Annotated in this window: 50 protein-coding genes and 3 tRNA genes (2 of these 53 only partly in view); 36 read left to right on the top strand and 17 right to left on the bottom strand. The window is 33.8% G+C overall.

What is annotated here, in order from left to right:
* From NZ698_RS06550 to NZ698_RS06540, 3 genes are all read left to right on the top strand, one after another.
* A protein-coding gene (locus NZ698_RS06550; protein ID WP_263002273.1) for an AAA family ATPase crosses the window boundary here: on the top strand, nucleotides 1–1002 show its 3' portion. The gene continues 942 nt to the left of window position 1, outside the view; only the last 1002 of its 1944 coding nucleotides appear in the window; its start codon lies off the left edge, out of view; its stop codon occupies nucleotides 1000–1002.
* 2 nt (nucleotides 1003–1004) lie between these two features.
* Nucleotides 1005–2450, top strand: a complete 1446-nt coding sequence (locus tag NZ698_RS06545; RefSeq protein ID WP_263002272.1) for a 5-methylcytosine restriction system specificity protein McrC — start codon at nucleotides 1005–1007, stop codon at nucleotides 2448–2450.
* A gap of 139 nt (nucleotides 2451–2589) precedes the next feature.
* Nucleotides 2590–2835 (top strand): DUF1294 domain-containing protein, encoded by a 246-nt coding sequence (locus NZ698_RS06540; RefSeq protein WP_263002271.1) that lies wholly within the window; start codon nucleotides 2590–2592, stop codon nucleotides 2833–2835.
* Nucleotides 2836–3760: 925 nt separating this feature from the next.
* Here NZ698_RS06540 and NZ698_RS06535 read toward each other — a convergent pair.
* Nucleotides 3761–4117 (bottom strand): hypothetical protein, encoded by a 357-nt coding sequence (locus NZ698_RS06535; protein WP_263002270.1) that lies wholly within the window; start codon nucleotides 4115–4117, stop codon nucleotides 3761–3763.
* A 232-nt stretch (nucleotides 4118–4349) separates the two neighbouring features.
* Here NZ698_RS06535 and NZ698_RS06530 point away from each other — a divergent pair, with 232 nt between their 5' ends.
* The 9 genes from NZ698_RS06530 (at nucleotide 4350) to NZ698_RS06490 (ending at nucleotide 15539) form a co-directional block, all read left to right on the top strand.
* Nucleotides 4350–4898, top strand: coding sequence for a type 1 glutamine amidotransferase domain-containing protein (locus NZ698_RS06530; protein WP_263002269.1), 549 nt, complete (start codon nucleotides 4350–4352; stop codon nucleotides 4896–4898).
* 505 nt (nucleotides 4899–5403) lie between these two features.
* Entirely contained in the window at nucleotides 5404–7212 is a 1809-nt protein-coding gene (typA, locus tag NZ698_RS06525) for a translational GTPase TypA (protein ID WP_263002268.1), read from the top strand.
* Nucleotides 7213–7439: 227 nt separating this feature from the next.
* Nucleotides 7440–8555 (top strand): M23 family metallopeptidase, encoded by a 1116-nt coding sequence (locus tag NZ698_RS06520; RefSeq protein WP_263002267.1) that lies wholly within the window; start codon nucleotides 7440–7442, stop codon nucleotides 8553–8555.
* 179 nt (nucleotides 8556–8734) lie between these two features.
* Complete coding sequence (locus NZ698_RS06515; RefSeq protein ID WP_263002266.1) at nucleotides 8735–10336, top strand: glycoside hydrolase family 10-like protein; 1602 nt, start codon at nucleotides 8735–8737, stop codon at nucleotides 10334–10336.
* Nucleotides 10337–10662: 326 nt separating this feature from the next.
* On the top strand, nucleotides 10663–11214 hold the full coding sequence (locus NZ698_RS06510) for a ferritin (protein ID WP_263002265.1): 552 nt from the start codon (nucleotides 10663–10665) through the stop codon (nucleotides 11212–11214).
* A 231-nt stretch (nucleotides 11215–11445) separates the two neighbouring features.
* Entirely contained in the window at nucleotides 11446–12537 is a 1092-nt protein-coding gene (gene ychF, locus NZ698_RS06505) for a redox-regulated ATPase YchF (RefSeq protein ID WP_263002264.1), read from the top strand.
* Nucleotides 12538–12622: 85 nt separating this feature from the next.
* Nucleotides 12623–13717, top strand: a complete 1095-nt coding sequence (locus NZ698_RS06500) for a hypothetical protein (protein ID WP_263002263.1) — start codon at nucleotides 12623–12625, stop codon at nucleotides 13715–13717.
* A gap of 36 nt (nucleotides 13718–13753) precedes the next feature.
* Nucleotides 13754–14692 carry a helix-turn-helix domain-containing protein gene (locus NZ698_RS06495; RefSeq protein WP_263002262.1) on the top strand — a complete coding sequence of 313 codons (939 nt, stop codon included), beginning with the start codon at nucleotides 13754–13756 and terminating at the stop codon, nucleotides 14690–14692.
* Between the two features lie 85 nt (nucleotides 14693–14777).
* The gene (locus NZ698_RS06490) at nucleotides 14778–15539 is read left to right on the top strand and encodes an SDR family NAD(P)-dependent oxidoreductase (protein WP_263002261.1); all 762 of its coding nucleotides are present in this window, start codon (nucleotides 14778–14780) and stop codon (nucleotides 15537–15539) included.
* A gap of 115 nt (nucleotides 15540–15654) precedes the next feature.
* Here the strand turns inward: NZ698_RS06490 and NZ698_RS06485 are convergent, their stop codons facing one another.
* Nucleotides 15655–16803, bottom strand: coding sequence for a methionine aminotransferase (locus NZ698_RS06485; RefSeq protein WP_263002260.1), 1149 nt, complete (start codon nucleotides 16801–16803; stop codon nucleotides 15655–15657).
* Between the two features lie 188 nt (nucleotides 16804–16991).
* Here NZ698_RS06485 and NZ698_RS06480 point away from each other — a divergent pair, with 188 nt between their 5' ends.
* The 4 genes from NZ698_RS06480 to NZ698_RS06465 are packed head-to-tail and all read left to right on the top strand — an operon-like array spanning nucleotide 16992 to nucleotide 22626.
* The gene (locus NZ698_RS06480; protein ID WP_263002259.1) at nucleotides 16992–18878 is read left to right on the top strand and encodes a DNA topoisomerase IV subunit B; all 1887 of its coding nucleotides are present in this window, start codon (nucleotides 16992–16994) and stop codon (nucleotides 18876–18878) included.
* A gap of 15 nt (nucleotides 18879–18893) precedes the next feature.
* Nucleotides 18894–19370 (top strand): hypothetical protein, encoded by a 477-nt coding sequence (locus tag NZ698_RS06475; RefSeq protein WP_263002258.1) that lies wholly within the window; start codon nucleotides 18894–18896, stop codon nucleotides 19368–19370.
* Between the two features lie 7 nt (nucleotides 19371–19377).
* The gene (locus NZ698_RS06470) at nucleotides 19378–21960 is read left to right on the top strand and encodes a DNA gyrase/topoisomerase IV subunit A (RefSeq protein WP_303649207.1); all 2583 of its coding nucleotides are present in this window, start codon (nucleotides 19378–19380) and stop codon (nucleotides 21958–21960) included.
* Between the two features lie 12 nt (nucleotides 21961–21972).
* Entirely contained in the window at nucleotides 21973–22626 is a 654-nt protein-coding gene (locus NZ698_RS06465) for a rhomboid family intramembrane serine protease (protein ID WP_263002257.1), read from the top strand.
* A gap of 36 nt (nucleotides 22627–22662) precedes the next feature.
* Here the strand turns inward: NZ698_RS06465 and prmC are convergent, their stop codons facing one another.
* Genes prmC through NZ698_RS06445 form a run of 4 tightly spaced genes read right to left on the bottom strand, consistent with a single transcriptional unit; the run spans nucleotide 22663 to nucleotide 25601 of the window.
* Nucleotides 22663–23514 carry a peptide chain release factor N(5)-glutamine methyltransferase gene (prmC, locus tag NZ698_RS06460; RefSeq protein WP_263002256.1) on the bottom strand — a complete coding sequence of 284 codons (852 nt, stop codon included), beginning with the start codon at nucleotides 23512–23514 and terminating at the stop codon, nucleotides 22663–22665.
* Entirely contained in the window at nucleotides 23515–24273 is a 759-nt protein-coding gene (gene yaaA / locus NZ698_RS06455; RefSeq protein ID WP_263002255.1) for a peroxide stress protein YaaA, read from the bottom strand.
* A gap of 3 nt (nucleotides 24274–24276) precedes the next feature.
* On the bottom strand, nucleotides 24277–24978 hold the full coding sequence (locus NZ698_RS06450) for a CPBP family intramembrane glutamic endopeptidase (protein WP_263002254.1): 702 nt from the start codon (nucleotides 24976–24978) through the stop codon (nucleotides 24277–24279).
* An 11-nt stretch (nucleotides 24979–24989) separates the two neighbouring features.
* Entirely contained in the window at nucleotides 24990–25601 is a 612-nt protein-coding gene (locus NZ698_RS06445) for an L-threonylcarbamoyladenylate synthase (RefSeq protein WP_263002253.1), read from the bottom strand.
* 99 nt (nucleotides 25602–25700) lie between these two features.
* Between NZ698_RS06445 and NZ698_RS06440 the strand changes: the two genes are divergently transcribed.
* The 4 genes from NZ698_RS06440 to NZ698_RS06425 all read left to right on the top strand — a co-directional run bounded on the left by NZ698_RS06440 (nucleotide 25701) and on the right by NZ698_RS06425 (nucleotide 26616).
* Nucleotides 25701–25773: transfer RNA gene (locus NZ698_RS06440), tRNA-Met, on the top strand.
* A 40-nt stretch (nucleotides 25774–25813) separates the two neighbouring features.
* Nucleotides 25814–25886, top strand: a tRNA-Met gene (locus NZ698_RS06435).
* 39 nt (nucleotides 25887–25925) lie between these two features.
* Nucleotides 25926–26001 (top strand) — tRNA-Met (locus tag NZ698_RS06430).
* A 216-nt stretch (nucleotides 26002–26217) separates the two neighbouring features.
* Nucleotides 26218–26616 (top strand): hypothetical protein, encoded by a 399-nt coding sequence (locus tag NZ698_RS06425; protein WP_263002252.1) that lies wholly within the window; start codon nucleotides 26218–26220, stop codon nucleotides 26614–26616.
* A gap of 64 nt (nucleotides 26617–26680) precedes the next feature.
* On the opposite strand, the gene NZ698_RS06420 is transcribed toward NZ698_RS06425, so the two are convergent.
* The gene (locus NZ698_RS06420) at nucleotides 26681–27250 is read right to left on the bottom strand and encodes a hypothetical protein (RefSeq protein WP_263002251.1); all 570 of its coding nucleotides are present in this window, start codon (nucleotides 27248–27250) and stop codon (nucleotides 26681–26683) included.
* Between the two features lie 326 nt (nucleotides 27251–27576).
* Here NZ698_RS06420 and NZ698_RS06415 point away from each other — a divergent pair, with 326 nt between their 5' ends.
* From NZ698_RS06415 to NZ698_RS06395, 5 genes are read left to right on the top strand one after another with little or no spacing between them, the layout of a single operon-like run.
* Nucleotides 27577–27942, top strand: a complete 366-nt coding sequence (locus NZ698_RS06415) for a BlaI/MecI/CopY family transcriptional regulator (RefSeq protein ID WP_263002250.1) — start codon at nucleotides 27577–27579, stop codon at nucleotides 27940–27942.
* A gap of 1 nt (nucleotide 27943) precedes the next feature.
* Nucleotides 27944–29779, top strand: a complete 1836-nt coding sequence (locus tag NZ698_RS06410) for a M56 family metallopeptidase (protein WP_263002249.1) — start codon at nucleotides 27944–27946, stop codon at nucleotides 29777–29779.
* A gap of 47 nt (nucleotides 29780–29826) precedes the next feature.
* On the top strand, nucleotides 29827–31710 hold the full coding sequence (locus NZ698_RS06405) for a M56 family metallopeptidase (protein ID WP_263002248.1): 1884 nt from the start codon (nucleotides 29827–29829) through the stop codon (nucleotides 31708–31710).
* Between the two features lie 9 nt (nucleotides 31711–31719).
* Nucleotides 31720–32547: a GLPGLI family protein gene (locus NZ698_RS06400; RefSeq protein ID WP_263002247.1), complete on the top strand. Its 828-nt coding sequence runs from the start codon at nucleotides 31720–31722 to the stop codon at nucleotides 32545–32547.
* Nucleotide 32548: 1 nt separating this feature from the next.
* Nucleotides 32549–33445 (top strand): GLPGLI family protein, encoded by an 897-nt coding sequence (locus NZ698_RS06395; protein WP_263002246.1) that lies wholly within the window; start codon nucleotides 32549–32551, stop codon nucleotides 33443–33445.
* Nucleotides 33446–33503: 58 nt separating this feature from the next.
* On the opposite strand, the gene NZ698_RS06390 is transcribed toward NZ698_RS06395, so the two are convergent.
* From NZ698_RS06390 to NZ698_RS06350, 9 genes are all read right to left on the bottom strand, one after another.
* Entirely contained in the window at nucleotides 33504–35360 is a 1857-nt protein-coding gene (locus NZ698_RS06390) for a M61 family metallopeptidase (protein ID WP_263002245.1), read from the bottom strand.
* Between the two features lie 53 nt (nucleotides 35361–35413).
* Nucleotides 35414–36025, bottom strand: a complete 612-nt coding sequence (locus NZ698_RS06385) for a hypothetical protein (protein WP_263002244.1) — start codon at nucleotides 36023–36025, stop codon at nucleotides 35414–35416.
* An 8-nt stretch (nucleotides 36026–36033) separates the two neighbouring features.
* Nucleotides 36034–37665 (bottom strand): M1 family metallopeptidase, encoded by a 1632-nt coding sequence (locus NZ698_RS06380; RefSeq protein ID WP_263002243.1) that lies wholly within the window; start codon nucleotides 37663–37665, stop codon nucleotides 36034–36036.
* A gap of 42 nt (nucleotides 37666–37707) precedes the next feature.
* Nucleotides 37708–38118, bottom strand: a complete 411-nt coding sequence (locus NZ698_RS06375; RefSeq protein WP_263002242.1) for a hypothetical protein — start codon at nucleotides 38116–38118, stop codon at nucleotides 37708–37710.
* 11 nt (nucleotides 38119–38129) lie between these two features.
* Nucleotides 38130–38882: a class I SAM-dependent methyltransferase gene (locus NZ698_RS06370; protein WP_263002241.1), complete on the bottom strand. Its 753-nt coding sequence runs from the start codon at nucleotides 38880–38882 to the stop codon at nucleotides 38130–38132.
* On the bottom strand, nucleotides 38873–39607 hold the full coding sequence (locus NZ698_RS06365; RefSeq protein WP_263002240.1) for a DUF2071 domain-containing protein: 735 nt from the start codon (nucleotides 39605–39607) through the stop codon (nucleotides 38873–38875). Before NZ698_RS06365 ends, NZ698_RS06370 begins: the two co-directional genes overlap by 10 nt.
* Complete coding sequence (locus tag NZ698_RS06360; protein WP_263002239.1) at nucleotides 39604–39978, bottom strand: DoxX-like family protein; 375 nt, start codon at nucleotides 39976–39978, stop codon at nucleotides 39604–39606. Before NZ698_RS06360 ends, NZ698_RS06365 begins: the two co-directional genes overlap by 4 nt.
* Nucleotides 39979–40119: 141 nt before the next feature.
* Nucleotides 40120–40950 (bottom strand): twin-arginine translocase subunit TatC, encoded by an 831-nt coding sequence (gene tatC, locus NZ698_RS06355; protein ID WP_263002238.1) that lies wholly within the window; start codon nucleotides 40948–40950, stop codon nucleotides 40120–40122.
* A gap of 144 nt (nucleotides 40951–41094) precedes the next feature.
* Nucleotides 41095–42054, bottom strand: a complete 960-nt coding sequence (locus tag NZ698_RS06350; RefSeq protein WP_263002237.1) for a KpsF/GutQ family sugar-phosphate isomerase — start codon at nucleotides 42052–42054, stop codon at nucleotides 41095–41097.
* A gap of 158 nt (nucleotides 42055–42212) precedes the next feature.
* Here NZ698_RS06350 and recQ point away from each other — a divergent pair, with 158 nt between their 5' ends.
* From recQ to NZ698_RS06305, 9 genes are all read left to right on the top strand, one after another.
* On the top strand, nucleotides 42213–44417 hold the full coding sequence (gene recQ, locus NZ698_RS06345) for a DNA helicase RecQ (protein ID WP_263002236.1): 2205 nt from the start codon (nucleotides 42213–42215) through the stop codon (nucleotides 44415–44417).
* 17 nt (nucleotides 44418–44434) lie between these two features.
* Nucleotides 44435–44680: a hypothetical protein gene (locus tag NZ698_RS06340; protein WP_263002235.1), complete on the top strand. Its 246-nt coding sequence runs from the start codon at nucleotides 44435–44437 to the stop codon at nucleotides 44678–44680.
* Nucleotides 44671–44994, top strand: a complete 324-nt coding sequence (locus NZ698_RS06335; protein WP_263002234.1) for a hypothetical protein — start codon at nucleotides 44671–44673, stop codon at nucleotides 44992–44994. The genes NZ698_RS06340 and NZ698_RS06335 overlap by 10 nt, the downstream gene beginning before the upstream one ends.
* A gap of 64 nt (nucleotides 44995–45058) precedes the next feature.
* Entirely contained in the window at nucleotides 45059–46144 is a 1086-nt protein-coding gene (locus tag NZ698_RS06330; RefSeq protein WP_263002233.1) for a glycosyltransferase, read from the top strand.
* Nucleotides 46145–46202: 58 nt separating this feature from the next.
* Nucleotides 46203–46550: a hypothetical protein gene (locus tag NZ698_RS06325; RefSeq protein WP_263002232.1), complete on the top strand. Its 348-nt coding sequence runs from the start codon at nucleotides 46203–46205 to the stop codon at nucleotides 46548–46550.
* A gap of 195 nt (nucleotides 46551–46745) precedes the next feature.
* Nucleotides 46746–47171: a zinc-ribbon domain containing protein gene (locus NZ698_RS06320; protein ID WP_368407654.1), complete on the top strand. Its 426-nt coding sequence runs from the start codon at nucleotides 46746–46748 to the stop codon at nucleotides 47169–47171.
* A gap of 137 nt (nucleotides 47172–47308) precedes the next feature.
* Nucleotides 47309–48712, top strand: a complete 1404-nt coding sequence (lpdA, locus tag NZ698_RS06315) for a dihydrolipoyl dehydrogenase (RefSeq protein WP_263002231.1) — start codon at nucleotides 47309–47311, stop codon at nucleotides 48710–48712.
* Between the two features lie 127 nt (nucleotides 48713–48839).
* Complete coding sequence (locus NZ698_RS06310) at nucleotides 48840–51068, top strand: reprolysin-like metallopeptidase (RefSeq protein ID WP_263002230.1); 2229 nt, start codon at nucleotides 48840–48842, stop codon at nucleotides 51066–51068.
* A gap of 231 nt (nucleotides 51069–51299) precedes the next feature.
* Nucleotides 51300–52124 (top strand): CvfB family protein, encoded by an 825-nt coding sequence (locus NZ698_RS06305; RefSeq protein WP_263002229.1) that lies wholly within the window; start codon nucleotides 51300–51302, stop codon nucleotides 52122–52124.
* 63 nt (nucleotides 52125–52187) lie between these two features.
* Here NZ698_RS06305 and NZ698_RS06300 read toward each other — a convergent pair whose 3' ends face one another.
* Complete coding sequence (locus tag NZ698_RS06300; protein WP_263002228.1) at nucleotides 52188–56105, bottom strand: DUF7948 domain-containing protein; 3918 nt, start codon at nucleotides 56103–56105, stop codon at nucleotides 52188–52190.
* A gap of 180 nt (nucleotides 56106–56285) precedes the next feature.
* Here NZ698_RS06300 and NZ698_RS06295 point away from each other — a divergent pair, with 180 nt between their 5' ends.
* Entirely contained in the window at nucleotides 56286–56879 is a 594-nt protein-coding gene (locus tag NZ698_RS06295) for a TetR/AcrR family transcriptional regulator (protein ID WP_047444268.1), read from the top strand.
* A 95-nt stretch (nucleotides 56880–56974) separates the two neighbouring features.
* Nucleotides 56975–57671 carry the 5' portion of a TolC family protein gene (locus NZ698_RS06290; RefSeq protein ID WP_263002227.1) on the top strand. 656 nt of this gene lie beyond the right edge of the window, so only the first 697 of its 1353 coding nucleotides appear in the window; the start codon lies at nucleotides 56975–56977; the stop codon falls past the right edge of the window.

Below are 57671 nucleotides of genomic sequence, written 5' to 3'. Positions count from 1 at the left end.
GTAAATAAGACTTTGGGTGAGTTTGCAGAACTGGCTTTGAAAAACTATCATAAATCAACAAAATCAGATAGTATATTGTCTAAGAATGAGTGGGTAAATGAACAGTTTGATAATTTTGTAGAAACGGTACAATCTAAAATTGATGATACAGGCGAATATCGATTGACAGATAAAGTTAAACTTTTTGATATTGATGAATCTGCTTTTTACTACACCGGCGATTCTTGGTTTGAATCTGCGAAACATAGAATGAAATTCAGTGATATTAAGGAAGCTTTTTTAAGTGATCCGGCAGACAAAAAAGCATTTAAAGCATTGGCGAATATCTCTGGTTCAGCAAAACAGCATTATGGCTATTATTACAAAGTATTTTCAGACTTTAAGAATTCTATTACAACAAAATTTGAAGAAGTTGATACAGCTGTAAGAGAGCCTGAAAATTTTGTATTAATAATAGACGAAATCAACCGAGCCAATCTTTCCTCAGTTTTAGGTGAACTGATTTACGCTTTAGAATACCGTGGCGAAGAAGTGGAAAGTATGTATTCAGTAGATGATTCTTTACTGAAAAATAAATTAATTCTTCCTCCCAATCTTTATATCATCGGAACAATGAACACAGCAGACCGAAGTGTAGGACATATTGATTATGCAATACGAAGGAGGTTTGCGTTTATAGAGGTGTTACCAAAAGATTTAACTGCTGAGATGAAAGAAGGAGAGTTTTACACAGACTTGTTTTCAGAAGTTAAAGCATTATTTACAAAAGATGATTACCAGACAAAATCTGACTTCCTCTCTCAGGAATTTGAACCTAAAGATGTTGCTTTGGGACACTCTTATTTTATTGATAAAACTGCAGATGGTGGAGATATTAAAACACGCTGGAATTATGAAATCAAACCAATTCTTTTAGAGTATATTAGAGATGGTGTTTTAAAAGAAACTGCTTTGAAACAAGTTATTTCTATTGAAACTACACTTGATATGAGGATTCAATAATTATGGGCATTATCTTAAAAGAACATACTTCTCATAAATTAACAATTACAGAAGAAAAATCTCTTTTTGAAAAAGAACGAGAAAAACATTTGTTCTCTTTTACCGATCAGACTGTTGAGATATCACTACGTACTTTTAAAAAAGAACGTGGTAAAGAATATCTGTGTTTTAAGAAGCATCAAATTGCTGATAAGATAATTAATATCAGTTCCGATTATTATGTAGGTATAGACTGGCTTACAAAAGATAAAAGCCGCTATATACAGGTAGAGCCTAAGCTGAATAATAAGGTTGTAGAATCTTTTGAAAATGTTTCTGATACCGACAATGAAAAGATTTCTGAAAAAGAAATAGAACAGTGGGATAAAGAAACTAAAGATCAGATTAAGATTTCAGATAAAGAATATGAAGTAAATGTCATCGGAATGCTGATGCAGATTATGTCACACTCAGAAGTGTCAAAACATACAGACAATCTACTGCTGATCGATTGGGACGATAAAGAAATTGAAGTTACTCAGAAACAAGATTTATTGACTCCTTTTCTCGTTGTTAAATTTCTAAATGTCCTGAAAGACATCACAAGAAAAGGTTTAAAAAAATCTTATTATAAAAAACAGGAAAATCTTAAAAACCGAGTAAAAGGAAAAATTTTAGTTGGACAACAAATCAAACAAAACATTTTTAAAAACAAACTCACAAATACGGTTTGTGAATATCAGGTTTTCGGAGAAGATTCTCTGGAAAACCGTTTTCTAAATAAAGTTTTTATTTTTTGTACTAATTATGTTGAAAATAATAATCTCTATTTTAAAGATAAAAATGATATTACATGGTTAATCAATTACATTAGACCGTCATTTGAGCACGTTGGATCGCAAATAAATGTAAACGAAATTAAAAACTATAAACACAATGCTTTTTTCAGGGAATACAGAGAAGCTATTAACACTGGACAGCAGATTTTAAAAAGATTTTCTTATAATATTAGCAAAACAACAGAAGAAAAAATCTCTACACCTCCATTTTGGATAGATATGCCAAAAATGTTTGAATTGTATGTATACGCACAATTACTGAAAGATAACCCTGAACTCAATGTAGGAGATTTAAACTATCAATTCTCAACCAATGGAAATGCTTTGGATTTTTTAATTTGTAGTGGTAATCAAAAAATTGTAGTTGATGCAAAATATAAACTCAAATACAATTACAGCCAGATTCATCAAGATATAAGACAGGTTGCAGGATATGCAAGGTTAAATAAAGTGAAAAATAAGTTTCCTCTAATAACTGAAGAGATCAAATGTCTGATTATTTATCCAAAGCCAATTGATAGTCAAAATAGCAGTAAATTAGAAATTGAAAAATTAGTAATACAGGAAAATGCTATACAAGCTTATCACCATATTTATAAGATAGGTGTTAATTTACCGATATTAAAATAATCATAACCTCTAATTATCGCATGCCTTCCGCACTGACAAAATAGGCAATAGGTAATACCGGAGTTAAATCCCAGCATGCACTTTGTACAATAAAATACCTAACAATTATCCTATGGCCATAAAATACTACCTCATCCTCGTGACCCTTCTAACATTCCTTGCATTCGGATGGGATAAGCGGTTGGCTAAAAACGGGAAGAGGAGACTCGCCGAAAGTGTTTTGCTGATTCTCACATTTGTTGGGGGTACTTTTGGGGCTCTAATCGGAATGACATATTTCAGGCATAAATTCTCAAAGAAAACATTCATTTTCAAATTGATAGTGGTGGTCGTTGTACAGTTGGCAATTATTTTCCTTTTAAAAGAACATCTGACGAACCAGTAAGAAGTAATTTTACTTATCTGTTATTCAACCTTGTCAAGGTTATTTGCAATGTCCTGATGAACCTTGACAAGGTTGGTTAGTAACATAGGTTTGTAAAACACGAACTTCTCGATACAATTTTTCTTCAAAAAATCACTCGAAGAGACGACCGATAATAAATTAAGCTATACATTACAAATTCCCCCGTCAATTCAAGTGATTTTCTGCACCGCAGAAAATTGTATCGAGAATCGAAGCCCGCAATAACAACTTATCCGAAAGTAAGCCTGACCTTCTCTATACAATTTTTCTTCAAAAAATGACTCGAAGAGACGACCGATAAATAATTAAGCTATTCCCCCGTCAATTCGAGTGATTTTCTGCACCGCAGAAAATTGTATCGAGAATCGAAACCCGAAAGTGCAACTTATCCGAAACGAATGCACGAACTTCTCGATACAATTTTTCTTCCAAAAAATCACTCGAAGAGACGACCGATAAATAATTAAGCTATTCCCCGTCAATTCGAGTGATTTTCTGCACCGCAGAAAATTGTATCGAGAATCGAAGCCCGCAAGAACAACTTATCCGAAACGAATGCACGAACTTCTCAATACAATTTTTTCTTCAAAAAATCACTCGAAGAGAAGATCGATAATTAATTAAGCTATACATTACAGATTCCCCCGTCAATTCGATTGCTTTTCTGCACCGCAGAAAATTGTATCAAGAATCGAAGCCCATAAGTACAACCTCTCCAAAACGAATGCACAAACTTCTCGATACAATTTTTCTTCAAAAAATCACTCGAAGAGACGACCGATAATTAATTAAGCTATACATTACAGATTCCCCCTTCAATTCGAGTGATTTTCTGCACCGCAGAAAATTGTATCAAGAATCGAAGCCCGAAAGTACAACCTCTCCAAAACAAATACCCAAATATCTAATTCAAAAACTCACTCGTATTAATCCTCACACAATACTCACTCCCCAAATACAGCGGATCACCATGCTTCTCCGACCAGAAGCCATCCAGAATATCTTGAGTGAGACAACGGTAAACAGCAGTTCCTTTGTACACTTTCTGATCTTCACCTTCATATTGGAAATTGATCACTAAAATATCATCTTTAAAAAATCCTGTTCCGTTTTGTTTGTGGTCACCGATGATCCATTGAGCGATAATGCGGTTGTTTTGATCAAGAGAAAGCGTCAGAAAGCCGTGATAGGAAATATAATCCGTTTCTTCCTGGTTACTTCCCTGAATAGAGTAGCTGCCGACCAAATCCTGTACTGTCATCGATTTATTTTTAAGGTTAACAAATGTAGAAACTTTTAGTTTGCCATAATCAAAGATAAGTTTCGTTTTATGATATTATTATTGTTTTTGACTTGCCATCATTTTCATTAAAACCAACAACCAACAAAAGTCAACCAAAGACCACTTTAACAAATATTTATAATTCCCAGACCCAGCCTCGGCATTATTTTTTCTTAACTATTGAAAGATTAACACCAAAAAATATAATATTATGTCAAAGAAAATTGCCATTTTGGCGACCGATGGATTTGAAGAAAGCGAATTGAAATCTCCAAAAGAACATTTGGAAAAACAAGGTTGGACGGCTCATATCATCAGTCCGAAATCGGGAACCATCAAAGCATGGGCAGAGAAAGACTGGGGACAGGAATATAACGTCGATAAAACTTTAGAAGAGGCTTCGGCTTCTGATTACGATGCATTGGTTTTACCGGGTGGCGTGATCAATCCGGATCAGTTAAGAACCAACGAACAGGCTTTAAGTTTTGTAAGAGACTTTTTCACTCAGCACAAACCGGTTGCAGCAATTTGCCACGGACCGCAGATTCTGATCAACGCTGAGATTGTAGAGGGTAGAAATCTGACTTCAGTGGATTCAATCAGCAAAGACCTGAAAAATGCGGGAGCATTATGGGAAGACAGTGAAGTAGTGGTTGATAATGGTTTAGTGACCAGCAGAACTCCGAAAGATCTTCCGGCCTTCAATGCAAAAATGGTCGAAGAGATCAAAGAAGGCAAACACGAAGACCAGAACGCATAATCAAATTTAATGTGCATATATAAAAAGAGACTTGGATTAATTAATCTGAGTCTCTTTTTTAGTTGTAGGTTTTAGTTGTTAGTATTTACTATTTATTTTGATAATCAGAAATACAATCATGGACAAAATTATTTTCACCCTTTAGGGTCGGGGAAAAAAATAATTTCACATATCTTCAACCTCATCCTCATCCTCATCCTCAACCACTGTATATCTAAATCCCCGACTACAAAGAAATTATTTTCACCCTTCAGGGTCGGGGAAAAAAATAATTTCTAAATTCTCAACCTTATCCTTTGCCTCATCCTCTGTTTATCTAAATCCCCCAACTACAAACAAATTATTTTCACCCTTTAGGGTCGGGGAAAAAAATAATTTCGCAAATCCTAAACCTTATCCTCACCCTCATTTCCTAAAACCCCCTCATTATGAATTTGTTAATTAATAAAAGTTTTTATGGTTAATTCATTAAAAATCACTAATTTCGCACCCGTAAAAATCATTCATGCAAAACATTAGAAATATTGCGATTATCGCACACGTTGACCACGGTAAGACTACTTTGGTTGATAAGATTATTCATGCTACAAACATTTTCAGAGAAAATCAGGAAAGTGGAGAATTAATAATGGATAATAACGATCTTGAAAGAGAAAGAGGGATTACCATTTTATCAAAAAATATTTCTGTAACTTATAAAGACGTTAAAATCAACGTTATCGACACTCCTGGTCACGCCGATTTTGGTGGTGAGGTAGAGAGAGTTCTTAAAATGGCAGACGGTGTAATCTTGTTGGTAGATGCGTTCGAAGGACCAATGCCTCAGACAAGATTCGTATTGCAGAAAGCTTTGGAATTGGGTCTTAGACCTTTGGTAGTAATCAACAAAGTTGACAAACCAAACTGTCGTCCTGAAGAAGTTCACGATCAGGTATTTGATTTGTTCTTCAACCTGGAAGCTACTGAAGAGCAGTTGGATTTCCCTACATTCTACGGTTCGTCAAAACAAGGTTGGTTCAACACTTCATTGGAAGAAACTGAAAACATTTTCCCATTATTAGACGGGATTTTACAATATGTTCCTGAGCCTAAAGTTGAGGAAGGTAACTTACAGATGCAGATTGTTTCTCTAGATTTCTCTTCTTTCTTAGGAAGAATTGCGATCGGAAAAGTGATCAGAGGAGAGATCAAAGAATCTCAGTGGATCGGTTTGGCACAAGCTGACGGTAAAGTTTTAAAAGGAAAAGTAAAAGAATTATACGTTTTCGAAGGTCTTGGAAAGAAAAAAGTATCTGAAGTGAAAGCCGGAGATATCTGTGCTGTTGTAGGTTTCGATGCATTCCAGATCGGTGATTCATTCGTAGATCTTGAAAATCCTGAACCATTGCCAAGAACTTCAATTGATGAGCCTACGTTGAACATGACGTTCTCAATCAACAATTCACCATTCTTCGGTAAAGACGGTAAATATGTTACTTCAAACCACCTGAAAGAAAGACTGACTAAAGAATTAGAGAAAAACTTAGCATTAAGAGTTGAGCAGACTGGTGATGCAAACACTTTCTTGGTATTCGGTAGAGGTATTCTTCACTTGTCAGTTTTAATTGAAACAATGAGAAGAGAAGGGTACGAAATGACGATCGGTCAGCCGCAGGTTATTTTGAGAGAAGACGAGAACGGACAAAAATTAGAGCCGTATGAATCTTTGGTTGTTGACGTTCCTGAAGAATTTGCTTCTAAAGTAATCGATTTGGCTACTCAGAGAAAAGGTGACCTTCACATTATGGAAACTAAAGGTGAAATGCAGCACATGGAATTCGAAATTCCTTCAAGAGGTTTGATCGGATTGCGTTCTCAGATGTTGACAGCTACTGCAGGTGAAGCTATTATGGCACACCGTTTCACAGAATATAAGCCTTTCAAAGGTGCGATTCCTGGAAGAAGTAATGGAGTATTGATTTCTAAAACTCAGGGTCCTGCTACAGAATATTCAATCGCTAAATTACAGGATAGAGGTAAGTTCTATGTTGATCCGGGTGAGGAAATCTATGCAGGTATGGTTATCGGTGAGCAAAATAAGCCGGGAGATTTGGTTGTAAACATCGTTGAAGCTAAGCAGTTGAATAACATGAGAGCTTCAGGTAAAGATAAAGATACTGGTGTTGCACCAAAAATCTTATTCTCTCTTGAAGAATGTATGGAATATATTCAATCTGATGAAGCAATCGAGGTAACTCCAAACTTCATCCGTATGAGAAAGAAAGTACTTTCTGAAGAAGAAAGAAAAAGAATTGAAAGAGGAGCGAAAGCTTAATCTCAAATCTAAAATATATCTAATGCCCCGATTGTTCGGGGCTTTTTTGTTTAGGCAGACCTATTAAAAATAATGGACATCGGAAACAAAAGCGTTAAAAAATTTTAAAAAAATTCCGTTAAGAAATTCCCATTGTTTGAGTGGCAGCCAAAATCAAAGTAATAATACAAAAGAACATATTGTATTTATTTTCAATCCTACGGCTAAATTTTTGTATTCTACCACTCATGGTCAGATACAAATCATTTCTTGTCGTCCTAATTTCATTTTTAACCCTCACTTCCTGTGACGGATTAAAAATTCCTAAAAATGTTTTTAATACCTCCGAGCGTGCAAAGTACGAACGCAGCTTTTCTGGAGCAGACAGTCTCATGACCAATTGGAAGAAAGATTTTTCTACAGCTTCTGTCAATCAATTAAAAATTAAAGACGGAACATCGTTGATCATCAATCCGGGTCATTCAACTTCTCATGCATTAGGATATTCAATCGAACTTGCAAAAGGGGATTTGCTGGTGATCGAAACAGAAATGTCTGATGAGAACAAGAAAATATTTATCGATCTGTCCAGTCAAAATTCCGGTTCTGAAATAATAAAAACGGGGATCATTAAAGACAACTCATTTTCCCAACAGATTGAAAATGATGGTTGGTACAAACTGGTCATTCAGCCTGAAATTGGCTATAGCGAAATATTTAAAATAAAAATCTACACACAGCCATCTCTTAAATTCCCTGTTGCAGGAAAAGGAAATAAGAATGTTCAGAGTTTTTGGGGAGCAAGTCGGGACGGTGGTGGCAGAAGCCATGAAGGAGTTGATATTTTTGCACCCCGTGGAACTCCGGTTGTAGCAGTTGCAGATGGATATATTATACGAACCGGAAATCAGGGACTCGGTGGAAAACAGGTGTGGCTTCGTGGCGATACAGTTGGAAATTCACATTACTACGCACATCTCGACAGTATCTTAGCCGAAGATGGAAAGAGAGTGAAAACCGGAGACACATTAGGTTTGGTGGAAAATACCGGTAATGCTGCAGGAGGAGCAACCCATCTGCATTTTGGAATTTATTCCACAGGCGGTGCTGTCGATCCTTATCCTTTCATTCGTGAACGGTCAGTTCCGAAATTGATATCATCATCCACTTCAGAAAAATTTTCAGGAAACTATCTTAAGGCAGGAAGCAATCTGAGATCGGGTCCCGGAACTCAATACGAGATATTATCTGCAAATGATTTAAAGAGACCAATTGTGATTCTTTCCACTGACGGAAGCTGGTATCACATCAGAACTCAGGATGGTATCGAAGGATTTGTAACTAAGGAAAGGATTGAGCGGTAATCCTTGTTTATCTTTAACAAAATATTATCAATACGCTTTAAAATTGCTGATGCAAATTAATTGTACAAATATCCATATTTGTACTGTTAATTTTATTTCAACTTTCTAAATTTGCATTTCTTCCACTTGCGAGTGAGAAGTTTCTTAATTAAAACTGTTAACTTTCCTTATTGCAATCTATGAAAATCAACAAAATAAAAATACTATTCCTTTTAGGTTTTTTCGCCTCTTTCAGCAGTTCTTGTTCGGTACAGAAAAGTGCTTCTACTGCTAAAAATACTTCTAAAGAAAATAGATACAAAGCGAAACCTAAAGATTCCGTAGTTTCGCTTAAACCACAAATAACCACACCGGTCGAAGAAGATTTTAAAGTAAACCTTCCTGCGATCAATCGTGAGTTTCGTGGAGCATGGATTGCGAGTGTTGCTAACATCAACTGGCCGTCAAAAAATAATTTATCAGTGGAGCAGCAAAAAGCGGAAGCGATCAGTATGTTAAATATGCTTCAGGAAAATAATTTTAATGCAGTAATTTTTCAGGCACGTCCGTCTGCAGATGCTTTGTATACCAGTGAATTGGAACCGTGGTCATACTTTCTGACAGGAAAAACAGGAGAACCGCCTTATCCGAATTATGATCCTTTACAGTTCTGGATCGAAGAATCTCACAAAAGAGGAATGGAACTTCATGTCTGGTTAAACCCTTACAGAGCGCATCATTCCAACGGTGGAGCGGTTTCGAGCCAGTCAATGGTCAATAAACTTTCGGATCTTGTCATTAAATTAAGAAACGGAATGTATTGGTTTGATCCAGCTAATCCTAAAACTCAGGGACATGTTTCGAATGTCGTAAAAGATTTGGTGAAAAGATATGATTTGGATGCCATTCATTTTGATGATTATTTTTATCCTTACGCAACGTATAACAGTGGAAGAGATTTTCCGGATGGTGAAAGCTGGAATGCTTACTTAAATTCCGGCGGAACATTGTCAAGGGCAGACTGGAGACGAGACAGCGTCAATAAATTTGTTGAAAGAATTTATAAAGAAATTCACGCAGAAAAAAATTATGTGCGGTTTGGAATCAGTCCGTTTGGTATATGGAAACCCGGATTTCCAGAAGGAGTTGTGGGTTCGTCACAGTATGACGAGCTGTATGCCGATGCCAAATTATGGTTGAATAGAGGTTGGGTAGATTATTTTTCGCCTCAATTATATTGGCCAATTGAATCAAAAGGACAGCCTTTTGCCAATTTATTAAACTGGTGGAAATCTGAAAACACAATGAACCGTCATCTTTGGCCGGGACTAAATACGGTTGAAATTAAAGTTTCAGACCGACCATCGGAAATTAAAAATCAGATTGAATTGTCAAGGCAAATCTTAAGTAATGACGCAGGTGAAATTCACTGGAGCATTGCAGGTTTAACAAAGAATTCAAATATGCTTCCGACTTTGAAAAATGGACCGTATAAAGAGAAAGCTTTAACACCCAAAAGTCCGTGGATCAAATCTGTTCCATTAGAAAAACCTACTTTATTTACAAACGACAACGGAAGTTTTATCCAGACAAGCTGGAGTTCAAAAAATATCAGAAATGTCTTTCAATGGGTTCTTTTCAAACAATACAACGGAGTTTGGGAAACTGAAATCCTGACTTTGGAAAACCTTTCAAGAGAAATTCCAAAAAACAAAGACGGGAAAATTCTTAATGCAATTGCCATCAAAGCAGTTGATAGATTGGGGAATGAGAGTGATTATATGGCGAAGATGGTGAAGTAGTGGTTTGAGAGGTAGAGGGTTTGAGAGTTGGAGAGTCGGAGAGTTTTTAATTTTGTTATTTCGAAGAACAGGTTGTTCTGAATCTTCGGGAAAGTAATCTATTCATAATTTTTATAACTAAGTGAAGCTTAGTTGTTAAAATAATTTTTAAAAGTCAGGTCAGATTGATGATCTGGCTTTTTTATTTTAGACTGACTATAAATTATTTGTTTAAATATATGAAAAACAGTTAGTTGTACATTTGTGGTTTTTGATTATTATTAAAAATCATAGTCTCGGAACCATTTTTGTATCATTGAGTATAATTACTAAAAAAATATACGATTATGAATACTAATAGACTTTCACCAAGACTGGAACAGGCATTGAGTGACCAGATGAATACCGAAGATTTACAATCAAGAGTTTATTTCTCTTACGGAATTTGGGCAGCTGATAAAGGTTATGGTGGAATTTCAAATTTCCTTTTTCGTCACGCGCAGGAAGAAAGAGATCACGCTGTGAAATTTATGCAATATGTTCTTAACAGAGGTGGAAAACCAAAAATTACAGAACTTCCTTCTCCGGGCGACGAACCGACAAGTCTAAGCCATTGTTTTGATCTTGTCTTCCAACATGAGGTAGATAATACGACAGCAATTTATAATTTAGTCAATATTGCTTTTGAAGAAAAAGACTGGGCTTCATGGAATTTTCTACAATGGTTTGTTAAAGAACAAATTGAAGAGGAAACATTTGCAATGAATTTAATTGATAAATTAAAAATTGCCGGTGGAGACAGAGCAAGTGACGAATCACTGTTTACCCTTGATAAAACATTAGAAACACTTCCTGATGATGCCGAACAAGCACAGGATGCGACAGGAGCAAATCCATAAAAACGCTTCGATAAAAATTATTATTTCTAAAAATCTGTCAATTAGTTGGCAGATTTTTTTATTATGAAAATCACCTTAAAATTACTATCTTTGCACGCTTAAAGTTGAGGGTTTTCAAGTTCAGAATATAAAGTTGGATTTGTTTCAGACTCTGAACTTTAAAGACAAAACTTTGAATTTTACAATATGAAACCGAAAGGTTGCATAACACTAATAAAATAAAATTTCGTTATGAAATGTGGAATCGTAGGCTTACCAAATGTAGGTAAATCAACTCTTTTTAACTGCTTAAGCAATGCTAAAGCGCAATCAGCCAATTATCCTTTCTGTACGATTGAGCCTAATTTGGGAACAGTTTCTGTACCGGATCAGAGATTATTTGAGCTTGAAAAACTGGTAAATCCTGAAAGAGTTTTGCCGGCTGTTGTAGAGATCGTTGATATTGCCGGTTTGGTAAAAGGAGCGAGCAAAGGTGAAGGTTTAGGAAATCAGTTCCTTGCCAACATCAGAGAATGCGAGGCGATTATTCATGTTTTAAGATGTTTCGAAAACGGAAATATCATTCACGTAGAAGGTACAGTAGATCCGATGAGAGATAAAGAAATTATCGATATCGAGCTTCAATTGAAAGATTTGGAAACTGTTGGAAAAGCAGTTGAGAAAGCTAAAAAATTCATCAAGTCCGGAAAGAAAGAAGATATTCTGACGTATGAAACGCTTCATAATCTTGAAAAATTTATTGAAGACGGTAAAAATGCAAGAGAATTCCCAATGGATGATTTTGCAAAATCAATTATATCAGATGTTCAGCTTTTGACCAACAAACCTGTTCTTTATGTTTGTAATGTAGACGAAAATTCTATTAAAAACGGAAACGAATGGATTGCCAAGATTGAAGAAATGGCTCAGAAAGAAAACGCTGAAGTAGTGGTTTTAGCTGCTCAGATCGAAGCTGATATCAACGAATTGGATACTTTCGAAGAAAGAGAAATTTTCCTTGAAGAATTAGGCTTAACTGAACCGGGTGTAAACCGTTTAATCAGAAAAGCTTACGATCTGTTGAAACTTCAAACTTACTTCACGGCTGGAGTAAAAGAAGTAAGAGCATGGACAATCGGACAAGGCTGGACAGCTCCTCAAGCTGCAGGTGTTATTCACACTGATTTTGAAAAAGGTTTCATCCGTGCAGAAGTAATTAAATACAACGATTACGTAAGTTACGGAACTGAAGCCAAAGTAAAGGAAGCTGGAAAGCTTTCTGTTGAAGGAAAAGAATACATCGTACAAGACGGTGATATTATGCACTTCAGATTTAATGTTTAAAAGTATTAAAAGTTAGTTATAGTATTTTAAAAGAGCGCTCCCATGAATTTGGGAGCGTTTTTGCTATATTTATAAAAACTTTGTTATGAAATATTTTAGTTTTCTTCTAGTTATTCTGTTTTGCTCCTCATGTTCCAAAAGTCTTGAAGAAAAATGTTTTATTCAGGAAAATGAAAATTATTTCAACGGTTCTGAAATTGAAGAACCCTTTGATATGGAAGAAATAATCAAAAATAAACCTGATTATCTGGAAATCACCAAACTTAAAAAGTATCGAAGCTTTAAAATTGACAGTATTGAGTCGAGTAATATAAGATATGATCTTCAAAAAAGTGAAAGATATTTGAAAGATCAGGATTCAATATATTCTGATTTTAATGATAAATTTTTTAATCAATTTGAGTATTCATTTAAGCAAATTTCAGGAAATTCAAAATATGCTTTAGGAAGAAACGGATTGGGTTATTGGCTTTTAGAAATTAAAAATAAAAAGGCTTCAGCTTATTTTCTGGGTTTAAGTTTTAGTCATTATTATTTTAATAAAATTCAAGGAAGCCCAATTATACAAGATGGATTCCTCCAGCTTGAAGGTAGTTTGGTTAAAATCGTGAAAGTTTCTGGATTGCCTGGTTATGATGATTATTCTGTTTTAGATGATGGAAAACTTTTCAAAATTAAATTGGAAGATTTAATCAAAGATTCTGATCAGGATGGTTTTAATGATATTTTTGAAAACAGTTTCGGTTTAGATCCGGATAAAAAAGATACAGACGATGATGGAATTGATGATTTTCATGATCATAATCCTCTCTTTAAATCTGAGAAAAATAAATTTACTGAATTATATGAAGATCTTATTTCTCAACATTTAGGTATAGTAAAAGAAAATCTGGATAAAATGGCTTACTTCATTTTGCCATATGAAACGGACTGTGATTATTTTAAAAATATAGATCCCGATGCGAAAGTTTTAATAATGCCAACAGAAAAAAGTGAACAACCTTATTACGTGCAGGTCACCGATATCTTTAACGGCGGTTATTCTAAATTTAAAAAGGATGATAAAAATCCTAACTTATTTTATATTCATGAATCAGGTGGTGGTGGAATAATAGATTACAGCGTCGAATTTAAAAATGGAGTCTGGATTTTAAAAAATATTGGTGGAATAGTTTCATAATATATCTTTATATTTGATTTATACAAATTCCACATCATGGAAAAAATTGCTCACGCTTCCTTAGAAGATTTTTACGGCGAAATGGCTCATAGATTGGGAAAAGATCTTGACAGTATTTTTCCAAAAGGTCTTCATAAAGATATTGGTCATTTTAATGTTTTCGATATTGCACAAACACTTGCAACAGTCAAAAGGACATCTGAAATGCCTTATAATAGAAGGAAATATTATAAGATCAGTCTGATCAGAGGTAAAAACAGAGCAGAATATGCCGATAAAGTGATTTCGATTAAAAAGAATGCTTTGCTTTTTGCAACGCCGAAAGTTCCTTATCATTATGTTCCTGAAGATGCAGATCAGAAGGGAAGTTTCTGCGTTTTTACAGATGATTTTTTTAATAAAAATCAATCTCAGAATATTCTTGAAGAATTACCTTTATTTCAACCCGGCGCATTTCCTGTTTTTGAAATTGATGACGAAATGGCGGATGAAATTGAATTTCTGTTTTCAAAAATCAAAAAAGAAATAGATTCTGATTATGCTTTTAAATATGATCTGATCAGAAATTATGTATTTGAACTGATTCATTACGGACAAAAGTTACAGCCTGCTGCAAAGATCTCAACTTCTCACAATGCTTCATTGCGTGTCGTTTCCTTATTTATTGAATTGTTGGAAAGACAATTTCCTATAGAATCTCCCGAACAGAGAATTCAGTTAAAAGTTGCCAAAGATTATGCAGACCGACTGTCGATTCACGTCAATTATTTAAATAAAAATTTGAAGGAAAGTACGGGGAAAACCACGACAGAGTTTATTGCTGATCGTGTCATTCAGGAAGCTAAGATCCTATTAAAGCAAACCAAATGGAATGTTTCAGAAATTTCATACGCATTAGGATTTGAGGAGATCGCTCATTTTTCAAATTTCTTTAAAAGAAAAACGACGGTTGCGCCGTTAGAATTTCGTTCGTGATTTGAATTATGCAAATTTCCGATTGATTGAAGCAAATCGTTTGGAGTAAAATTAATAGAACTTTGTCACAACAAAAATATTAAAAATGAGTACAACAAAAATCGCATTGATTACTGGCGGAAGCCGTGGATTAGGAAAAAATTCAGCATTGAAAATTGCCGAGAAAGGATTGGATGTCATCATTACCTATCACAGCAATAAAGAAGAAGCTGAATATGTAGTGAGCGAAATTAAGGCTTTGGGAAGAAAAGCAATCGCCCTTCAACTAGATACAAGAGATGTGAAAAGCTTTGACGCTTTTGTGAAAAATGTTACCGAGCATTTGAAAGAAAATACGGGAAATACAAATATTGATTATTTGGTCAACAATGCGGGAACTGCACTGTATTCTCCGATCATGGAAACTACGGAAGATCAGTTGGATGAAATGTTTAATATTCATTTTAAAGGCGTTTTCTTTTTAACTCAAAAACTTTTGCCATTCATCAATGATGGTGGTGGAATTGTGAATATTTCTTCAGGATTGGCAAGATTTGCATTACCCGGATCATCAGTTTACGGTTCGATGAAAGCTGGAATTGAAATGCTGACAAAATATATGGCTAAAGAATTGGGTGTAAGAAAAATAAAAGTTAATGTTGTTGCTCCAGGAGCTATTGAAACCGATTTTGGAGGCGGTAGAACAAGAGACGATAAAAATATCAATTCAATGATTGCAGGAAATACAGCTTTAGGAAGAGCAGGTTTGCCGGACGATATTGGTGGAGTAGTTGCATTTCTTTGTACCGAAGATGCAGGCTGGATTACAGCGCAGAGAATTGAAGCTTCGGGTGGAATGTTCTTTTAAATAAATATAAGTTTGAGAGCTTTAATTAAAAAGCAATAATTTGTTTCTCTCGCAGATTGAGCTGATTATGCAGATCAGTTTTAAATCTGCTCAATTTGCTGAATCTGCGAGAGATTTATATTCTAGCTAAATTCTCAATCGCTCTTTCCAAAGTTTCTTGCTTTTTTGCAAAACATAAACGAATTACATTTTCATTCAATTTATTCTTATAAAATGATGAAAAAGGAACACTTGCCACTTTATGATTAACAGTAAGTTCGGTAGCAAAATCAAAATCATTTTTGTCTGAAATTTTGTCATATTTCAAAGCCTGAAAATACGTTCCTTCACAATCGAGTAATTCAAAAGAAGTATTTGCTAATCCCCGTCTTAAAAAGTCTCTTTTTTCCTGGAAAAATTGACTCAAACCAAGATAATGCTCATCGTTTTTCATGTATTCCGCCAAAGCAAGTTGAATCGGCGTATTAACAGAAAATACATTGAATTGATGAATTTTTCTAAACTCGTCGGTCAAAGCTTTTGGAGCGGCGCAATATCCGATTTTCCAGCCGGTAACATGAAAAAGTTTTCCAAATGATGCAACCAAAAGACTTCTTTCTTTCAGTTCCGGATATTTACAGATACTTAAATGTTCTTTTCCGTCGTAAACGATATTTTCATACACTTCATCACTCAAAATCAAAATGGAAGTGTCTTGTACGAGTTTAATTAATTCCTGAATATCATTTTCCTTTAAAATCTTTCCAGATGGATTGTTGGGATTGTTCAGAATGATCATTTTGGTTTTTTCTGAAACTAAATTTTTCACTGCATTCCAATCGATTTCATAATCGGGAGCTTTCATTTCAAAACGTTTTACAATTCCTCCGAAAAGTTCAACAGTGGGTTCGTAACAATCGTAGGCCGGTTCAAAAATAATCACTTCATCATCTTTTTTGACAAACGTAGCAATCGTTGTAAAAATCGCCTGAGTTCCGCCTGCAGTAATCGTGATTTCTGAATCAGGATGATAAATTGCCTGATGACTGTTCTCAATTTTCCTTGCAATTTCTTCTTTCAAACCAATCATTCCGCCCATTGGAGCGTATTGATTGAATCCTTTTTGTATAAACTGATTCACAAGATCCAGCAATTCTGAATCAGGCATGAAATCAGGAAATCCCTGAGATAAATTAATGGCTTCATTTTCATTAGCCAATTGGGTCATCTGACTGAAAATCGTGGTTCCTACGTTTGAAAGTTTAGAAAAAGGAAGGTGTATCATGAAAGAAAAATTTTTTGCTTAGTTCGAATGTACAGCATTTTTTGAAATTTAATGATATTGTAATATCAAAAAATGTTTTGTAATAGAATTAAAAGCGTGTTTTGTATGAAAAAATAGTAAAAAACGATCTTTATTATTCGGATATTTTTGTCCAATTCCGTACTTTTGTATGTTTGCTGAAATTACTTATGTCACAAGAAATAAACCCTGTATACTCCGAAGATAACATCAGAACCCTCGATTGGCAGGAGCACATCCGTTTACGTCCCGGAATGTATATCGGGAAGTTGGGCGATGGCTCATCTGCAGATGACGGGATCTATATTTTACTTAAAGAAATTCTTGACAACTCAATCGATGAGTTCAGAATGAAATCCGGTAAAAGAATCGAAATAAAAGTCGACGACGGAAAAGTGACGATCCGTGATTTTGGTCGTGGAATTCCTTTGGGAAAAGTTGTTGATGCTGTTTCAAAAATGAATACGGGTGGAAAGTACGACAGCAAAGCCTTCAAAAAATCTGTTGGTTTGAATGGAGTTGGAACGAAAGCGGTAAATGCACTTTCAGATTATTTCCGTGTAAGATCTTTCCGTGAAGGGAAAATGAAAATGGCTGAGTTTTCAAGAGGAATTATTACCGAAGATCATGCTGAAAAAGATACTTCAGATCGTAACGGAACTGAGATTTCTTTTGTTCCCGATGCTGATATTTTCCTTCATTTTAAATTCAGAAAAGAATATATCGCAAGAATGCTCCGTAATTATTCTTACCTGAATCCGGGTTTGAAAATTCTTTTTAACGGAGAAACTTTTTATTCTGAAAATGGTCTTAAAGATTTGTTGGAAGAAGAACTGGAAAGTGATGTATTGTATCCGATTGTTCATTTGAGAGATAATGACATTGAATTGGCGGTGACGCATACCGATAAATCTCAGACAGAAACTTACTTTTCATTTGTAAACGGACAAAATACAACGCAAGGTGGAACGCATTTAAATGCCTTCCGTGAAGCGTATGTAAAAACGATTCGTGAATTTTTTAATAAGAATTTTGATGCGTCGGATATTCGTAAATCAATTGTTGCGGCAATTTCCATTAATGTTGAAGAACCGGTCTTTGAATCTCAGACGAAAACTAAATTAGGTTCCAACGATATAGGTCCAAATGGTCCGACTGTTAGAATTTTCATTATTGATTTTCTTAAAAGTAAATTAGATAATTTCCTGCATAAAAATCCTGAGATTGCTGAAGCGATTCAACGGAAAATTTTAATCTCAGAAAGAGAAAGAAAAGAGCTTTCGGGAATTCAGAAATTAGCAAGAGAAAGAGCGAAAAAAGTTTCGCTTCACAATAAAAAACTTCGTGACTGCAGACAGCATTACAACGATCAAAAAGCGGAAAGAAAAGCTGAAACTCAGATATTTATTACCGAAGGAGATTCTGCATCAGGATCCATCACAAAATCAAGGGATGTAGAAACGCAGGCTGTATTTTCGTTAAAAGGAAAACCGTTGAACTGTTATGGTTTAACAAAAAAAGTGGTGTATGAGAATGAGGAATTTAATCTTCTTCAGGCTGCTTTAAATATTGAAGAAAGTCTTGAAGACTTAAGATATAATCAGGTCATTATCGCAACCGATGCCGATGTTGACGGAATGCACATCAGACTTTTGATGATTACATTTTTCCTTCAGTTTTTCCCTGATGTGATCAAAAACGGACATTTGTACATCCTTCAAACTCCATTATTTAGAGTTAGAAATAAAAAGGAAACCAGATATTGCTATTCTGAGCTTGAAAGAGTGAAAGCTTTAAATGAATTAGGAAAAAATCCTGAAATTACCCGATTTAAAGGATTGGGAGAAATTTCGCCTGACGAATTTAAAAATTTCATCGGAAAAGACATTCGTTTAGAACCTGTTGTTCTCGGTAAAGATCAGACAATCGAACAATTATTAGAGTTTTATATGGGTAAAAATACACCGGACAGACAGGTTTTTATTCTTGAAAATCTGGTAGTTGAAGATTCCAATATAAGTGACAAAGAAATTATAAGTGAAGTAGAAGAAATTTAGACCATATATACACAAATGAGATTAAGTAACCGTACCAAAGCCCCTATCTATAATTTTATCAATACATTATTATTGCTGATGTTATTGGGAGGAATTATTGGCTTCATCATGGAGCATTATAAATTTCGGATTTTAGGAGGAGTCAGCTATCTTTTGATTATCGTTCCGCTTCTGTTATTAGTTCTATACTACATCAACGGAAGGCAGATTTTTGAATATGACAGCGATGGTGAAGCACTTCATTTAAAAAACAGAAATATTGTCCCGTTTCTGAATAAGCCTTTGAGTGACGAATTTCCAAAATACAAACTGATGAAATTTGAAAGCGTAAGTTTGTTGTTTATAAGAAGATTATATATTACCATTTCAAGTAAAAACAATGGTTCCACTATTTTGAAATACGATATCTCATATTTAACGCAAAAAGAAGTCAACGATTTAAAATTATCGCTCAATAAAGTGATAAAAGCAAACAAAGAAAGAAGACATTAGGAAAATAATGATAGAAGAAAACTCTCACGAAGGCGAAAGCTTAAAAAAAGTTTCAGGACTGTACAAAGACTGGTTTCTGGATTATGCATCTTATGTAATTTTAGATAGAGCCATTCCGTCTGTTTATGATGGTTTCAAGCCTGTTCAGCGTAGAATTATGCATTCAATGCGTGAGCTTGAAGACGGAAGGTACAACAAAGTCGCCAATATCGTCGGAAATACGATGAAATATCATCCTCACGGTGACGCGTCGATTACCGATGCAATGGTAGGAATCGGACAAAGAGAATTGCTGATTGATACGCAGGGAAACTGGGGAAATATTTACACAGGAGATTCTGCTGCGGCGGCGAGATATATTGAAGCGAGACTGACTCCTTTTGCTCTAGAAGTGGTCTTCAATCCTAAAACTACTGTCTGGTCTAAATCTTATGACGGCAGAAATAATGAGCCAGTAGATTTACCGGTGAAATTTCCTTTACTTTTGGCTCAAGGTGTTGAGGGAATCGGAGTCGGACTTTCTACAAAAATTCTTCCTCATAATTTTAATGAATTAATCAGCGCTTCGGTTGCTTATTTAAAAGGTAAAAAATTTGAGCTTTTCCCGGATTTTCTGACGGCAGGTTTTCTTGACGTTTCAGAATACAACGACGGTCACAGAGGCGGTAAAGTAAGAGCCAGAGCCAAAATTTCTCAGGTCGACAAGCATACTCTGATGATTTCTGAGCTTCCTTTTTCAAAAAATACAGGCGATTTGATTGATTCAATCATTAAAGCCAATGAAAAAGGAAAAATTAAAATCAAAAAAATTGAAGATAACACATCAGATAAAGTTGAGATTCTGATCTATCTTCACAACGAAGTTTCTCCCGACAAAACGATTGACGCTTTATATGCGTTTACCGATTGTCAGGTAACTATATCTCCGAATGCCTGTGTAATTGTTGGGGATAAACCCATGTTTCTGAACGTTTCAGAAATTTTAAGAATGAATACTGACCACACTGTTTCATTGCTTAAAAAAGAGTTGGAAATTGAACTCAATGAACTACAGGAAAGTTGGCATTTCTCTTCACTGGAAAGAATTTTTATTGAGAATAGAATCTATCACGATATTGAAGAGGTAAAAAGCTGGGAAGATGTTTTAAAAACAATTGCAATTGGTTTAAAACCTCATACAGCCCATCTTTTAAGAGAAGTTACGGAAGAGGATATTCTTAGACTGACTGAAATCAGAATTAAAAGAATTTCGAGATTTGATTTAGATAAATTTAAAGAAAATATATTATCTCTTGAAGGTAAAATCGAGCAGGTAAGACATCATTTGGCCAACCTGATTACTTACGCTATTGATTATTATTTAAATATTCAGAAAAAATACGGAAAAGGCAGGGAGCGTAAAACGGAACTAAGAATATTTGATACGATTGATGCATCGAAAGTTGCTGTTGCTAACGAAAAATTCTACGCTAATTTTGAAGAAGGTTTTGTAGGTACTTCATTAAAAAAAGACCAATTTTTATTTGATTGTTCAGATATTGACGACATCATCACTTTCCGAAAAGATGGAAGTATGAAAGTGGTAAAAGTGGAAGCTAAAACTTTTATCGGAAAAGATATTCTGCACGTTGCGATTTGGAAGAAGAACGATAAGCGAACTGTTTACAACATGATCTATCGTGAAGGAATGCAGGGACCTTACTACATGAAACGTTTTTCCGTTACCGGTGTGACGAGAAATACAGATTATCGTTTAGCTTCTGATGCAAGAGGTTCTGAAACGCTTTATTTTTCTGCAAACCCAAACGGTGAAGCAGAAACGGTGACGGTACTATTAAAACCAAATCCAAGAATCAGGAAAAATAAAATGGATATTGATTTTTCTGAAATAGGAATCAAAGGACGTGATTCTAAAGGAAATTTAGTGACCAAATATTCTGTTAAAAAAGTAGATTTAAAAGAAGAAGGTGTTTCGACTTTAGCACCTCGAAAAATCTGGTTTGATGATACGGTAAGACGTTTAAATGCGGATGTGAGAGGGACTTTACTGGGAAGTTTCAAAGGTGATGATAAAATTTTGACGGTCAATTCTCAGGGTGAAGCAAAACTGATCAGTTTCGATCTCGGAAACCGTTTCGATGACGAATATATCATTCTTGAAAAATGGCGACCGCAGCAGCCAATTACTTGTATTTATTATGATGGCGAAAAAGATATTTATTTTATTAAAAGATTTTTGCTGGAAAATACAACCAATGCACAAACCTTTATGCCTTCTGAACATCCAAAATCGTTTATAGAAAGAATTTTGGTTTCGAATGGAACAACTGCAGAAATTATTTTTGCAAAAGACAAAGGAAAAGAACGCGAACCAGAAACCGTAAACATTGACGAATTTATCGGTGTTAAAGGAATAAAAGCAATTGGAAACCAGTTTACAAAATTTAAAGTAAAAACCATCAATATTACCATTCCTGAGCAGGAAGAGGAAGAACCGGAAGTTTATGAAGAGCCTGAATTTATTCCATCTCAAGATGATGATGGCGGTACAATTGGTGATTTGTTTGAAGGGGGTAGTAGTGAAAATTAAGTAGTAGAAATTATGAGTATTTTAGTATTAATTATAGCGATAACTGCTATTATAAGTTTTGTAGCTTTTAATAATCAAGTTATTTTTGAAAAATATAAATTTAATGTAGCAGCAATTTTCAACAGGAAAGAATACATTAGATTGCTTTCTGCAGGTTTTCTACATGCAGATATGATGCATTTGTTTTTTAATATGATGACATTATATTTCTTCGGACCTGTCATTTTGGAAGGATTCGGTGCTGTAGGATTTATAATTATTTACATCGGATCTATACTTTTAGGGAATATTTTTTCATTGTTTATCTATCAAAAACAGCCTTGGTATTCTGCGATTGGAGCCAGTGGAGGAGTTTCCGGAATTTTATTTGCTGCGATTGCAATGGCTCCTAAGATGAGTCTTTTTCTATTTTTTATTCCAATTCCAATTCCTGGTTTTGTCTTTGGGTTATTGTACTTTGGATACTCTGTTTACATGATGCTAAATCCAAAACAATGGGACAATTTAGGACACGCTGCACACTTAGGTGGAGCATTTTTCGGCTTGGTTTACGCAATTGCAACTCAGCCTGAAGCCGCTTTAGAAAATTCTTTATTTATAGGAATTATGGCTTTACCTCTTCTATATCTATCTTACGAAATATTCATAAAAAAAAGAATCGGTTAAGCAAACCGATTCTTTTTTTATGAATATTGATTGAATTTATTTAATACCAAATATAAAGCGGTCGTTTTCAGATAAATCTTTGATTAATTCTGATTTTGAAAAATTATTTCTATACAATTCTAAAGTTTCCTGACCCAATTTCTGATTGATTTCTAAAAACAACAATCCGTTTTTATTTAAATATTTTCCAGAGTCTTCAGCAATCTTTTTATAAAAAATCAAAGCATCTGAAGTGGGTGAAAAAAGCGCCATTGTAGGTTCAAATCCCTTTACAGAGTCTTCAATTTCTACTTCTTCTTCAATCCCGATGTAAGGTGGATTTGATATGATAACATCATAGTTTTCATTCAAATTGAAATTCAGATAATCTGCATGAATTAATTTGATTTCTACTTGATGAAAATCTGCATTTCTCTTTGCGACCTCTAAAGCTTTTTCAGAAAAATCGATAGACGAAATTTCTGAATTTGGAAAATGTTTCTTTAAAACCAAAGGAATGATTCCGCTTCCCGTACCAATATCTAAAATCTTTAGATTTTTAAGATTTAACTGTGAATTTTTAATTTTATGAATTGCTAATTCCAACAATTCCTCAGTTTCCGGACGGGGAATTAAGACATTTTCATTCACAAAAAAAGTCATTCCGTAAAATTCCGTTTCACCTAAAATATGTTGGTAAGGTTTTCCTGTTTTTAATTCTGAAATAATGTTTTCAAGCTGATTTTTATTGTCTTGGGATAACTCCTGATTTGACAATATTCTTTGCTGAATTTGATTTAAATCTAAAATTTTTTCAATGAAAACCGAATAAAGAAAATCTATTTCAGAATCTGTATATAATTCTGAAAGCTCGGTTTTAAATTTATTCTTAAAATCTGCAATTGTCATTTATCTTGTAAAAACCAATTTAGTATCTGTCGATTTTTCTTCATCAATTCTATAACCTTCATAGTTGAAAGCTTTCACATCGTTCAACGTTTTTACATTGTTTTCAGCACAGAATCTCACCACCAAGCCTCTCGCATGTTTTGTGTAAACAACAATGGTTTTCAGTTTTCCTTCTCTTAATTCGTAAAATTCAAAATCAATGACTTTGTGATTCAGTTTTTTTCGGTCGATCACTTTTCCGTATTCATTGCTGCATAAAAAAAGAAGTAGTTCGTTCTTTTTCATTTCAGAATTAAGCTGTTCGGTTACTTTTTCTGTCCAGAAACTGTATAGATTTTTGTATTCATCGAACTCAAAAGGTCGTCCCATTTCCAATCGATATAGCATCACTTTATCTGAAGGTTTTAGCAAACCGTAAAGTCCGGAAAGCATTCTGTAGTTTTTCTGTAAATAATCGACTGCTTTTTTATCTAAAGTTTTGGCATCTAATCCTCTGTAAACTTCTCCTGTAAAGGCAAACATTGCAGGAGCAGATTCTTTTACAGTTGGTTTTGCTTTCCATTTTTGGTTTCTTTCCCAGTTTTCATCTGCCAGTTTTGGCGAAATTTCCATCAGTTCAGAAAGATATTTCGGAGATTTAGGCTTTAAAAAAAAATGTATAAATTCTGCTTCTTCAATGAATTTTGGAGTTGTACTTCTCAACAGATCTGTTGAGTTTTCCGTGTTCATTAATTTTGCAGGAGAGGTTATGATTTTCATAGTTTAAAAAACAGATAATTGTTTAAGATCAATCAGATTCATGAGCATTAAAGAAATAAAGTCAAACATAAAATGGCAAATGATCAGAATCTTGATGTTTGAATATAATTTGTAAAATATCGCAAATACAATTCCGATAAAGAAAGGTACGATAACTTGACCAATCGTCCCGTAAGTGCTATGGAGGACTGCAAATAGCAATGCTGAAATGATAACTCCCAAAACAGGACTGTTGTATATTTTTTCTACTCTTGGCTGAATGTATGCTCGCATCAGTAATTCTTCAATAACTCCTGCTGTAAGACAGGTGAAAATGATCAGAAAATAATTGTTTTTAAAAATTGAACTGAGCTGCAACAGTTTGTCACTGATTTTTTCATGTGTAATGAGCATGATAATTCCATTCAGAAAAGCTCCTCCAACTGCACAAATCAGATAGAGACAAATAACCGCTATCAGATAAAAACCGGCAGAATATTTTTTGTCTTCCCAAACAAAGAATGACCTGTTTTCGATAAAGAAATTATAAGCCAGTACAATGATCAAAACCAACCAAAGTGAAAGTCTGTTGTAAAAAAACAGATCAGCAGTAATGGTTTTAAAATTAAAAAACTGATTGATTAAAGGAATTGAATAGAGCATTGCTAAGACAAGAAGTACAAACGTAAGTACGATGCCTACAGCATATTTACCATTAAGACTCATAATGTAAGCTTCTAAATTTCACCTTTTCCCTGTCTGATTATTTCCGGTTCGCCTGAAGTAAGATCAACTATTGTAGAAGCCATGTTATCACCATACCCAGAATCAATTACTATGTCCACAAGATGATCGTATTTCTCAGCAATCAGTTCAGGATCGGTAGAATATTCAATAATCTCGTCATCATCTTTGATTGAAGTTGATGCAATAGGATGTCCCAGTTTTTCAACAATCAGTTGCGGAATTGAATGATCAGGAACACGAATCCCGATTGTTTTATGGTTTTTATATGCTAAAGGTAAACTTTTGTTAGCTTCAAGAATAAAAGTGAACGGACCCGGAAGATGACTCTTTAAAAATCTGAAGACAGAAGTGTCAATAGGTCTCGTAAAATCTGAAAGATGACTCAGATCGTTACAGATAATAGAGAATTTTGCCTTATCAAGTTTCTGCTTTTTGATCTGTGCGAGCTTTTCCATGGCCTTAATATCAAAAATATTGCAGCCTAATGCATAAACAGTGTCAGACGGATAAATAATCAGTCCGCCATTATTCAGGGTTTTAATAACCTCATTGATAAGGTTTTCCTGAGGATTATCCGGATAAATTCTTAATATTTTTGCCATAAACAAAGATACAAATATTTAAATTATTTTCGGGAAGTGCTTTAATTACTAGAAAAACTTGCAATTTTAAAATATATTCGTATATTTGCAATCCAATATCGCGGGATGGAGCAGTAGGTAGCTCGTCGGGCTCATAACCCGAAGGTCATCGGTTCGAGTCCGGTTCCCGCTACTAAGTTTAAGTGTTTTCGGTAAGCACTATAAAGATACACCGCGGGATGGAGCAGTAGGTAGCTCGTCGGGCTCATAACCCGAAGGTCATCGGTTCGAGTCCGGTTCCCGCTACTAAGTTAAGTGCTTTCGGTAAGCACTATAAAGATACACCGCGGGATGGAGCAGTAGGTAGCTCGTCGGGCTCATAACCCGAAGGTCATCGGTTCGAGTCCGGTTCCCGCTACCAACAGGAGAATTACGAAAGTAGTTCTCCTTTTTTTGTGTTAAAAATTAAATGATTTAATAAAAAAGCAATCACACCTTTGGGACTTTGCAGAAAATTTGTGTAATCTTAAAAATTTTAATAAACTTGAAAATTAAATTTTTAGTTGATTTTAATTTTAAATGAGATTAAATGTCAATTAAGGAAACTAAGAAAGTGAAATTTTAAACAAAAAAATTTATGGAAAATTCCCAAGAAACAAATGAAAAAAAAATTAAAGCATTTATGGAAAAATGGTTCGAACATTTTGACCAATTAGATGAAAACAGCTATTTCCTGCAATATCTTTCAGAAGATGTAAAAATGAAATTCCCCGGAAATGATTTGTTTACAGGTCATGAAGGTTTTAGTAATTGGTTTACAGAATCTAAAAATAACCTTTTACAAAATACAACTCATCACGTTTCTGACATTAAAGTAACAGAGACTTCCAAAAACAATTTTGATATAGCTTTTGACGTTAGATATGTTGCAAAAATGAAACAAGCTGATATTGATATGAATGTAAAAGAAGATTGGAAACTAACGTGGGACGAAGACACTGATCAACCTTTAATTTCGGAATATATTGTAAGCTAGCTTGGTTTTGCAATTATTATAGAGGATAAAAAAAATCCCGCTTCGTAAAAGCGGGATTTTTTATTTAGTTAACCAAAGTATCAAAATTCTGAAGTTTAAAATCATCAGACTTTAATTGCTCAAAGTAAGTTGACTTGTTGTTTCCCTTCATCTTTTTTACCGCACCTACAGCTCCGGAAAAATCTTTATCGATTTTTGTGGAAATTTCTGTTGGTTTGAAATCTAATTTAATGCTTTCATCTGCAACACCCAAATATCCGTTTTTCTTAGTTACATAGTTGATGTAATTTTCGTAAATCCCTAAAGTGTTTCTGAAATATTGAGTATGGTAGTTCATACATTTTTTGGTTTGCTTAGATTTTCCTAAAATACAGCTTGCCATATTTCCTTTGTAAAGATCAAATTCCTGAGAAACTTTATCATATTCGTTCTTCAAAGCAGCCTTTCCGTTATCTAAAACAGTGGTGTTTCCTTGTTTTTCACTGATCTTTTTTAAATGTTCTACTACAACAGGAACCGTAGCTTCGATTTTTGATTTTGCTTCGGTTACAGAACCGAAAACTGAGGACACCTGAGCCGATGTCATGCTAAAAATAAGTAATAATAAAACAGTAAGTAGATTATATCTTTTCATGAGAAATTTTTAAAGCACTAAAATAAATATATTTTCTCAGTTTAAGCAAGTAGATTTTAATTTTATTTAATAAAAATTAACAAGTTTTAAGAATTTGCTTTATTATCAAGTTGATTAATGGTAAATGTTCACACATAAAATAAGCTTTGTTAAAAATTTAACATATTTTAATAAAAAATATTGCCCTGATTATCAGTGGATTAAGTTACTGTTTTCTTTATCACTAAAAAATTAGTTGTTTGAATCAATTTAATTTCTACATTTGTATAACTAATTTACTAGTGATATTTAAAATTGCTGTAATTTAGAACTTTAAAAGATAATTTATGAAAATTCAGAACTTAACAAAAGCAGAAGAACAGGTAATGCAGTATTTATGGAAAATCGAAAAGGGTTTTCTGAAAGATGTTCTTGATCTTTTCCCGGAGCCAAAACCGCATACCAACACCGTTTCTACGATTCTGAAGGTTTTGAAGGATAAAGAATTTGTGGATTATCATGTTTACGGAAGACAGCACGAATATTTTCCTTTAGTTTCTAAAGAGCAGTATTCGGGAAAGACGATGAAAAGTCTTGTGAAAAATTATTTTAAAGGTTCTTACAAAAGTGCTGTTTCTTTTTTGGTTGAAAAAAATGAAATGACCGTTGAAGATCTTGAAATGCTTTTAAACGAACTCAAAAATAAAGACTAATATGGAAGCACTGATTTTATATTTCGGAAAAGTAATCATCTGTTCGGGTGTAATGTTTTTGTATTATCAGTTGTCTTTAAAAGACAAGACGTTTCATCACTACAACAGATTTTACCTTTTGTCGGCAATGTTGATCTCAATTTTTTTGCCGCTCATCAAAGTAGAAGATTTTACCATTGAGGTGAGCAACGATTTGTATTTGCTTCTTAATAAGTTACAAAATTTAAACACAAATAAAACAACAGACAATGACAACACTTATTTTAGAATTATTTTTTCAGCTTTGGGATTGGTGTCTTTCTATTTTTTAGGAAAACTCATCTATGGAATTTTAAAAATCTCTCAGTTTAAAAATCAGTTTCAAAAAGAAACTTTCGAAGGGGTCAATTTCTATCAGACCAACCTTGCAGAAGCGCCATTTTCATATTTTAAAAACCTGTTTTGGAAGAATTCGATCGTGATCAATTCAGACATTGGAAAGCAGATATTAAAACATGAAATGGTACACATTGAGCAGAAACATTCATACGACAAGATTTTTATTGAGGTTATGACTGCTGTATTCTGGTTCAATCCGTTTTTTCATATCATCAAAAAAGAAATAAGCTTAATTCACGAATATCTGGCTGATAAAAAAGCCGTTAAAAAATCGGACACAAAAGCATTTGCGCAGATGCTTTTAGCAAGCCACTTTTCCGGAACACAGTTGCCTGCGACAAGTCCGTTTCTAAGTTCAAACCTCAAAAAAAGACTCAAAATGTTACAAAAACCCCAAACAAAATTCGGGTATGCGCGAAGAATATTTGCACTGCCGGTTTTATTTACCGTTGCTTTTGCTTACATGGTAAATGCTAAAAATAAGGAAATTGCAAAAACCAATATCGAAATTGAAAAAGCAGTTTCTGAAATAAAAAATGACACGATAAGACCCGAAAAAGTTGAAAGACGAGAAGAGATTTTCGCACCAAAAATTTCAAACAAGAGTGAAGGTTCTCAAAAAATTGCTGATCTGAGCATAAAAATTAAGGAAAAATCAAAAGCTTTAAAAACATTAAATCCTGACAGCAAAGATTTCGAAAAAAATGTAGAAGAAATTAGCAGACTTTCAGAAGAAATAAGTAAAGTTTCAATTCAGGAAGATTTTCAAAACCCTGAGTATTTACAGAAAATGAGGGATGAAGTTAAGAAAGCTGACGAGTATTTTAAATCTGACGAATATAGAAACGCTGTGAAAATTTACACAAAAAAGGGATATAATTTCCCTGAATCTCCTTCATTTCCTACTTCACCAAATGCTCCAAACCCACCCATTGCACTGGGTAAAAGTTATTCTGGTATAGCGACATATACTGAAATCAATCCTTCAAATTTATCTAAAAAAGATCAGAGAAAACTTGAAAAACTAGCTAAACAAAAAGCTGAACTGTCAAAAAAACAGGCTGAAATCTCCAAAAAGCAGGCAGAAATTGTAAGAGAAAAAGCTCAAAATAATCCATGGATTATCTCAGTGGATGCTCATGCAAAACCAAATGCTGATTATTCTGTCATTTCAAAATATGTCGACTCTGAAAAGGCAGAAGGAAATAAGGTAATTAAAACACAAAACACCAGAATAATTACGAGTGGCAAAGATAATCTTACTTCTGGAATTAAAAAATTTTATGTGAATGGCAAAGATGCTTTTGAAGATAATATGAAAATTACTATCAACGGAAAAGAATCGTCAAAAGAAGAGATGGATGCCTTAGATTCTAATAATATCCGGGAAATTAATGTTACCAAAAATAAGGTTAACGGAAAATCTGTAGGTGAAATTTCAATTAATACTAAAAAGTAAGAGAGATTAAATAAACAACATTCAAAACCGCACAAAAACTAATACCTATGGAAACTCTCATTTTTTATTTCGGAAAAGTTGTTCTTTGCTCCGCTGTGATGTTTCTTTATTATCAATCATTTTTAAAAGATAAAACTTTTCATCATTACAACAGGTTTTATCTTCTGTTTACGGTTGCAGTTTCCATAGTTTTACCTCTGCTCAAAATTGAATATTTTACAATAGAATTTAGTGAGAAAGTGTATGAAGTTTTTGCGAAATTTCAGAGTGTTAAAGTTTCTAAAGGCACAAATGATGGAATTAATTATCTGAAATATATCAATATTGCAATTATTGGAGTTGCCTTTATACTTTTAATCAAACTTTCTTTTGGAATTTTAAAAATACAAAAGTTCAAAACTCAATTTAAAAAAGAAAAGATTGAAGGGATCAATTTTTACCAGACGAATCTTTCAGAGGCTCCGTTTTCTTATTTTAAAAATCTGTTTTGGAAGAATACGATTATCATCAATTCAGACATCGGAAAGCAGATTTTGAAACATGAGATGGTTCATATCGAGCAGAAACATTCATATGATAAAATTTTTATTGAAATCGTCACCGCTGTTTTCTGGTTCAATCCAATTTTTTATTTAATTAAAAAAGAAATCAATTTAATTCATGAATATTTAGCGGATAAAAAAGCGGTCAGACAATCTGATACAAAAGTGTTTGCACAAATGCTTTTGGCAAGTCATTTCTCCGGAAATCAATTGTCGGTGACCAGTCCGTTTCTGAGTTCAAACCTAAAAAAAAGACTCAAAATGATACAAAAACCCAAAACAAAATTCGGATATGTGCGTAGAATTTCTGCGTTGCCGGTTTTATTCACCGTTGCTTTTGCTTACATGGTGAATGCAAAAAATAAAGAAGTAGAAAAAGTCAACAATGAAGCTGAAAAAATATTCAATTATTCGGAGGCTAAAACTACTAAGTCAGAGGAGAAATTTATTATTTCAGATACTTTAAATACTTCTGAAGTTTCATTGCACGATACGATCAGACCGATAAATTCTGAAATTTCAAATGCGACTATTTCGAACTTGAAGATTTCAAAAAGTGAAGCAAACCCTCTTGAAAAATTTTTAGCTGAAGCTAAAGAAAGTGATATTTTTTTGGTGGAAGGTAAAAAAGTAAATAAATCTGAATATTTAGATTTTTTAGAAAAAAATAAAGAAACGCCCAATTTTATCTTTAGTCATTCAGTTCGTAAATCCGATGACGTCAATTTAATGATTTACAGTGCAGAAAAAAATAGCGACAAACAATCAAGTTCTGTTAGAAACAAATTGATAAAGGAAAATAATTTGGGTAACGATATGTTTTTGTATATGACCAGAATGGTGACTTCTGATGAAGAAAGAGAAAATCTGAGACAATCGGTTTTGGAAGCAGCAAAAGCCAGAAAGTCAGCACAGGAAGCGGCAGATTTGATGAAAAATGAGAGCTTAAACTTCAAAAAAGGAAGAGATTATGATAAAAATCCTTTAACTCAAAACGAAATTAGAGAGCTGCGAGCTGATGCAGAAAAACTTCGAGCCAAATCAGAAAAAGAGTTTGAAGCCAGAAAAGAAAATATGATTATTTTTAAATATGATGCAGTTGTTTCTTACGTTAAAAATGAAGATCAATCAATAACAAGGGATGATAGAAAAGATCCTGTAAAATCAACCGTAATGATGATGCCTCTCAGAGATGGTCAATTTTTTATTGACGGAAAAGAATTTACAAAAGACGAGCTCAAAAAATATATGAAGAGTTTTGAAGATGAAGTTTTTAATAAAGACATCAAAGTAGCAAAAGCTCCTTTCAAAATTGTAAAAATGTACAGAATTCCTTACGGAGATAAAGGTTTTTCGAGATTGGATAAAGTAGAATTTTCCACAAAATAAATTTTAAAAATGAAATTAATTGCTGCTTTCAGTTTGCTAGTTCTCGGAATAATTACAAATGCGCAAAACAAAAGATTTTCTTATGAGTATAAATTCATCCCGGATTCAACCAATATTTCAGATGTAAAAACCGAATTGATGAACTTGGATGTGACTGAATCAGGATCAAAATTTTACAGTTATACGGTTTACAATTCAGATTCTATAATGAAAGTTGATCTGGAAAAACAGCTGGCTACAACGGGTGCAATCAATATTAAATCTGATATGCGAAAAGGATTGGTACAATACAGTATTTCAAAAAAATATCCTAAGTACGAAGTGTTTTTGCATAGCAGAATTCTTTCAGACTTATATAAAGTGTCGGACGAAAGACCAATCGACTGGAAAATAAGTTCAGAAAAGCAAAAAATCGGTGAATGGATGACACAAAAAGCAGAATCTGATTTCGGCGGAAGACATTGGATTGCATGGTTTACAACCGATATTCCGATTCAGGACGGACCTTACAAATTTCATGGACTTCCCGGTTTGATTGTAAAATTGGAAGATCAGACAAAGTCTCATCTTTTTAATTTGCAGGGTGTGAAAAATATTACTGCCATACCGGAAGATGTTTTTGGAACGAAAGAAATTTCTATCAATGCAAAACAATATAGCAAGTTGGTTAAAGACTATGAAAATGATCCAACCAAAGGCCTGAAGCAGATGCAAATGGGCGGAGTTACCATGATTATGAAAGATGGTCAAAATAGTCATATGAAAGATCAGGAAGAACGATTCAAAGCCGCTTTGAAAAAAAATAACAACAAGATAGAACTCAATACCGTTAAATAAAATGAAAAAATTATATTTTGGATTACTATTAGGAATTTGCTGTTCAGTTTCAGCACAAAACCGTTTTTTTTATGAGTATAAATTCATTTCAGACTCTACCGATAAGGCAGATGTGAAAAAAGAAATGATGCTTTTGGACATTGACAAAAACGGATCAAGCTATTACAGCCAGGATAAATTTGTAGCAGATTCTACATCAAAAGCTGATCTTGAGAAACAATTGAAACTCAGCCCGAACAATATCAATATCAGCAGGAGAGAAAAGCCGGGACAGGTTTCTTATAAAGTGACGAAACAATATCCTGATTTCAAAACGTATCTTTTTACAAGAATTTCCAGCGACAATTATAAAATCGAAGAAGATCAGAAACCAGAATGGAAAATTCTTCCCGATAAACAGAAAATAGGGGAGTACAATGCTCAAAAAGCCACAACAAAATTTGGAGGAAGAGAGTGGACGGCTTGGTTTTCTACCGATCTTCCATTTCAGGACGGACCATATAAATTTTATGGACTTCCGGGTTTAATTGTAAAAATTGAAGATAAAACAGGTTCGCATTCGATGACTTTGGTTGGAAATAAAACAATTGCAATAGCTGCTGAAAAAGAGACAGAACTTCCGCAAGGAGTTCAGATCTACGGAATGGGTGGGAAAGATATTGAAATCAATAAAAGCCAATTCAAAAAAGCCTGGAAATCATACGTCAACGATCCGACCAAAAATATGCGGGAAATGATGATGAAGAATACCGAAACAAACAGAGTGGTTTTCAAAACAACTTCAGCAAACGGAAAAGAAATTTCAGATCCGAATCAGGTTTTCAGAGAAATGGAGAAGAAGGCGAAAGAAGGATTTAAGAAGAATAATAATCCTATCGAGCCGGATTTATACAAATAAGATTTGAGAAATTTTATAATAAAAAATGCGAGGAAAATTTTCCTCGCATTTTGTTTGTTTATTTTTTACCGGTTAACCATTGGTCTTGAAGTTTCTTTTCAGCCGCTGTCGGATTTGCTTTAAATTGTAATGTTTCCATTGTCATTTTATCTAAAACAGCTTTTCCTTTAAGCTCGATCTTATCAGATTTATCACCGTTTTTTCTGAGAACAGTAACGGTAACATTTTGTCCGTCTTTAATCGTTTTAGAATAATTAATAAATTCCTGTACGTTTTTAATATCAATTGTTTTGCCATCCAAAGCTACAATTTCGTCAGTAATTTTAAATCCGATACTTTTTGCAAAAGGAGATAAAGCAGAACTTTCATCAAAAATAAAAGTATTGTTTTTTTCATTGTAACCTGTCTGATTTGGATCTTTTACAAACCAGAAGATTGGCGGAGTTTCCTGCTTATTGATTTCTACGCCAACTTGTGACAAATATTCGGCATAAGGAGTCGGCTGACTTCCTGCAATATATTTATTGTAGAAATCTTTTATTTGAGGATAACCTGTAACCGTTACCAATTCGTCAATCAGTTTATCATCTTTGAATGGTTTATTTTCACCAAATCTTTGAGACAGTTTTCTGATCATATCACGGTAACCCATTTCACCATTAGATAATTTTCTTAATTCAATATCAAGACACATCGTCAAAAGCGTCCCTTTTTCGTAGACATTTCTGTATTGATCTTTATATTCGTCAAGCAAAATATTTTTACTCATTACCGTAAACGGCATAGTGTCGTTGTAGCTTTTTGAATTTTTAATTTTATCACTTATTCTTTGAAGAAACTGATCTTTCGTGATCAAACCTTCCTGGATCTGGAATAAGTTGGCAAAATATTCAGTTCCGCCTTCATACATCCAAAGATGCTGAGACATTTTCGGGTCTGCATAATCAAAATAATGAATTTCTTCAGAATGTGTTTTTAAAGGATTCACGGTGTGAAAGAACTCGTGAGAAACTACGTCTACAATGGCTTCATCAATTGCTTCTTTAGGCATCATTTCGTGTAAAACAACACTTGTCGACTCATGATGTTCCAATGCTCCAAAACCTTTTATTTGCGGACCTTCTGTTCCCGCAAGATAAAGCATGATCGCATATTTTTTATTGGTATTCATGTCTCCCAAAAATTTCTTTTGAGCTACAACCATTTTTTCAAGGTTTTCTTTAAAATCTGCCGCTTTATATTTTCCTGTCGGTGAGTAAACTCCCAAAACCAAGTCCATTCCACCCGCGTTGAACGTGATAAAATCAGGTTTTGAATACATCAAAGGAGAATCTGTCAGTTTAGCATAATTTGCCAAAGTGAAAGTATCGGTTGCTTCAGATTTGTCCTGATCAACCAAAGCGGTTGTTCCATAAAAATCAGCAGGTTTCTGAATAATCAATTGATAGGGAACATCCTGCATATTATCTATGTACCCAACAAATCCGTGAGTATTGACCATATAAATTTTCCCTTGCTCAATATCGGTTCCTGATGGTGAGAATACAGCTTTATGCTTTGTTGCATCACCTTCTTCATCAAAACTGTCATTCACAAAATACGTAACTTTCGTTAAAGCCTGTGCGTTTTTCAGCGTGTAAGTATTGTCTCCAACTTTTGTGAAAGTCAATTCTTTTCCTTTATTATCTAAAAATTTAATTCCTTCGATAAATCTTCCGTAATCATCCACAGAATATGTTCCCGGAACGGTTTTAGGAAAATGAAATTTCACATCTCCGGATTTCATTTTCGGAAATTCCATCGTTACGGCAACTTTGTCGTCTTTTACGTTGACCAAATCGATATTTGTTTTGATTGACTGTGCATTAACGAAAGCTGCTGCAAGAATTCCTAAGCTAAGTGCTGTTTTTTTCATTAGGTTTATTTTATAGATAAGTAGTTGATGGAAAATTGAATTTGTTACATAAATTAAAACTTTTTTGTCATTTTATTTATGTATTTAAATAGAGGACTTTTTTGGTCAATAATAATTCTATCAGTATGTGGAGTTTTAAAATACGACTCCATGAAAATTTTATCATCTTCCTCTGCTAATGACTTCAGTACAGAATGGGTTAAAAGGCATTTTGGATAATCATTGTGAAAATTAAAAATATTTTCCTCTGAGTTGCTATGTAAAACTCCCAATAGAAAATTTATTCGTTCCAAAAATGGAAGAGAATTTTTATCATTTGAATCAATAGCACTGAAAATTGAAGTAGAAAAATTAAACTGATCATTAATGATAGGAGTTCCTATGTTAAAGAAAAAATCTATCAATGAATTTACAAGGTTTACAGATTGTAAAGAGGCACCTTTTTTTTCTTCAAAATAATTAATTATTAAATCATTCTCAAGTTTAGATTCTTTCAGAATTTTGATTGAATGCTTTAAGAGAACATCAAAACTGTGAAGTTTTTGTTCATCTATTTTCCAATCATAATTTAAGAAACTCACAGTTCTGAAATTCCCGGTTGCAGAATTGAAACCTCCCGAATAATTATTAATCCACCCTGCTAAATAAAAAAAAGATAAACTCATCTAATATATTAATTAACCTTCTTATACTTCAAATAATAATTCTTATTAAACTCAACCGGCTGGCTACTTTTAAGTGTAATATTCTGCCAAGATTCAGTAGGCGAAATCGTCTGATCACCAAATCTCACAGGAAGATTTAGATTTTTAACAACATTTGTAAAACGATATTTCAGTTCTGTTCCATTTTGTGAATATTCCAAAACCGGAACTTTTGTTGTTCTTAAATATTGATTGAAAATACTCGAAAAATCAATTCCCGACTTTTCAGAAATGTACTTTTCAATCTGTTCGGTTGTAACGGTTTGATGATAAAAATCTTTATTTAAACCTCTCAAAATCTGCCTGAATTTCTCATCGTTATTGATCACCTGTCGCATCGTGTGAAGCATGCTTGCTCCTTTAGGATACATGTCGCCGCTTCCTTCATTTCTCACCCCATATTTTCCGATGATCGGAATATCATTAGCAATATTATTCTGAATTCCCTGAGCGTAAATATCCGCAGATTTTTTATCCATATAATCTTCCGTAAAAAGTACTTCAGAATACATCGTGAAACTCTCATGAATCCACATATCTGCCTGATCTTTTGCCGTAATATTGTTGGCAAACCATTCGTGACCACTTTCATGGATGATGATGTAATCCCAGTTTAAACCAATCCCAGTTCCAGAAAGATCATTTCCCAAATATCCGTTCACATATTGATTTCCGTAGGCAATATTGCTCTGATGTTCCATTCCCAAATACGGTGAATCAACCAATTTGTAAGAATCTTCATAGAAAGGATAAGGTCCGAACCAATATTCAAAGGCTTTTAACATGGGTTTTACCTGTTGAAACTGTTTTTTTGCTTTCTCTAAATTATAATCGATCACCCAATAATCGAGATCTAGTTTTCCCTTTTCGCCGCTGTAAGAATCTTTAAAATTGACATATTTTCCGATATTCGGAATGATAGAGTATGCGTTGATAGGATTTTTAACTTCCCAGGTGAAAATATTTTTACCGTTTTCTGTTTTTTTGTTGATCAACTTACCATTTCCGATCCCTACCAAATCTGATGGAGTCACAATTTTCATAACGATTCCGTTTTCAGGCTCGTCGCTCCAGATATCTTTTGTAGGAAGCCAGATCGAAGCACCAATTCCTTCATCTGCAACACTGATCCATGGATTTCCTTTGTCGTCTTTTGTAAAAACCCAACCTCCGTCCCAAGGTGCGTTTTTTGCAATAACAGGATTTCCTGAATATGTGATATCAATCGTATATTTTTCCCCTTTTTTGAAACTATTGTTGGCTGTAATGAATATAAAATCGCCGTCTCTTTTAAAATCATTTTTAGTAGGGAAACTGCATTCGATTTTATCGGCCTTCATCGGTTTTTGAAGATCGATTTGAAAGACAGGATTTGTCACATCTTTTACAATTTCAAAACTAATTTTATTGTTTCCTTTTATGCTTCTTTGCTCGAAGTTAGGTTCAACAGACAATTCATATTTCTTAACATCCCAAAAATTACGGAATTTGGTATTTGAGCCTTTTAAAGTATCCTGTTTTGTGAAGGTTTTATTTTGCTCAAAAAATTGTCCGAAAGTCAATCCTGAAGCCAATAAAATAGAGTATGAAATCTTTTTCATATGATGTGAAATTTGATGTTTTCAAAAATATAAAATTTAATCTCAATAATGTGCATCAGGACTGAAATATATGCTCCATAACACAAAACTTATGTAGATCCAAAGCAGGGAAAAGATAATATGCACAGTCGTTTCGAATAATTTGCCTTTCCATAGTTTTGATGAATAGCCAAAAAACTGAATGACGAGTCGGAAAGTCCAGAAAATTGCCAATCCCAAGATGATTTTTTCACCGAGATTAGTTTCCATTAATTCTGATGAAGACGTGAGAAGTAATAGACCCATCAAAAAGACGGTGAAAGCAATGAAAATGGTATGAACTTTCATTATTTGACGGTTGATCAGACTCAATGATCTGAATTCTTTTTCCCATTCAAAATATTTAGGAAAAATAATATGAATCAATGCTAAAACAGTGAAGATAATTCCGATAATAATTAAATGAGTATGCATTGTCAAAAGTTTTAAGGTGTACAAATAAAAATAGACATAAATGGAGTAAACTTAATTTCTTCAAAAGTTTTGAAACCGGAATTTTCAAAAGCATTTCTCCAGATTTTTTTTGGAAAAAAATGAGTAAAACCTACCGAGAAAGCCAGAAAATTTGGAAAATCACGTAAATGTTCAACCATTATTACTTTTCCATTTGGTTTACAAACCCGGTGACATTCTTTTAAAAATTGAATTTTTTCGTTATTTGATCTGATCTCATGAACCGCCGAAAGAAGAAAAATAAGATCAACAGAATCATCATTCATTTCAATTGAATCTGATTTAATTTGTTGTGTATTGGGATAAACCAAACTCACTTTTCTTGCTCTTATGATTGCAGGTTCGGTATGTCGTTCTGAATCATAAAAATCAAAAACCTTCAGATCTGCATTGGGGAAATTGTTTTTAATGATAAAACTTGTCTCGTCAAAACCCGCATTGATATTGATAACTTGTTTAATGTTAGAATGATCAATTGAACATTTTTGAAGCCAGTCAAAATTATAATATCCTGAGAAATCATAAACATAAGCTGAGACAATCAAAGGCATAATCAATCCGTACAGAAACGAAATGATGATAATCCAAAATAAAATATCTGACCATTCAAATAATTTGTAACTGATGATAATCAAAGCTAAAATCCCGATTCCAAAAAAATAAAAATGTCGGTTGAAGCTTAAAATATTCAAAACACCTTGAAATTTTCTTCTGTTTATTTCCATGATTCTATTTTTCCTTTTTTCCAGTAATACGGAATGTTTTTAATGACAAAAGCATTGGCCAAAATGGGATTTTTCAATTTTAATTGATCCAAAAAATCAAAATGATAAACCAAAACTTTTACAGGTTCTGGAGCCCAGTTTTGTCTTACACCTTCAATGATCAGAACTTCTTTCGTTTTTCCATTATAAGTAAATGTGAACGGTAAAGGTCCTGCAAATCTTCTGGCTTCTTTCCAGTCTGCAAAGGGTGAATTTTCTGGAAGACTAATATTTTCTTCATTTTGACTCAATTTTACATTAAATTTTGACTGAATTGACTGAATTTCTTTAGTATATTCTGTTTCAGTTTGATAAATATCAGTCGTTGTATAATTGTAATGGGTGAAAATATTTCCCATGAATTCCATTTTCTTTTTATCGGTTTCAGATTTTAAAATGTATAAACCTCGCAGTCTTTTTCCAGCATTGTTAGTATATCGTACAAAAACACGATAGCCAATCAAGAAAAAATCGTTTCCCAGAAATTTCGGAAAACCTTTTGGTCTTAAATCTTTTGTCTGAACCATAGCCGCGGCTACAAAAGCCCATTTATCCTGAAAAGTATCCAATTCGAGACATTCCGGAATGAGATGCTGCAATTCTTCTTTTGGAATTGCAAATGTGAAAACAATAGAACTTTCAAAAAATGCTTCTACAGCAAACGGATGATTTTTTAGAAATTTCATGATATTTTTGTGATTTTTTGTTTTAAATAAAATTCATTGAAATAAATCAGCACAATAAACAAAAATGCAAACAACGAATTGTAATGTCCCCAAAGTAATAAATCGGGAACTAAAATGAATTCGAGAATATTCATTGATGCGATAATAGCGATTTGAGTAATTGCATTCAGTTTTGTTTTAAATCCTGATAAAATCCAGACAGCCATGATTATTTCTGAAATTCCGATAAGAATCGTCAAAATCCTTGAATGATCGTCACTCAAAATTCTAGAAACAATTTCCTGATGTCTCGGAACTAAGTTTAGAACTTTACAAAACAGGCCATTGATAAGCCAGACTGCTGCAATGAAATAGTTAAATATTTTATTCATCTTGATTGATGTTTTTATTTCTAAACAAATATAATTAAATATTTTGAACTTTCAGTAATTATTGAAAGTTTAATTTTAAAAAAATAGTTTATCAGATTTTATTCCAATAAACTATTTAATTTATAATTGCATTTAATTGCTTCAGTTTTCTCTTACAGCAGGAAGTTTTGCTTCTCTTTTCTGTACTTTTTTATAAGTATAAGCACACATCAAAATACTGAATTCATAAAGGAATAATAGTGGTAAAGCTGCCATCATCATACTTAAAACATCTGCCGGAGTTATAATTGCAGCGACAACCATAATCAAAACGATTGCGTGTCTTCTGTATTTTTTCATGAAAGCAGGATTCAGAATTCCAATGCTCGTCAGAAAATAAATAAGAACCGGAAATAGAAAAACTACGCCCATTCCCATCACAACCTGCAAGAAAAGAGTGGTATAATCACTCAAATCGTAAAGCGGAATAATTATATCTGAAATTTTAAAGATAACTCCAAAATTGACAGCAAAAGGTAAAATCAAAAAGTAACCACATAAAACGCCCATCATAAACAAAATCCACACGGAATTGATGATAAATAGTGAATTTTTTCTTTCGTTGGGATGCAAAGCCGGACTGATAAATCGCCATAATTCCCAAACGATATAAGGAAAACCAATCACCAAACCTCCGAATATGGAGACAGCCATCATCACATTAAACTGCTGATACAGCCTTTGTACACGTACCGGAAATTCTTTGGGAAGCTCAATACTGTCTTCGCCCAAAATCATTCTCGAAAAATGATTGACAACTTTAAAAGTAGGAAAATCATTTCTGGTCGGCCCGAAAAAGACGTGATCCATAATCCAATTGATATTGAATCCAACGACTACAGCAGCGATAATGATAACAATAATTGAACGAATAAGATGACCCCTAAGTTCACCAATATGTCCGAAAAAGGACATTTCTTTACCTTCACTCACAGAATTTTTTTTAATGTTTTCAAATTTATGAAAAAAAGTGGGGAGTTGGATGATTGAAATTTGAGATTCAGTGTTTTAATCAATGTTTTGCAATTTTTTCACTAAAATTAAATCTCAACCTTAATCTCAATCTCAGCTTTTTATCTAATTAATTCCTTCGTCCAAAAGCTTATGAATATCAATAATCCCAAAATACTGTCCGTTGTGTGTAACGATCAGCTGTCCTATATTGTTGTCTTTTAAAACTTTCATGGCTTCCTTTGCTAAAAAATCTTTTTCGATGGTTTTAGGATTTCCGGACATAATATTTTTAGCCAAAACTTTAGAAATATCGTCGCCATTCAGTAACATTCTTCGTAAATCTCCATCTGTAATGACACCAATGATTTTCTCTTCGTTGGTTACAACCGTAATTCCATGACTTGAAGCGCTGATTGAGATAATCACGTCTCTGATTGAAGATTCTTCTGTAACCTGAGGTTTTTGAGAAGAAACAAATTGTTCAACTCTTGCTGTTAAGTTTTTACCCAAACTTCCACCCGGATGAAATTTAGCAAAATCATTTTCCTTAAAATCATTTAATTCCATCAAAGAAATCGCTAAAGCATCACCTAAAGCCATTTGTAAAGTCGTTGAACTTGTGGGAGCCAATTTATTCGGGCAGGCTTCTAAATCTACATGAGTGTTTAAAATTACATCCGAATATTCTGCAAGTTTGCTTTTTCTGTTTCCGGTCATTCCTATCAATGCGGAAGAGTAATCTTTAAGATAAGTCACAAGATTGATGATTTCAGGAGAATTTCCGGAGTTTGAGATACATAAAACGACATCCTGCTTCTGAATTACTCCCAAATCACCATGAATAGCTTCTGAAGCATGTAAAAACTGTGATGGAGTTCCTGTAGAATTTAATGTTGCAACGATTTTATTTCCGACATGAGCAGATTTTCCGATTCCTACAACGATCAATTTTCCTTTTGCAGAATGTATGATTTCAACTGCTTTTACAAAGTCTTCATCTATTCTGTTTTTCAATTTTTCTAATTCGGCGATTTCTATAGCTAATGTGCTCTTGGCGATTGAAATAATGTTTGATGTGTCCATTTTTCCGATATGATTTCTGTCTAAACTATTCCAAAGTAAAACTGCGATATTTAAGAATCTTTAACGCAGGTTTTATTTTTTATAAACTTGTTTACTTTTATTTTCAGTAAAAAAGTTATAACTTTGGGTTAGATGCAAATTTAGCAATACAAATTTAGATGAGCGCAAAAAAAGCCAATTTATCAGGCGAGTTAAAGAAATACTTCGGATTTTCTACTTTCAAAGGTCAGCAGGAACTTATTATTGAAGAACTGTTACAGGGCAAAGATATTTTTGTTTTGATGCCGACCGGAGGTGGTAAATCTTTGTGTTATCAACTACCCGCCCTTATTTCTGAAGGAACTGCTATTGTAGTTTCTCCATTGATTGCTTTAATGAAAAATCAGGTAGACGCCGTAAACGGATTGTCTTCTGAAAATGGAGTAGCCCATGTTCTTAATTCTTCTCTTAACAAAACTCAGACCAAACAGGTTTTTGATGATATAAAAAGTGGAAAAACAAAACTTCTCTACGTAGCTCCAGAATCTTTGATTAAAGAAGATTATCTTGAATTTTTCAGAGATGTGAAAATTTCATTTGTTGCCATTGATGAGGCTCACTGTATCTCAGAATGGGGACATGATTTCAGACCCGAATATAGAAATTTAAAATCAATAATCGATAAAATTGCTGATGTTCCTGTGATTGCTCTTACTGCGACTGCTACACCAAAAGTTCAGGATGATATTCAGAAAACTTTGGGAATGACGGATGCTTTAGTTTTTAAAGAAAGCTTTAACAGAGCTAATTTATATTATGAAGTTCGACCGAAAGTGAATGTAGATAAAGAGATTGTAAAATTTATCAATAAGCATAAAGGTAAATCAGGAATTGTTTATTGTTTAAGCCGGAGAAAAGTTGAAGAATTTGCTCAGCTTTTGCAGGTTAACGGAATCAACGCGCTTCCTTATCATGCAGGTTTAGATCAAAAAGTAAGAGTCACCAATCAGGATAAATTTCTGATGGAGGAAGCCGACGTAATTGTTGCTACGATCGCTTTTGGAATGGGAATTGACAAACCGGATGTTCGTTTTGTGATTCACTATGATTTCCCAAAATCTCTTGAAAGTTATTATCAGGAAACCGGTCGTGCAGGACGAGATGGAGGAGAAGGTCACTGTTTGGCATTCTACGATCCTAAAGATATTGAAAAATTAGAAAAATTCTTGGCTCAAAAGCCTGTCTCCGAAAGAGAAATCGGTTTGCAGCTTTTAAATGAAGTGGTAGGTTACGCCGAAACTTCCATGAGCCGAAGACAATATATATTGTATTATTTTGGTGAAACATTCGATCCTGTAAAAGGTGAAGGAGCCAATATGTGTGACAACGCATCAAACCCTCCAAAATTAAAAGATGCCACAAAAGATTTAGAAAAAGTTTTGGAACTCATCAAGGAAACCAATGAAAAATTCAAATCTAAGGATTTGATTTCTGTTATTGTGGGAAAAGAAAATGCGGTTACCAAATCTTATAAGCTTGAGCAGACTTCATTTTTCGGTTTTGGAAAAAATGAAAAAGACAATTACTGGAAAACAATTTTGAGACAGGCAACAGTACAGAATTTTTTACAAAAAGATATTGAAACCTATGGTGTTCTAAAAATATCACCAAAGGGACATCAAGTGATTGATGGAAAATTTAAAGAATCATTCTCGATTGCTGAAGATCGTGAATTTGATCTTTCACAAACCAAAGCAGACAGCGATCAGGTACAAATGCAGGCAGCAGGAGGTTTAGACCAGAATTTATTCGGATTGTTGAAAGAACTTAGAAAAAAAGTTGCTAAGAAACATGGAATTCCACCTTATACGGTTTTCATGGATCCGAGTTTGGAAGATATGACCGTTCAATATCCGATTACGCTTGAAGAAATTGCGAAAATTTATGGAGTTGGTGAAGGAAAAGCCAAAAAATACGGTAAAGAATTCGCTGATTTTATTTCTAAATATGTTGAAGACAACAATATTGAGCGTACTCAGGATATGGTTCTGAAAAATGTAGCCAATAAATCGAGCCATAAAGTTTTCATTATTCAAAGCACTGATAAAAAAATTGACCTTGAAGACATTGCAAGAGCTAAAAATCTTTCAATGAATGATTTGTTGAAAGAAATGGAACGTATTGTTTATCAGGGGACAAAACTGAATATCGATTATTATATTGAAGAAAATTTTGATGAAGATATTGTAGATGAATTCATGGAATTTATGACAGAATCTGAAAGCGACAGCATGAAAGTTTTGCTGGATGAGTTTGGAGATGAACTTTCTGATGATGAAGTTAGAATGTTAAGGATTAAATTTATCAGTGACGTTGCCAATTAATTATAAAGAATATTGAAATGGAAAATCCAATTACTGAAGCAAAGAAAGAGCTCATTCAATGGATTAAAGATATGGAAGAGCTTGAAGACATTGCCGAACTGATGAAAATCAAGAGCAGAATGACTTCAGACGGAAAAGTGGCGGAACAACAGCCACAATACGTTGTTGAAGATGATTTTGATGCAAGATTTGCTAAGGGAATTTCTCATACAGAAATGAGAAGAAGAACAATAGAACACGTCAGAAATCTACCTTGGAAATAATAATTGTATATAAGCAAGAGTTTGAAAATAAAATCAATGATCTTGTGGATATTCTGTATAGTAGAAAATATTTTGGTTTTGAAGATTATGCGGTAGAGTATATTGAAAAGATTTATGATTTCATAGGTAATAAAATTTCAAAACCAATTAGTAGAAATACACCACAACCTTTTCAAAAGTTTGGCAAAAAGTTTTTAAGATATAAAGCAAACAGTCATACTTTTTGGTATGTTTTTTTCGATCAAAGAGACGACAAATTTTTAATCAATCATATATTGAACAATCATTCTCAGGATTTTCCTTATCTCATTTAGGATAATACTATTAATCAATAAAAAAAATAACTTTTAAAAGAATTTTTCAAACGAGATCTTTAAGATGAAAAAGAAAATTTCTGTCATATTTATTCTGCCGGATCTCGAAACCGGAGGTGCAGAAAGAATCGTTACCACCATCGCAAACCATCTTTCCAGAGATAAGTTTGAGCCAAAGATTTTGCTATTGCGCAAACAAGGTGGTTATCTTGATTTTCTTAAAAGTGACGTGGAAATTATTGATATTGATACCGAAAGAATCAGACATTCTTTAAAACCGATTTTGAAAGAAATTTACCGCAGAAAACCTGATATAGTTTTTTCCGGATTTGGTGAGGTTAATGCATATCTATCTTTATTTATCAAACTTTTTCCTAAGGTAAAGTTCATTGCCAGAGAAACCAATGTCGTTTCGGAACACGTGACCAAAAAAGAGATTAAATTTTTCTATAATTTTTATAATAATTATCAGCAAATCATCGCGCAAAGTGATGACATGATGAATGATCTGATTAATAATTTTAAAATCAACCGTTCAAAGGTTATTAAAATAAATAATCCTGTTGACTTTGATTTTATCAATGAAAAACTGTTGTTTTCTCAAAAACCAGAAAGCTTTAAATACAATTATAAAAATGTTGTCGCCATTGGGAATTTGTCTGCCAGAAAAGGTTTTGATAATTTGTTGAAAGTATTTTCAAGATTAAAAAATGAGAAAATTATTCTTCATATTTTGGGTGATGGGAAAGACCGTGAAATTCTTCATCAGATGAAAGATTTTTTAGGTTTAAAGAATGTCGTTTTTCATGGGAGACAGGAAAATCCGTACGAGTTTTTGAAATTTGCAGATTTATTTATCCTTTCATCAAGATATGAAGGTTTTCCGAATGTTTTGTTGGAGGCCGGAGCGTGTGGAACTTATTCTTTGGCAAATAATTGTCCGGGCGGAATCAATGAAATTATCCAAAACGACATCAACGGAGAAATTGGTAATATTGACAATCATGAGGATTTTGCACAAAAAATAAGATCTATTTTACAGCAGAATTATGATAAAGAATGGATTATTAATTCAATTAAATCAAGATTTTCCAAAGATATAATTTTAGATAACTATGAAAAGGTTTTGCTGGCATTGATGAATAGATAATTAGTCTTTATAATTCTTTAAATTTGCAATTCAATTTATCAAAATCAATTATCCATCCATGAAAAAACTTCCGAAATTGGGTTGTGCCTGCGAAAAACACGACCTAATTGAATCTGAATACAGAACTTCAAACGTAGGTACAGATCTTACTGAAAACAGAAATGCTGAAGTAAGCGTAATTCAATGCAGACTTTGTCAGAGAATCTGGCTCAAATATGATATCTTATTTCAAAATTCTCCACAATCCGCAAGATGGTTCAAAGGAATTATTGCCAAAAAAGATGTTGCAGGAATAAAACCGGAGGATGCGATTAAGCACTTGGAGAATCTTGACTGGTACATTTGTGGAGGCGAATTTTTCGGAAATAAAGAAGCATTCGGAGAAGGAAAGTTGAATTTTGTTTAGGAAATTACATCATGACCAAACTTAGCATTTTTGAAATTGCAAATTAAGGCAAATGAAAAATAAGCGCAATAGAACAGATATGTTTACTAAGTGTAAATGTTGTGGTGTTTTAAAAGATAAGTTGGATGTTTCAATTTGCTTGTCAATATTACGAAATACAGATTTTATTAAAGAATTTAAACTAGATGATGATATATATATGATTTTTTAATAGGTTCTGATTTTGTTTGGACTTGTGACAAATGTGTAGAAGATAAAAAATCTTTAATTTCAAATCCTTTACAACAAAACCATTCCTACTATTTTTATCTTGCGTACTATGATTCTAGTATAAAATGTAAGAAATGTAGGAAAGAATTTACTTTTACTAAAGAAGAAAAGAAATTTTGGTATGAAGGCTTAAAATTTCGTAAAGAATCGGTTCCTGTCCATTGTTTAAGTTGTAGGAAGCAAATAAGAAAAGAGAAATTACAAAACAAAAGACTTTCAGAAATCTTAAAAAAAGATTCTAAGGATATGACAATTGAAGAATTGTATGAACTTGTACAAATTTATGATGAGTGGAAGATAAATGATAAATTTAATTTATATAATAAAATTCTTAAAGCAAAAAAGAAGTAAAATGTTTAAACTTCCATCACCCAACTTCCATCTTCCAACTCAAAAAAAACTTGACAAAACTCACTTTGTTCCTTCTAAATTAATCAGTAAATTTGTAATGATAAATCATCAGATAATAAAATAAATTATAATATAAAATGAGTCAATTCGATGTTACCGTAATAGGTTCTGGTCCTGGAGGTTATGTAGCTGCAATTCGCGCTGCGCAATTAGGTTTCAAAACCGCAATTATTGAAAAATATTCAACTTTAGGCGGAACTTGTCTTAACGTTGGATGTATTCCTTCAAAAGCGCTTTTGGACAGCTCTGAGCATTTCGAAAACGCAAAACACAATTTCGAAAACCACGGAATTATCATTAATGAGCCCAAAGCGGATATCGCAAGAATGATTGCGAGAAAAAATGAAGTTGTAGAGCAGACTACAAAAGGAATTAATTTCCTGATGGATAAAAATAAAATTACTGTTTTTGAAGGTCTTGGAAGTTTTGAATCTGCTACTCAGGTTAAAGTGACTAAAAACGACGGTTCTACAGAAACGATCGATTCTAAATATATCATTATTGCAACTGGTTCTAAACCTTCATCTTTGCCTTTCATCACTTTAGATAAAGAAAGAGTGATCACTTCTACGGAAGCTTTAAACTTAAAGGAAATTCCTAAGCATTTGGTTGTTATCGGTGGCGGAGTTATCGGTCTTGAACTAGGTTCAGTTTACTTAAGACTTGGAGCTCAGGTAACTGTGGTCGAATTTATGGACAAAATCATCCCTACAATGGATGGAGCTTTAAGTAAAGAATTAACTAAAGTTCTTAAAAAACAAGGAATGAAATTCATGCTTTCTACAGCAGTTTCTGCGGTTGAAAGAAATGGAGATACTGTAAAAGTTACTGCAAAAGATAAAAAAGGAGAGGAGGTCTCTGTAGAAGGAGATTATTGTCTTGTTTCTGTGGGTAGAAAACCTTACACAGACGGTCTTGGATTGGAGAAAGCAGGTGTTGAACTTGATGAAAGAGGAAGAGTGAAAACAAACGACCATTTACAGACTAATGTTGCGAATATTTATGCAATCGGTGATGTAATCAAAGGGGCAATGTTGGCTCACAAAGCTGAAGAAGAAGGAACTTTTGTTGCTGAAACTTTAGCTGGTCAAAAACCTCATATCAACTATAACCTAATTCCTGGTGTAGTTTATACATGGCCTGAAGTTGCAGGAGTTGGTAAAACTGAAGAGCAATTGAAAGAAGAGGGAGTGGCTTATAAAGTTGGTTCTTTCCCAATGAGAGCTTTAGGAAGAAGCCGCGCAAGTGGTGACACTGATGGTTTAGTGAAAATTATCGCTGACGAAAAGACTGATGAAGTTCTTGGTTTCCACATGATCGGAGCAAGAGCTGCAGATTTGGTTGCTGAAGGTGTAATCGCAATGGAATTCCGTGCAAGTGCAGAAGATATCGCAAGAAGTTCTCATGCTCACCCGACATACGCTGAAGCTGTGAAAGAGGCTGCTCTTGATGCGACATGTAAGAGACCTATCCATATGTAAAAAATTAATTTCAGGGAAGACAAACTTCCTATTTACGACATTTCATAATAATGCAGAAATTCTTTGAGTTTCTGCATTATTTTTTATGAAATAAGTGGTATTTTTGATTAAATCAAATCTACATGTTATGAAAATTACACGTTTACTCTATTTAGCAGTGTTTATTCTAAGCATTTCCTTTGCGAAATCACAGGATTTTTTCACTCCTATCAACGAAAGAAGTATAAAGGTCGAAGCAAAAAGCAGAACCGTACAACCAGAAAAATTCCTTACTTATCAATTAAATGTAGGGAGTATTAAGAGTTATTTTAATTCTGTTCCGGAATTAAAAGACAGTGATCTAAAAAATAATGCGAGCATTATTATACTACCTATGCCAGATGGAACCAAGTCCAGATTCAAAATCTGGAAATCCTCTGTAATGGAGCAGGAATTAGCTGCAAAATTCCCAAACATAGTAACTTTTACAGGACAAGGTATTGACGATATTTATGCTACTGTAAAATTAGATTTTACAGAATTAGGATTTCACGCTCAGATAAAATCTGTAGTAACCGGAGATCTGTATATTGATCCTTATTCTAAAAATGATATCAACAATTACATTGTATACAAAAAAGCTGATTTAATAGATACTCATGTAAGAAGTTGCGGACTTAAAGATGATGTAGAATCAATAAAAAAAAACGAGCAAAAAACGGTAACTCCAAGTGTAGGTAATCAGATCAGGATTTTCAGACTAGCGGTTGCCTGTACAGGAGAATATGCTATTGCAGCAACTGGCTTACCTTCTCCTACCGTTGCCCAAACTTTATCTGCTATCGTTACCAGTGTAAACCGTCTGAATGGTGTTTATGAACAAGAAGTAGCTGTAAGACTTGTACTTGTGGCAAATGAAGCAAGTATTGTTTTCACAAATCCTACTACTGATCCATTTAATGGAAATAATGATGCTTATACCTTGATTGATGAAAGCCAAGCAAATATAGATGCTATCATAGGTTCAGCAAATTACGATATTGGACACACATTCAGTACCGGCGGCGGTGGTTTAGCGGGATTAGGAGTAATTTGTACTACTTCACAGAAGGGAAGTGGAATTACAGGCTCATCCAATCCTGTCGGTGATCCTTACGATATTGATTATGTAGCACATGAAGTTGGACACCAGTTTGGAGGACCACATACTTTTAATTCTATCACAGGCAGTTGTAGTGGAAATAGATCTGCGGCTAATGCTGTAGAGCCGGGAAGTGGAATCACAATTATGGCATATGCAGGCATTTGCGGAACTACAAATAATCTGGCTAATAATAGTATTGCTACTTTTCATACAAAATCTTTTCAGTCTATAACTTCCACAGTTTTAGCAAAAACATGTCAGGTTACAACTCCAGTTGCAAATACAGCTCCTGTTGTCAATGCAGGAGGTGACTACATTATTCCCGTAAACACACCTTTTAAATTGACAGGATCTGCAACAGATGCACAAAATACAGGACTTACATATTCTTGGGAACAAAATGATGTGGGACCATCCGGAAACTGGAACGTTCCTACAGGAAATGCACCTTTATTCAGATCCTATCTTCCGACGACTGTTCCTTTTAGATATTTTCCAAAAATTGCGGATGTATTGAGTAATACTGTTACAAAAGGTGAGTTTTGGCCAAATTATGCAAGATCATTAGAATTCAGATTAACGGTTAGAGATAATAATCCAGGTTGTGGAGGGGTCGCAAATGACGATGTGGCGATTACCGTTGATGGCAATTCAGGGCCTTTCAGAGTAACTGCTCCGGCTACAGCTGTATCATGGAATGGAAACAGCACACAAACTGTCACCTGGAATGTTGCCAATACGACAGCGGCTCCTGTGAGCTGTGCTAATGTAAGCATTCTGCTTTCCACAGATGGTGGTTTTACATATCCGATTACAATTTTGGCATCTACTGCAAATGATGGTTCAGAAGTTATTACAGTTCCGAATGTAAGCTCCTCTCAGGCAAGAATTATGGTTGCAAGTGTGGGAAATGTTTTTTATCATATCAATCCATCTAACTTTACGATTAATCAGATATTGGCGGTTAATGAGCTTAATCAGGATGATGATGCGTTTGTAGTATATCCTAATCCGAGTAAAGGAATTTTAAATATTAAATTTACTAAACAGAATGATACTCATGATGTCACTGTTTACGATTTAAGTGGAAAACTAATATTCAGAAAACAAAACAACACTACAAATGGTGATAAAGTTGCTACTTATAATCTGAGTAATTTGGTAAAAGGAGAATATTTGGTTAATATTAAATCTAAAACAATCGATAAAACGGTTAAATGGATTAAAGAATAAGAAAGATTTTAAATCAAATTTTTCAAACATTATTAAATATAAAGAGAGGCTTTTGTCTCTCTTTTTTTTATCAATTTGAGCTTTACAGAAGATGGTTATTCATTTAAAAAAAACTAGGATATCACTAGATCCCAAATTTAAACCAATTTTCAAACTAAATATCAAACTCAAACCTGCCAACTCTGAAACTCTCCAACATATTCCTTACCTTTGCCAATTAAATTATCATCAATGGAAATAGGAAAAACTCAGACGCTCAAAATTTCAGAAAAAAATAATTCGGGATGGATGCTTGAATCAGAGACTGGCGAAACCGCTTTTATGTCTAAAGTTTTCATTCGTGGAGAGAAAGAAATTGGCGATGAGATTGAAGTTTTTGTTTACCAGGATGATCACAAACTGAAAGCTACAACCGAAACTCCTTTAGCAGAAGTGGGCGAATTTGCCGTTATGAGTTGTGTACAAAGTCTTCCAAGTGGTGCTTTTATGGATTGGGGTATCATCAAAGACCTTTTTATTCCGTACAAACAGCAGAAGACAAAAATCATTGAAGGCAAAAGATATCTTGTTAATTTGTACATTGATGACGAACTCGAACTGATCACCGGAACTACAAAATTCAAAAGAAATCCTCAATACGAAGATCTTCCTTTCCAGAAAGGTGACAAAGTAGAGTTGATCATGATGAATGAGAGCGAACTTGGATGGAATGTTGTTATCAACAAAAAATATATAGGATTGGTCTACACATCTGATGTTTACAAAAAACTGTATCCGCTGTCCGAAGAAGAAGGTTATATCAAAACAATTCGTGAAGACGGGAAAATAGATGTTTCTCTTCAGCCTGAAGGTTTTGAAAATATAGATGAATTCAGACAGAAAATCCTTACCAAATTAGACGAGAATTTCGGACTTCTTTATTTATCAGACAAGTCTTCTCCGGAAGACATCAAAGCTGAACTGCAAATGAGTAAAAAGAATTTTAAGAAAGCAATCGGAGGTCTGTACAAAGATAAAATCATTGATCTTGTAGATGATAAAATCAAGTTATTGTAGATGAAATTATTTTAAAAATAATAAAAAAAGAGCAGAAATTTAATTTCTGCTCTTTTTTGTTTGTTAATTTCTGTTCTTAATTAAAAGCCAGCCGTTATAAACTCTTCCGTCTGAAACTTTTATGGTGTACCAATAATTTCCGGTAGCGAGAGGGTTTGAATTGTATTTTCCGTCCCACTCAAATGGCTTTTTAGTGATTGTTTGTTTAAATACAATTAAACCTTTTCGGTCGTAAACAAGAATCTCTGTTCCTGAATAATTTTCGAGTCCAGCAATTCGCCATTTGTCATTGGTTCCGTCACCATTCGGCGTAATCATATTTGGAATGTTGAATATTGAGAAATTTTTCTCTCCGATAATACAGCCGGATTTTGTTCTGACATAAACTTTATATTCGCCCAAAGTCAAATTCGAAAAAACATTAGAATTCTGCCAGTTTTGATTGTCTAAAGAATATTCATAGTTTCCTGGTGTAGACATGATTACCGTTGCAGAATTGTTTGAGATATTTACCGAAACAATTTCACCCAAAACTGAATAAGTTAATTGTATACTATCTGTATTTTCACATCCGAAACTATTGGTGACTTTCACCCAATATGTACCCGGAGTCGAAACGGTAATAGTCTGAGTGGTCGCACCTGTACTCCATAAATAACTTACAAAACCAGCTCCGGCATCCAATGTTACTATTTTTCCTCTACAAAAATCGAAATCTTCGGGAAGGGTAATAACAGGTTTTGGATTTAGATGCAATTCCAAAATTACATTAATAAAACAACCGTCTGCGGTTGCAACTTTTACATTGATAATATTTGTGCCAATATTTAAAGTATAATTTGAAGGATTTGCAATCGGATTTCCAAGCTGATTAGTGTATGTGAAAATATAGTTGTTAGGATTTGCAATAATATTTGATTGGTAGATTGTCAAATTTACAACCATCGTATTTCCTGTCGTAACATTACAAAAAGTTTCTCTGTAATTATTTGCAGGCACATTATTTTGTGAAAGTGTAACCAGTATTCCCAGTTTTTCCGATTCACAATTGTTGATCGTTTGTGTAACAAAATAGGTTTGTCCGTGAACAAGCGGAGTCGTAAGAGGTAAAATGTTTCCTGCTGAATCATAATAAATCAAAGCTGTTCCGTTGACTACCAAATTCGATAATTTAGGATTTGCAGATGCGCAGAAATCTTGTATTGCAGCTGCAGTCGGTTTTGTTGTGTTGTTAACAATCACCTGAATTGAGATTTTAGCACTTTCGCATCCATTAATTGTTTGTGATGCAAAATAAGTCTGCCCATTTACAAATGGAGTAGTTATGGGTAAAATACTATTTGTTGTATCATACCATTTAATATTTTGACCTGTGATCTGAAGATCTGACATCTTTGGTTGATATGTGGCACAGAATGTCTGAGTAGCATTTGCTGTTGTTGGTAAAGGGGTCGCTGAAATGATCACATTCTGATTTTGCGTAGAAATATTTCCGTTACCGTCATTATAAGTCCAGTGAATAACATGTGTTCCTGGTGTAGAGTATGAAAGTGGATCTGTCGTTGTCGCTGTGATTGTTCCTGCACAGTTGTCTGTTGCAGTTGGGAAAATAGAAATTGTAGTGTTACAGTTTCCTGTGACATCCGAAAGAGATGCTAATGTTGGAACCGGAGGAGTATTATCTCCTACAACAACATTTACTGTAAAGCTCCCGTCACAAGCTCCGCTTCCTGTAATTTGGCAAGTATATGTTCCTGCATTTGCTGCTATTGCATTCGAAATTGTTGGATTTTGTAAAGTTGAGGTAAATCCGTTTGGTCCTGTCCATGCATATGTTGTTCCGCCAGTTGCAGTTAATTGAATATTTGAATTAATACAAACGGGGGAATTTGAATTGACCATTCCGGTTGAAGAGCAGTCTCTGAATTTTGCTATAAAAGCATCATTATTTCCGGATCCGCCTCCTTGCTGTTGGAATGTTCCGGGGGTTGCAATTCCACTTGTATTTCCACTCGACATTCCTGTCAGATATATAGCATCTTCGCTGTCTTTCGTTACCTCTCCCAACTGAGTAGCACCATTTCCTGTGTAATAGGTTCCCCATTCTTTAAGATCATTTTGATTATATTTTACTAAAAATGTAGAAATGTACATTGCAGGCATACCTAAATAGGCACCGGGAGTTGAAACATCAGGTTGACCATTGGAGTGTAATCCTGTAAAAAATACATTTCCGAATGTATCGGGATAAGCCAGTAATTGATAATCATCTTGTAAATTAAAATAATTTTTAATAATTGTATTGTTTGATAAATTCACTCTCCATACTCCAGCTTGCCCTAAAGGAAATGCAGGTGTTGAATATTCTCCCGGAAGAATAAGGATATTATTAACAATAATGGCTTTTCTTATCACATCTTGACCGGCATTCCCATAATAACTTGATCTAATAATATTATTTCCACTTTTTGAAAGCCTTAAGTAAACACCGTCTGTGATTCCTGCTTTTAGTGGTTGAAAGGCATTAACCATTGGTAATGTGGAAGATTGTGTAGCGCCAATTATTTCTAAATCATTAACAGAGGAAAATATTTGAAACATAGAAGTTGAACCGTCAGCTTTCCCGAAATAAGTTAACCAATCGACATTTGCTGTTGTTGCATCCAAAGATCCTATTATTCCGTCTGTAAAACCTGATGGAGATGCTTTGGCTGGTTGCATGGCGTTTACTGTCGGAAAATCAAAACTAAATGTGTCACCAGCAAAATAAACATGATTTTGATTATATGATATACTAAAAAAAGTATCGTTTGAGTTAGTTAGAAATTCTTTTTGAAATATAAAGGCACCGTTACTGTTAAATTTTGTAACGACCATATTGTCATTCACAGACATTCTTTGAATTTTACCACCCGCATAAATATTAAAGTTTTCATCAAAATCAACATCATTGAAAAAGTCATTCTGATTAAATCCATAATAAGTACCCCAGATTTTCTGACCAAATTTGGTAACTTTCATGATAACTGCATCATATCCGCCGACTACATTTTGTTGATAAGTTCCGGAAGTTGCAAAATTTGTGGTACTGGTGGTACCGCCAAATATATACAATGTGCTTTGTGAATCTGTTTTTGCTCGTATGTATTCGTCACCAAAACCGGCCACATAACTGCCCCAAATTCTTGTAGGAACGGGATCGATTACAATTTTTTTGTCAGAAGAATCTACTGGAGAATTAAATCCATAAATCTGATTTCCAAAATCTTTAAATAAAACATTTATTTCCTTTTTATTTTGATCTCCAATCCAGCTGTTGGGAATGTTCTCATACATATCTCCAAAACGTACTTTCATCAAAAGCTTATCATTTTCAATAGAAGTTGGAGCGCCATTAAATTTCATTTTAATATCAGAAACTTTTCCTCCAGGATTAATAATGAAATTGTACTCTATTGGTTTTAAACTATCTTTAGGTTTGAAGAATATTAAATCGATATTATTGTAAATATTTTTATATACAATTTTTTGATAGCGATGAACATTTGTTACTCCATCAGGTTTATACGAAAGATTATAGTAATTTTCGTAATCAGCTGACTTTCCCTCCGCAATTATTTTAGAATCCCTGTTAGAGTTAATCAGGTCAATATCTATTCTGTGAAAAAGGTTTTCGTAGATATACTCTTCAGTATTAAAATCTCTCTTGTTAACTGCAAGATTTTCTCTATTCTTATTGAAATTGGGATTTGTAGTTTTTTTTGTTTCATAAACATCATAAGAAAACCCATTAGAACGCAACTGAACATTTAATCCCGCAGAATGGAATAAGTATTTAACATCCTTATTTTCCTCACCATTTTGATCAACAATCTGACCTTTATTTTCATAGAAATGATATTGATTGTCTTTTTGAAATTTCTTTTGTCCAAACAAAATGACACAACAAAAAATAGAGAACAGAAATAAAATTTTTCGCATCGGTTATTAATTTTCCGCAAATATATTAAAATCATTCCCTACTGAGAGTTAATAAATCATGAACAGGTGAAAGTCATATTAAATATGATTCATATCATAATAATTCTCTTAATTATTTTGTTTAACAATTTTGTCAAAACAATTGTTTGATCTATATTTGCACAAAATTGTTTAACAAAAATGTCAAAACAAGAAAAAAAAGATCAAACACAGGAATTAATCAAAGAAACTGCGAAGAATCTATTCTTTGTTCAGGGAAAATTTAATGCAACTACACAGGAAATTGCAGACGAAGCGGGAGTTAATCGAACGCTGATCAATTATTATTTTCGTTCAAGAGACAATTTGATTCAGATTATTTTTGATGAAGCTCACAGGGTTGAAAAAGAGAAATCTGAAATTATTATGAATTCTGATCTTCCATTTAAAGAAAAGATCGCAAAGTTTATCGACGGAAGTTTATCGACAAGTCTTCAATATCCGTATTTAGAGACGTATATCGTTTCACAAATCAATAAAGGAAGTTGCCACAAAAGAGATGTGGAAGAAGATGAATTAAAAAAACTGTACGAAGACATCGAAAAAGAAATGCAGCTGGGGAATATCGTCAAAATGGCGCCGGTACAGTTTCTTCTCAATATGGTTTCGCTTTTAGTGTTCCCAAGTGCGGTTCGTCCTCTGTTTTTAGAAAATTTAATGATTACGGATAAAGAATTTGACCAGATCATCTCAGAACGAAAAGATATCATCCTTAACATGCTTTTTAAAAATTAATTAAAAACTGTTAAAGTAATTATAAAACTGAATCGTCCTTTAGGGATAAACTACCTCAGGAAAGCAACTACAAAAAATAAACGAAGTATAAAATTATGAATAGAAAACGTATAACTGCAAAAAAGCTAAAAATTGGGATAGCTGCAGCATTTATGATTTTCGGCTCTACATCTGCCTACGCACAGCAACAAGTTTCGCTGCAGGAAGCCATTAAACAGGCATTGCAAAATAAAGCAGAAGCCAAAAAAGCGGCTTTGCAAATCAAAAAGGCCGAATATAAGATCGCTGAGGCGAGAGCCGGTGCGTTGCCACAAATCAGTGCAACTGCAGGATTAACGTACAACCCGGTGATTCAGGAATCACTTTTGGAATTTGGAGGAGAAAGAATTCGTGCTAAATTGGGTCAGCCATGGACATCCAGTGCCGTGGTCACTTTAAATCAGGCGATTTTTGATCAAAGAGTTTTTACTGGTCTTAAAGCTGCAAAATCAACCAGAGAATTTTACGTTTTGAATGCTCAGCTTTCCAACGAGCAGATTATTGAAAATGTAGCAACTGCCTATTATCAGGTTTTTGTACAGGAAGAAAATCTTAAAACTTTAAATGTAAGTTACACCAATACCGAAAAGGTGAGAAATGTAATCAAAAGTTTGGTAGAAAACGGTTTGGCAAAAGGTATTGATTTAGACAGAACTAACGTTCAGCTAACGAATATCAGTGCCAACAGACAACAATTGGTGAATGCCGTTGAGCTTTCAAAAAATTCATTGAAGTTTTACATGGGAATTCCTA

The organism is Chryseobacterium edaphi (genome assembly GCF_025628985.1).
Classification (GTDB): Bacteria; Bacteroidota; Bacteroidia; order Flavobacteriales; family Weeksellaceae; genus Chryseobacterium; species Chryseobacterium edaphi.
Note: the sequence above shows the minus strand (reverse complement) of the source record. Positions and strands in the feature narration are given on the sequence as shown.

Excerpts from the sequence above, each read along its gene's own strand:
- NZ698_RS06545 (WP_263002272.1), top strand. The coding sequence starts at position 1,005 with ATGGGCATTATCTTAAAAGAACATACTTCTCATAAATTAACAATTACA.
- NZ698_RS06535 (WP_263002270.1), bottom strand. The coding sequence starts at position 4,117 with ATGACAGTACAGGATTTGGTCGGCAGCTACTCTATTCAGGGAAGTAAC.
- NZ698_RS06530 (WP_263002269.1), top strand. The coding sequence starts at position 4,350 with ATGTCAAAGAAAATTGCCATTTTGGCGACCGATGGATTTGAAGAAAGC.
- typA (WP_263002268.1), top strand. The coding sequence starts at position 5,404 with ATGCAAAACATTAGAAATATTGCGATTATCGCACACGTTGACCACGGT.
- NZ698_RS06520 (WP_263002267.1), top strand. The coding sequence starts at position 7,440 with ATGGTCAGATACAAATCATTTCTTGTCGTCCTAATTTCATTTTTAACC.
- NZ698_RS06515 (WP_263002266.1), top strand. The coding sequence starts at position 8,735 with ATGAAAATCAACAAAATAAAAATACTATTCCTTTTAGGTTTTTTCGCC.
- NZ698_RS06510 (WP_263002265.1), top strand. The coding sequence starts at position 10,663 with ATGAATACTAATAGACTTTCACCAAGACTGGAACAGGCATTGAGTGAC.
- ychF (WP_263002264.1), top strand. The coding sequence starts at position 11,446 with ATGAAATGTGGAATCGTAGGCTTACCAAATGTAGGTAAATCAACTCTT.
- NZ698_RS06500 (WP_263002263.1), top strand. The coding sequence starts at position 12,623 with ATGAAATATTTTAGTTTTCTTCTAGTTATTCTGTTTTGCTCCTCATGT.
- NZ698_RS06495 (WP_263002262.1), top strand. The coding sequence starts at position 13,754 with ATGGAAAAAATTGCTCACGCTTCCTTAGAAGATTTTTACGGCGAAATG.
- NZ698_RS06490 (WP_263002261.1), top strand. The coding sequence starts at position 14,778 with ATGAGTACAACAAAAATCGCATTGATTACTGGCGGAAGCCGTGGATTA.
- NZ698_RS06485 (WP_263002260.1), bottom strand. The coding sequence starts at position 16,803 with ATGATACACCTTCCTTTTTCTAAACTTTCAAACGTAGGAACCACGATT.
- NZ698_RS06480 (WP_263002259.1), top strand. The coding sequence starts at position 16,992 with ATGTCACAAGAAATAAACCCTGTATACTCCGAAGATAACATCAGAACC.
- NZ698_RS06475 (WP_263002258.1), top strand. The coding sequence starts at position 18,894 with ATGAGATTAAGTAACCGTACCAAAGCCCCTATCTATAATTTTATCAAT.
- NZ698_RS06470 (WP_303649207.1), top strand. The coding sequence starts at position 19,378 with ATGATAGAAGAAAACTCTCACGAAGGCGAAAGCTTAAAAAAAGTTTCA.
- NZ698_RS06465 (WP_263002257.1), top strand. The coding sequence starts at position 21,973 with ATGAGTATTTTAGTATTAATTATAGCGATAACTGCTATTATAAGTTTT.
- prmC (WP_263002256.1), bottom strand. The coding sequence starts at position 23,514 with ATGACAATTGCAGATTTTAAGAATAAATTTAAAACCGAGCTTTCAGAA.
- yaaA (WP_263002255.1), bottom strand. The coding sequence starts at position 24,273 with ATGAAAATCATAACCTCTCCTGCAAAATTAATGAACACGGAAAACTCA.
- NZ698_RS06450 (WP_263002254.1), bottom strand. The coding sequence starts at position 24,978 with ATGAGTCTTAATGGTAAATATGCTGTAGGCATCGTACTTACGTTTGTA.
- NZ698_RS06445 (WP_263002253.1), bottom strand. The coding sequence starts at position 25,601 with ATGGCAAAAATATTAAGAATTTATCCGGATAATCCTCAGGAAAACCTT.
- NZ698_RS06425 (WP_263002252.1), top strand. The coding sequence starts at position 26,218 with ATGGAAAATTCCCAAGAAACAAATGAAAAAAAAATTAAAGCATTTATG.
- NZ698_RS06420 (WP_263002251.1), bottom strand. The coding sequence starts at position 27,250 with ATGAAAAGATATAATCTACTTACTGTTTTATTATTACTTATTTTTAGC.
- NZ698_RS06415 (WP_263002250.1), top strand. The coding sequence starts at position 27,577 with ATGAAAATTCAGAACTTAACAAAAGCAGAAGAACAGGTAATGCAGTAT.
- NZ698_RS06410 (WP_263002249.1), top strand. The coding sequence starts at position 27,944 with ATGGAAGCACTGATTTTATATTTCGGAAAAGTAATCATCTGTTCGGGT.
- NZ698_RS06405 (WP_263002248.1), top strand. The coding sequence starts at position 29,827 with ATGGAAACTCTCATTTTTTATTTCGGAAAAGTTGTTCTTTGCTCCGCT.
- NZ698_RS06400 (WP_263002247.1), top strand. The coding sequence starts at position 31,720 with ATGAAATTAATTGCTGCTTTCAGTTTGCTAGTTCTCGGAATAATTACA.
- NZ698_RS06395 (WP_263002246.1), top strand. The coding sequence starts at position 32,549 with ATGAAAAAATTATATTTTGGATTACTATTAGGAATTTGCTGTTCAGTT.
- NZ698_RS06390 (WP_263002245.1), bottom strand. The coding sequence starts at position 35,360 with ATGAAAAAAACAGCACTTAGCTTAGGAATTCTTGCAGCAGCTTTCGTT.
- NZ698_RS06385 (WP_263002244.1), bottom strand. The coding sequence starts at position 36,025 with ATGAGTTTATCTTTTTTTTATTTAGCAGGGTGGATTAATAATTATTCG.
- NZ698_RS06380 (WP_263002243.1), bottom strand. The coding sequence starts at position 37,665 with ATGAAAAAGATTTCATACTCTATTTTATTGGCTTCAGGATTGACTTTC.
- NZ698_RS06375 (WP_263002242.1), bottom strand. The coding sequence starts at position 38,118 with ATGCATACTCATTTAATTATTATCGGAATTATCTTCACTGTTTTAGCA.
- NZ698_RS06370 (WP_263002241.1), bottom strand. The coding sequence starts at position 38,882 with ATGGAAATAAACAGAAGAAAATTTCAAGGTGTTTTGAATATTTTAAGC.
- NZ698_RS06365 (WP_263002240.1), bottom strand. The coding sequence starts at position 39,607 with ATGAAATTTCTAAAAAATCATCCGTTTGCTGTAGAAGCATTTTTTGAA.
- NZ698_RS06360 (WP_263002239.1), bottom strand. The coding sequence starts at position 39,978 with ATGAATAAAATATTTAACTATTTCATTGCAGCAGTCTGGCTTATCAAT.
- NZ698_RS06350 (WP_263002237.1), bottom strand. The coding sequence starts at position 42,054 with ATGGACACATCAAACATTATTTCAATCGCCAAGAGCACATTAGCTATA.
- recQ (WP_263002236.1), top strand. The coding sequence starts at position 42,213 with ATGAGCGCAAAAAAAGCCAATTTATCAGGCGAGTTAAAGAAATACTTC.
- NZ698_RS06340 (WP_263002235.1), top strand. The coding sequence starts at position 44,435 with ATGGAAAATCCAATTACTGAAGCAAAGAAAGAGCTCATTCAATGGATT.
- NZ698_RS06330 (WP_263002233.1), top strand. The coding sequence starts at position 45,059 with ATGAAAAAGAAAATTTCTGTCATATTTATTCTGCCGGATCTCGAAACC.
- NZ698_RS06325 (WP_263002232.1), top strand. The coding sequence starts at position 46,203 with ATGAAAAAACTTCCGAAATTGGGTTGTGCCTGCGAAAAACACGACCTA.
- lpdA (WP_263002231.1), top strand. The coding sequence starts at position 47,309 with ATGAGTCAATTCGATGTTACCGTAATAGGTTCTGGTCCTGGAGGTTAT.
- NZ698_RS06310 (WP_263002230.1), top strand. The coding sequence starts at position 48,840 with ATGAAAATTACACGTTTACTCTATTTAGCAGTGTTTATTCTAAGCATT.
- NZ698_RS06305 (WP_263002229.1), top strand. The coding sequence starts at position 51,300 with ATGGAAATAGGAAAAACTCAGACGCTCAAAATTTCAGAAAAAAATAAT.
- NZ698_RS06300 (WP_263002228.1), bottom strand. The coding sequence starts at position 56,105 with ATGCGAAAAATTTTATTTCTGTTCTCTATTTTTTGTTGTGTCATTTTG.
- NZ698_RS06295 (WP_047444268.1), top strand. The coding sequence starts at position 56,286 with ATGTCAAAACAAGAAAAAAAAGATCAAACACAGGAATTAATCAAAGAA.